Genomic DNA, 54272 nt, shown 5'->3' on the forward strand with positions numbered 1-54272 from the left:
CCGCGAAGGCGGCCGCACAGTCGGCGCAGGCGTGGTCTCCAAAATCATCGCTTAAGATTTGAGATTGGCACGCGGGGGAAACCCCGCGTACCATCTTCACCCGCTGGGTGCAATTTCGCACCCAAATTGAAACCGGTTCGAAGAGGGAATGTGGTGACACATTGCCCTCCTCTCAATCGTAAAGGATCAGAGTAATGGCCATTCAAAGCCAAAACATCCGTATCCGCCTCAAGGCGTTTGATTACCGCGTTCTGGATGCCAGCACGCAGGAAATCGTGAACACCGCCAAGCGGACGGGTGCACAGGTGCGCGGGCCTATCCCGCTGCCAAACAAGATCGAAAAATTCACTGTTCTGCGTGGGCCTCACATCGACAAGAAGAGCCGCGACCAGTGGGAGATTCGCACCCATAAGCGTCTGTTGGATATTGTTGATCCAACACCACAGACTGTGGATGCATTGATGAAGCTCGACCTCGCCGCTGGCGTAGATGTCGAGATCAAGGTCTAAGGGGGGCATCGGATATGTTGCGCTCTGGAGTGATCGCTAAAAAATTGGGTATGACCCGCCTGTTCATGGAAGATGGTCGTCAGATCCCTGTGACTGTTTTGCAATTGGATGGTCTTCAGGTTGTGGCACAGCGCACCACTGACAAAGATGGCTACACTGCCATCCAGCTCGGTGCCGGTTCCGCAAAAGCAAAGCGCGTTTCGGCGCCAATGCGCGGCCATTTCGCCGCTGCAAAGGTTGAGCCTAAGCGTAAGCTTGCGGAATTCCGTGTTGACCCTGAGAATTTGGTGGCCGTTGGTGAAGAAATCACCGCAGACCATTATTTCGAAGGTCAATTCGTTGACGTGTCTGGCACCTCGACCGGTAAAGGTTTCGCGGGTGCGATGAAGCGCCATAACTTCGGCGGTTTGCGTGCGTCTCACGGCGTTTCGATCAGCCACCGTTCGCATGGTTCGACAGGTCAGTGTCAAGATCCTGGTCGCGTGTTTAAGGGTAAGAAAATGGCAGGCCATTTGGGCTCGGTGCGCGTCACCACTCAAAACCTGCAAGTTGTTCGCACCGATGCAGATCGTGGCCTAATCATGGTCAAAGGCGCTGTTCCTGGCACCAAAGGTGGTTGGGTGACCATCAAAGACGCGGTGAAAAAGCCATTCCCTGAGAATGCTGTTTTGCCTGCTGCTTTGAAATCTGCCGCCGCCGCAGCTGCGCCTGCAACCGAGGCCCCCGCAGAGGACGCCCCCGCCGAGGGAGGTGAAGCATAATGAAACTTGACGTCATTAAATTGGACGGTGGCAAAGCGGGATCTGTTGATCTTGGCGATGACATTTTTGGTCTTGAGCCCCGTGCTGACATCCTGCACCGCGTTGTCCGTTGGCAGCGTAACAAGGCGCAGGCAGGCACGCACAAGGTTAAAACCCGTTCTGAGGTCAGCTATTCGACCAAGAAGATCTATCGCCAAAAGGGCACTGGTGGCGCGCGCCACGGGTCTCGCAAGGCGCCGATCTTCCGTAAGGGTGGCATTTACAAAGGCCCAACCCCACGCAGCCATGCGCACGAGCTTCCTAAGAAGTTTCGTAAGCTTGGTCTGAAGCACGCTTTGTCTGCCAAAGTGGCGGCAGGCGAGTTGGTGATCATCGAAGCAGCGGCCATGGCCGAGGCGAAAACCGCACAATTGGCCAAGCAGGTGAAGAACCTTGGTTGGAAGCGTGCCTTGATCATTGACGGTGCAACGGTTGATGCGAACTTCGCCCAAGCGGCGCGCAACATCGAGGGTCTCGATGTGCTGCCATCCATGGGCGCGAATGTCTATGACATCCTCAAGCGCGACACTCTGGTGTTGACGAAGGCGGGTGTCGAAGCACTGGAGGCTCGCCTAAAATGAGCACGAAGCCAGAACATTATGACGTGATCCGCCGCCCGATCATCACGGAAAAAGCCACTATGGCCTCCGAGAACAATACGGTTGTGTTCGAAGTTGCGATTGATGCGAATAAACCCCAGATCAAGGATGCTGTTGAAAGCCTGTTTGGTGTGAAGGTGAAGGCGGTCAATACAACTGTCACCAAAGGCAAGAACAAGCGTTTCCGTGGCATCGCGGGCACCCGTAAGGATGTCAAGAAGGCCTATGTAACGCTCGAAGAAGGCAACACAATCGACGTGGCCACAGGTCTTTGATCTGTCCCACGTTCGGGCGTTTTGCCTGATCTGACCTCAGCGAGGCCCCGACTGCGGATGCGGTTGGGGCCTTGTTCATCGCAAAGGCGGCTGCACAGTCGGGAAGGGGCCTTGACCTTAGGGCGTCACTTTCCTACACAGCGCCATCGCGATAGCCCCAGATTCGTCTGGGGCTTTGCTGTTGTTCGCATGAACGACATTTCACTGGGACCTTCGGGGCCCTCATTTATCGGTCACCCAATTCGGGGGACTTACAACATAGGTGGGTTTTTAATGACCTGCCGTTAGCAAACGGAAGACAGAAAGCATGGCACTTAAGTCGTATAAGCCGACGACGCCGGGCCAGCGTGGGCTGGTGCTGATCGACCGTTCGGAGCTGTGGAAAGGACGTCCTGTCAAATCCCTGACTGAGGGTTTGACGAAAAAGGGCGGTCGGAACAATACCGGACGGATTACCGCACGCCGCCGCGGTGGTGGCGCGAAGCGTCTCTATCGTATCGTGGATTTCAAGCGTCGTAAATTTGACGTCACAGCCACGGTTGAACGGATCGAATACGATCCTAACCGCACCGCCTTCATCGCGTTGATCCGCTACAGCGATGGCGAGCAGGCCTATATCCTCGCGCCACAGCGTTTGGCTGTTGGGGATGCGGTTGTCGCCTCTGCAAAAGCAGATATTAAGCCCGGTAACGCAATGCCATTTTCGGGCATGCCCATCGGGACAATCGTTCACAATATCGAATTGAAGCCCGGTAAGGGTGGCCAAATCGCACGCGCGGCGGGCACGTATGCCCAGTTCGTTGGTCGTGACGGTGGCTATGCTCAGATCCGCCTCTCTTCTGGTGAATTGCGTCTGGTGCGTCAGGAATGCATGGCAACCATTGGTGCCGTGTCAAACCCTGACAACTCGAACCAAAACCTTGGTAAAGCGGGCCGCGTCCGCCACATGGGCAAGCGTCCAAGCGTCCGTGGTGTTGCGATGAACCCAATCGATCACCCACATGGTGGTGGTGAAGGCCGCACATCTGGTGGCCGTACGCCAGTTACTCCATGGGGTAAGGATACCAAGGGCACACGCACCCGCAACAAGAACAAGGCATCGCAGAAGCTGATTATCCGCTCGCGTCATGCCAAGAAGAAAGGGCGTTAATAGATGAGCCGTTCTGTATGGAAAGGCCCTTTTGTCGACGCATACGTCCTCAAGAAGGCAGAAAAAGCGCGGGAGTCTGGGCGCAACGAAGTGATCAAAATCTGGTCGCGCCGTTCAACCATCCTGCCGCAATTCGTTGGCCTCACCTTTGGTGTCTATAACGGGCAAAAGCACATCCCCGTGAACGTCACTGAAGACATGATCGGTCAGAAATTCGGTGAATATTCTCCAACGCGCACCTATTACGGGCACGCTGCGGATAAGAAAGCGAAAAGGAAGTAAGCCATGGGCAAGGATAAGAATCCCCGCCGCGTGGCGGACAATGAAGCGATGGCAAAACTGCGCATGTTGCGCACAAGCCCGCAGAAATTGAACCTCGTCGCGCAAATGATCCGTGGGAAGAAAGTTGACAAGGCTTTGACCGCGTTGACCTTCTCCAACAAGCGCATCGCGATTGACGTGAAGAAATGCCTTCAGTCTGCCATTGCGAATGCTGAAAACAACCACAGTCTTGATGTGGATGAATTGGTCGTTGCCGAAGCATATGTTGGCAAGAACCTGATCATGAAGCGTGGTCGTCCACGTGCCCGTGGTCGGTTTGGCCGCATCCACAAGCCGTTCTCTGAACTAACCATCAAGGTTCGCCAGGTCGAGGAGCAAGCGTAATGGGTCATAAGGTAAATCCAATTGGCATGCGCCTGCAGGTCAACCGCACTTGGGACAGCCGCTGGTATGCGGACACCAAGGATTACGGCAACCTGTTGCTCGAAGATCTGCGTATGCGTGAATTCGTGGCGAAAGAGTGCAAGCAAGCTGGTGTCTCCAAAGTCATCATCGAGCGTCCGCACCGCAAGTGCCGCGTCACCATCCACACCGCTCGCCCTGGTGTTATCATCGGGAAAAAAGGTGCGGATATTGAAGGCCTTCGCAAAAAGCTGGCCGCAATGACCGACAGCGAATTGCACCTCAACATCGTTGAAGTGCGCAAGCCAGAAGTTGATGCGGCATTGGTGGCAGAGTCCATCGCTCAGCAGCTTGAGCGCCGCGTTTCGTTCCGCCGCGCAATGAAGCGCGCCGTGCAGAACGCGATGCGCATGGGTGCCTTGGGTATCCGTGTTAACGTGGCTGGTCGCTTGGGTGGCGCTGAAATCGCCCGCACCGAATGGTATCGTGAGGGCCGCGTGCCGCTTCACACATTGCGCGCAGACATTGACTACGCGCATGCAGAAGCGTCGACACCTTACGGGATCATTGGGATCAAGGTCTGGATCTTCAAGGGTGAAATCCTTGAGCATGATCCATCGGCGCGTGATCGCCGTTTGGCCGAAATGCAGGATAGCGGTGGGGCACCACGCCCGCGCCGTGATCGCTGAGGAGTTTGACAGATGCTGCAACCAAAGCGCACAAAATTCCGCAAGATGCACAAAGGCCGCATCAAGGGTGAAGCAAAAGGCGGGTCTGACCTGAACTTTGGCACCTTTGGCCTGAAAGCCCTTCAGCCTGAGCGCGTTACCGCGCGCCAGATCGAAGCTGCCCGCCGCGCCCTGACACGCCACATGAAGCGTCAAGGTCGTGTATGGATCCGCATCTTCCCTGACACCCCTGTAACTTCGAAACCAACCGAAGTGCGTATGGGTAAAGGTAAAGGTTCGGTCGATTACTGGGCATGCAAGGTCAAACCAGGCCGCGTTATGTTTGAGATTGACGGCGTTAACGAAGAAATCGCACGCGAGGCGCTGCGCCTTGCCGCGATGAAGCTGCCAATCAAAACACGCACAGTGGCACGTGAAGACTGGTAATTTCAGTTTCGTTTGTGAAAGTCAAAACCCCCGCAGAGCAATCTGCGGGGGTTTTTCTTTAGTCCCAACGATAATTAAAGCTGACGCTGATCCGCTCATTCTTGGCCATATTCATCGGCACCTCATGGCGCAACCAGCTTTCCCATAGCAGCACATCACCGACATTCGGCTTTACATAGATAAAGGGCTGTAATTCTGCGCGTGCGGTCTTGGCCCGCGTTGGGGCCGCCATCATGCGCGACAGGCGCGGGTCTTCCAGTTTCAACGCCGATGCACCTTCGGGCATTGCAACATAGGTCGTCCCCGAAATCACCGAATGCGGATGAATATGCGAGCTATGCGTGCCGCCTTCGGGCAGGATGTTGATCCATAAATCCTCAAGAACCAGAGCGCGGCCATCCAGATCGAATTCCAAATCCTTGACGAATTCAGCGACATGATGACCGAGAATTTTCACCAAATCCGCAAAGATCGGAAAGCGCCAAGGCAGATCGGTGAGCGAGGCATAGGACGTATATCCAGGATATCCGTTTTCCTCGCACCATGTTTGACCTGCTTCGTCATCTTCTGCGATAACCAGGCAAGATTGCTCTAACTCGGCCAAATCAAGGTGAGGGGCTGCCTCGTGCAGATTGCCGTGATAGAGGCGTGTGACGAATAAGGATGATATCAGTGCCATAGGCCTTCCTTAGATCAAGATGCGCCAAGCCGCGCGGAACGGATGACGGAACCATAGCCTAGGTCTAGGTGCGGGGCGAGGGTAGACCACAACCGCCTTTGAAGAACGCGGATAAATTCCCCCGTGGGGTTGCCATATGTCCAAGATGCGCGTATGTGCCGCTCCTATCCACCTACTCCAACGGAATCAGGGTGACGCTTTTTGCGGCCCTCCGTTGATTGTTGAAAAGGAAGACCAACGCGATGAACGCGCAAGACCTACGTGATAAAACGCCTGACCAGCTGCGTGATCAGCTTGTTCAGTTGAAGAAGGAAGCGTTTAACTTGCGCTTCCAACAGGCCACTGGCCAATTGGAAAACAGCGCCCGTATGCGCCAAGTGCGCCGTGACGTGGCCCGTGTGAACACGATTCTATCTCAGAAGGCAGCAGCAGCCGCAGGGGAGGCCAACTAATGCCCAAACGTATCCTGCAAGGTGTTGTCACCTCTGATCAGAATGAACAAACCGTCACCGTGTCTGTAGAGCGCCGCTTTACGCACCCAGTGATGAAGAAGACGGTTCGTAAGTCCAAGAAGTATCGGGCCCACGATCCGCAGAACCAATTCAAAGTTGGCGATATAGTCCGCATTCAGGAATGTGCGCCAATTTCGAAGTCGAAACGCTGGGAAGTCATCGCAAATTAAGCGCTGAATTTCAGTTTAACGAAACCCTGGGGGTAATGTCCGCATCGGCGCCCCCAAAGGTCGGGAGATACCACTATGATCCAGATGCAGACCAATCTGGATGTAGCTGACAACTCTGGCGCTCGCCGAGTTCAGTGCATCAAGGTTCTGGGTGGGTCCAAGCGGAAATATGCCTCGGTGGGTGACATCATCGTGGTCTCCGTTAAGGAAGCCATCCCACGCGGTCGTGTAAAGAAGGGCGATGTCCGTAAGGCCGTTGTCGTGCGCACCGCAAAAGAAGTTCGCCGCGAAGATGGCACAGCCATCCGTTTCGACCGCAATGCGGCCGTGATCCTCAACAACAACAACGAGCCTGTTGGCACCCGTATCTTCGGGCCAGTTGTGCGTGAGTTGCGTGCGAAGAACTTCATGAAGATCATCTCGCTCGCTCCGGAGGTGCTGTAATATGGCTGCCAAGTTGAAAAAGGGCGACAAGGTCGTCGTGCTTGCTGGCAAGGATAAGGGCAAAGAGGGTGAAATCTCTGCCGTTATGCCAAAGGCCAACAAAGCCATCGTGGACGGCGTGAACATCGCCATCCGTCACACCCGCCAATCTGCACAGGGCCAAGGCGGCCGCCTTCCAAAGGCGATGCCAATTGACCTGTCCAATCTGGCGCTTCTGGACAAAAACGGCAAACCCACCCGTGTTGGCTTCAAGGTTGAAGACGGCAAGAAGGTGCGTATCGCCAAAACTACGGGGGAGGCCATCTAATGCTTGATACGGCAAACTATACCCCACGCCTGAAGGCGGCTTTTGCTTCGACTGTTCGCCCTGCGATGAAGGAAGAGTTCGGCTATAAGAACGATATGCAAATCCCACGTTTGGATAAGATCGTTCTGAACATCGGCGCAGGCGCCGAAGCCGTGCGTGACAGTAAAAAAGTCAAATCCGCTCAGGAAGACCTCAGCGCGATTGCAGGCCAGCAGGCCGTTGTGACCAAGGCAAAGAGATCCATCGCGGGCTTCCGTGTTCGCGAAGATATGCCTCTTGGCGCAAAGGTTACCCTGCGCGGCGACCGCATGTATGAATTCCTTGATCGTCTGATCACTGTGGCTATGCCGCGCATCCGCGACTTCCGCGGCGTGTCTGGCAAGTCCTTTGACGGCCGTGGCAACTACGCCATGGGCATCAAAGAACATATCGTTTTCCCTGAAATCAACTTCGACAAGGTCGATGAGGTTTGGGGAATGGACATTATCATTTGCACCACCGCGAAAACTGACGCGGAAGCCAAGGCGCTGTTGAAGCATTTCAACATGCCCTTCAATTCGTGATCGCGGGAGGAGAGTAGAACAATGGCAAAGAAGTCCATGGTTGCACGCGAAGTTAAGCGCCAAAAGCTTGTTGCGAAATACGCAACAAAGCGTGCCGCGCTGAAAGAAATCGCGAATGATGAATCGAAGCCGATGGAAGAGCGTTTTAAAGCTCGTCTGAAACTGGCAGAGCTGCCACGTAACAGCTCCGCCACTCGTCTTCATAACCGTTGCCAGCTCACGGGGCGCCCAAAGGCCTATTACCGTAAGCTGAAAGTCTCGCGTATCATGCTGCGTGAATTGGCCTCGAACGGCCAAATCCCCGGCATGGTTAAGTCGAGCTGGTAAGGAGGTCTGACAGATGAATGATCCTCTTGGTGATATGCTGACCCGCATCCGCAATGCGCAGATGCGTGGCAAGTCCACAGTCGTGACGCCCGCTTCCAAGCTGCGTGCTTGGGTTTTGGATGTGTTGGCCGATGAAGGCTATATCCGCGGCTACGAGCGCACCTCTGATGCCGCAGGGCATCCTGCGCTGGAAATCAGCCTGAAATACTATGAAGGCAGCCCCGTGATCCGCGAGATTAAGCGCGTATCCACCCCCGGTCGTCGTGTTTACATGAACGTGCAGGATATTCCGCAGGTTCGGCAAGGTCTTGGTGTTTCCATCGTCTCCACCTCCAAAGGTGTGATGTCCGATGCGAATGCACGTCAGGCCAATGTCGGCGGCGAAGTTCTCTGCACCGTATTCTAAGGAGGCCTGAAGCATGTCTCGTATTGGGAAAAAACCGGTCGGACTGCCTGGTGGTGTAACAGCCACTGTGTCGGGCCAGACGATCGAGGTGAAGGGGCCAAAAGGCACCCGTAGCTTTACCGCCACCGATGATGTCACAATCGCAGTCAATGACAACGCGGTTGATGTGACACCACGCGGCAAGTCCAAGCGTGCGCGCCAGCAATGGGGTATGAGCCGTTCGATGGTTCAGAACCTCGTCACTGGCGTGACGGATGGCTTCAAGAAAGAGCTGGAGATCACAGGTGTGGGTTATCGCGCCGCTATCCAAGGCAATGTTCTGAAACTGTCCTTGGGTTACAGCCACGATGTGGATTTCCAAGTGCCACAAGGTGTGACGGTGACAACACCAAAGCCAACCGAAGTGGTGATCGAAGGGATTGATCAGCAATTGGTCGGTCAGGTTGCAGCAAACATTCGCGAATGGCGTGCGCCCGAGCCCTATAAGGGCAAGGGGATCCGCTATAAGGGCGAATATATCTTCCGCAAGGAAGGTAAGAAGAAGTAAGGGCGACGAAGATGGCAAACAGCAAACGAGAACTGTTCCTCAAGCGCCGCCTGCGCGTTCGGAACAAGCTGCGGAAAATGGCAGACGGGCGTGCGCGCCTCTCTGTTCACCGCTCGAACAAGAATATCAGCGTTCAGTTGATCGACGATGTAAAAGGCGTGACTTTGGCCTCGGCATCTTCGCTCGAAAAAGATCTGGGCGTTGTTGGCAAGAACAATGTCGAAGCGGCCGCAAAAGTGGGCGCAGCGATTGCAGACCGTGCAAAGAAAGCAGGCGTGTCGGAATGCTATTTCGACCGTGGCGGTTTCTTGTTCCACGGCCGCGTCAAAGCTTTGGCTGACGCAGCCCGCGAAGGTGGTTTGAAGTTCTAATCCATGTAGGCGGCGCGCAAGTGCCGCCTCGATGATCGGGGAGAGGGCCTTTCATGTGCCCCTCACTGCGATTGACCAAAACAGGCGCGCGGGATGCGCCAGAACTGAAGGATGCCAAACATGGCAGAACGTGAACAACGTCGGGGCCGTCGCCGCGAAGAGCGCGAAGAAACCCCAGAATTCGCCGACCGTCTGGTCGCAATCAACCGCGTATCGAAGACTGTAAAAGGTGGTAAGCGTTTCGGCTTTGCCGCTCTGGTGGTTGTCGGTGACCAGCGTGGTCGTGTGGGCTTTGGCAAAGGAAAAGCCAAAGAAGTGCCTGAAGCGATCCGTAAGGCAACCGAACAAGCCAAGCGCAACCTGATTCGCGTGCCTCTGCGCGAAGGCCGCACCCTGCACCACGATGCGCAGGGCCGTCATGGCGCAGGCAATGTTGTGATGCGCACCGCCCCTGAAGGGACGGGGATCATCGCGGGTGGTCCAATGCGCGCCGTGTTCGAGATGCTTGGCATCAAGGACGTTGTTGCGAAATCATTGGGCTCGCAGAACCCTTATAACATGATCCGCGCAACCCTTGATGGTCTGCGTCAGGAAAGCTCGCCTCGTCAGGTGGCTGCGCGCCGCGGCAAGAAAGTTGCCGACATCCTGCGCAAGCCCGAAGCCGAAGTTGCGGCAGACGCCTGAGGAGAGTGAGCAATGGCTAAAACTATCGTTGTAAAACAAATCGGCTCGCCGATCCGCCGCCCTCAAGATCAGCGCGCAACGCTGATTGGTCTGGGTTTGAACAAGATGCACAAAACCCGCGAGTTGGAAGATACCCCTTCCGTGCGTGGCATGATCAACAAGATCCCGCATCTGGTAGAAATCATTGAGGAGCGCGGTTAATCCGCGCCCTTAATCCTGCCCCAGCTTTCTGGGGCGCTTTTGATCATTGTGCCGCGTTTGCCGCCACGGTCGCTCGGGTGGTAATTCCGGCTAAAGGAGTAGCGACATGAAACTGAATGAATTGCGCGATAACCCAGGTGCAACCAAGAAAGCCAAGCGAATTGGCCGTGGCCCTGGTTCTGGCAAAGGTAAAATGGGTGGCCGTGGTATCAAAGGTCAGAAATCCCGTTCGGGTGTGGCCATCAACGCCTATGAAGGCGGTCAGATGCCCCTCTATCAGCGCCTTCCAAAGCGTGGCTTCAATAAGCCAAACCGCAAAGAATTCGCTGTCATTAATTTGGGCCTGATCGAGAAATTCCTCGAGGCGGGCAAATTGGACGCAAAAGCAGAAATCACCGAAGATGCATTGGTTGCATCGGGCTTGGTGCGCCGCAAGTTGGACGGCATCCGCGTTTTGGCCAAAGGTGACATCTCGAAGAAAGTAACGATCACTGTCACAGGTGCTTCCAAAGCAGCGGTTGAAGCTGTTGAAAAAGCAGGTGGCAAGCTCAACGTAGCGGCACCAGCAGCGGCAGAGTAATCTGCCGCAGGCTTTCGACCAAGATGAGCCTTGAGACTTGCGGCTGAGCCGCATACACCAAGGGCAGGGTTTATCGCGCCGCAAGATCGTAAGCTCGGTCTTGCGGCGCAATACATGATGAGGGGCGGTATGGCTTCAGCAGCTGAACAGATGGCGGCTAATCTGAGTTGGAAGTCGTTTGGCAAAGCGTCCGAATTGCGCCAGCGCATTTGGTTCACGCTTGGTCTTTTGATCATTTATCGGATCGGCACCTATATTCCTGTTCCAGGGATTGACGGGCAAGAGTTGCGCAATTTCTTTGACGCGGCCTCTGCAGGTCTGGGCGGTGTTTTGAACATGTTCACAGGCGGCGCCCTAAGCCGCATGGGTGTGTTCGCATTGGGGATCATGCCCTATATCTCGGCCTCGATCATTGTGCAGCTGATGACCTCGATGGTGCCTGCCTTGGAGCAGTTGAAGAAAGAGGGCGAACAGGGCCGTAAGAAAATCAACCAATATACGCGCTACGGCACGGTTGCCTTGGCAACCGCGCAGGCCTATGGTTTGGCTGTAAGCATGGAGTCGGGCGGTCTTGCCTCGGACCCGGGTTGGTATTTCCGTGCGGCCTGTGTGATCACCCTTGTGGGCGGGACGATGTTCCTGATGTGGCTTGGCGAGCAGATCACGCAGCGCGGCATCGGTAACGGCATTTCTCTGATCATCTTTGTTGGTATCATCGCAGAAATCCCTGCGGCTCTGGCGCAGTTTTTTGAACAGGGCCGTTCTGGTGCCTTGTCCACGCCTATGGTTTTGGGCGTGATTGTGATGTTGATCGCAACGCTGTTTTTCGTGGTGTTCATGGAACGCAGCCTGCGCAAGATCCACATCCAATACCCCCGCCGCCAAGTCGGCATGAAGGTCTATGATGGCGGCAGCAGTCATTTGCCGATCAAAGTTAACCCTGCGGGCGTGATCCCAGCGATCTTCGCATCATCCTTGTTGTTGTTGCCAACAACCATGACGACCTTTTCGGGCAGTGAGGCGGCAGGGCCAGTTCTGTCATGGATCCTTGCAAATTTTGGTCCCGGTCAGCCCCTTTATCTGCTGTTCTTTGCCGGTATGCTGATTTTCTTCACCTATTTCTACACGCTGAACGTGGCCTTTAAGACCGATGATGTGGCGGACAATCTAAAAAACCAAAATGGGTTTATCCCGGGCATCCGTCCTGGTCAGCGCACTTCGGAATATTTGGAATATGTGGTGAACCGTGTTCTCGTGCTTGGTGCAGGGTATTTGACCTTGGTCGCCCTCTTGCCCGAGATTGTGCGCTCGAACTTGTCAATCACGGCTTATTTCGGCGGCACATCCATTCTGATCATCGTCTCGGTCGGCATGGACACGGTGCAGCAGATCCAATCGCATTTGCTGGCCCATCAATACGAGGGCTTGCTTGAGCGATCTCAACTGCGTGGCCGCAAAGGGACGGGCGCGGGGCGTGCCAAGCGCCGCACGCCACAGCGCAAATGACCGCGATTATTCTTCTCGGCCCCCCAGGTGCGGGTAAGGGAACCCAAGCGCGCCTCTTGGTTGAGGCGCGTGGCATGGTTCAGCTTTCCACTGGGGATATGTTGCGCGAAGCGCAGGCCTCTGGCACGGAAATGGGCAAACGGGTCGCTGATGTGATGGCCCGTGGTGAATTGGTGACGGATGAGATTGTCATTGGCCTGATCCGCGAGAAACTAGATGCTGGCCCTGCTGGCGGCGTCATCTTTGACGGGTTTCCCCGCACCTTGGCACAGGCAGATGCGCTTGAGGCATTGCTGGCCGAGATGGGTCTTGCACTTGATGCCGTGATTGAAATGCGTGTGGATGATGAGGCTCTTGTGGCCCGGATCGCGGCGCGCTCAACCTGCGGTGGTTGCGGTGAGGTGTATAATGACATCACCAAACCAATTCTTGCCGATGGCACCTGCAGCACCTGTGGCGGTACCGAGTTCAAGCGCCGCGCGGATGACAATGAAGACAGTCTGCGACAGCGCCTGATGGAATATTACAAAAAGACATCGCCGCTGATTGGCTACTACTATGCCAAGGGGCATTTGCAGGCGGTGGATGGTTTGGGCGAGATTGATGCGATCGCAAGCGGCATCGCAGCCATATTGGATCAGCCCAAATCTTAACCCCTATCCCCTTGACGGGGGAAGGGAAAAAGCCTATGCGCAGGCTTCCCATTAAGGGAATCATCGGGCGGATGCCGCCCGATAAATCGAAAAAGGTCTTGCGGCTTTTTTGCAGCAAGACCTTTTGGTTGTGAAAAAAGGTTCTGGGGCTACGGAACCGCAACGAGAGGAAAGATAAGTGGCACGTATCGCAGGGGTCAACATCCCCACAGCCAAGCGCGTTCCTATTGCGCTGACATATATCACTGGCATTGGCCAATCATCCGCATATTCAATCTGCGAAGCCGTAGGGATCGACCCTGCGCGCCGCGTGAATGAATTGTCTGACGCCGAAGTCTTGAAAATTCGTGAACATATCGATGCGAACTTCACCGTAGAAGGTGACTTGCGCCGTGAAGTTCAGATGAACGTAAAGCGTTTGATGGATTTGGGGTGCTATCGTGGCCTCCGTCATCGCCGCAACCTGCCTGTGCGCGGTCAGCGCACCCACACCAACGCGCGAACCCGTAAGGGGCCTGCAAAGGCAATCGCGGGTAAGAAGAAGTAAGGGGAGGCAGATAAATGGCTCGTGATAAGACCCGCGTAAAACGCAAAGAACGTAAAAACATCGCTGCTGGTGTGGCGCATGTGAACAGCTCGTTCAACAACACAAAAATCCTGATCTCTGACGTGCAGGGCAATGCGATCTCTTGGTCGTCTGCTGGCACGATGGGATTCAAGGGCAGCCGTAAATCCACCCCCTATGCCGCGCAGATGGCCGCAGAAGATGCGGGCCGCAAGGCGCAGGAACATGGTGTGAAAACACTCGAAGTCGAAGTGCAGGGGCCAGGCTCTGGTCGTGAATCCGCACTTCGTGCTTTGGCCGCTGTTGGGTTTCAGATCACGTCTATCCGTGACGTGACCCCAATCGCGCACAATGGCTGCCGCCCGCCAAAGCGTCGCCGCGTGTGACAAGTGCGATTTTTCTTGGGCCGCGTGCGCGTCACGCGGCCTGAGTGGTTATTTGATCCTCGAGCGTCTCTGGCCTTGGATCGGTCAGCGACAGGAATGGAGGCTCCACAATGATCCATAAGAATTGGCAAGAACTGATCAAGCCAACCCAGCTGGTTGTAAACCCTGGCACCGACCCTGCGCGCAAGGCAACAGCGATTGCCGAGCCGCTTGAGCGTGGCTTTGGTCTGACCCTTGGCAACGCGCTTCGCCGCGTTTTGATGAGCTCGCTGCAAGGCGCGGCCATCACCTCTGTGCAGATCGACAACGTCTTGCACGAGTTTTCCTCGGTCGCTGGTGTGCGCGAGGATGTAACTGACATCGTTCTCAACCTCAAAGGCGTGGCCTTGTGCATGGAAGTTGAGGGGCCAAAGCGCCTTTCCGTGACCGCAAAAGGGCCTAAGGTTGTCACCGCAGGTGACATTTCCGAAAGTGCAGGTATCGAAGTTCTGAACAAGGATCACGTGATCTGTCACTTGGATGACGGCGCGGATTTCTTCATGGAACTGACGGTGAACACGGGCAAAGGCTATGTCTCTGCAGATAAGAACCGCCCAGAAGATGCGCCAATTGGTCTGATCCCGATTGACGCGATCTATTCGCCCGTCAAGAAAGTATCCTATGACGTGCAGCCGACCCGTGAAGGTCAGGTTCTCGATTATGACAAACTGACTGTCAAAGTCGAAACAGATGGCTCGGTCACCCCTGAGGATGCCTTGGCCTATGCTGCACGAATTTTGCAGGATCAATTGCAGATCTTCGTCAACTTTGACGAGCCAGAAGCCGCAGGTCGTCAGGATGATGATGATGATCTCGAATTCAACCCGCTGCTTCTCAAGAAGGTGGACGAGTTGGAATTGTCGGTTCGCTCTGCAAACTGCCTGAAGAACGACAACATCGTCTATATCGGTGATCTGATTCAGAAAACCGAAGCCGAGATGCTGCGCACGCCAAACTTTGGCCGCAAATCCTTGAACGAGATCAAGGAAGTGCTGTCTGGCATGGGTCTGCATTTGGGAATGGATATCGTTGATTGGCCGCCAGACAATATCGAAGAGCTGGCCAAGAAATACGAAGACAATTTTTGATTTCGCAAGGGGCGCGCGTGATGCGCGCCTCTCGCACCCCTCGGGCATCCCGCCCCAATAAGGAGAGAGACGCAACGCACGGCTCTCGGACAAAGCATGAAATGAAGGAGATTTAACCATGCGTCACGGATCTGGCTATCGCCGTCTGAACAGAACCCATGAACACCGCAAAGCGATGTTCTCGAACCTTGCTGGCTCATTGATTGAGCATGAGCAGATCAAAACCACCTTGCCTAAGGCGAAAGACCTGCGCCGTGTGGTTGAGAAGCTGATCACATTGGGCAAGCGCGGTGACTTGCACGCACGCCGTCAAGCGGCTGCTGCGCTGAAGCAAGACGCCCATGTAAAGAAATTGTTCGAAGTTCTTGGCCCCCGCTATGCGGAGCGTCAGGGCGGCTATGTGCGCGTTCTCAAGGCGGGTTTCCGCTATGGTGATATGGCGCCAATGGCCATCATCGAATTTGTGGATCGTGATCCCGAAGCAAAAGGTGCCGCAGATCGTGCGCGCCTTGCTGCAGAAGAAGCGGCTGCTGAATAAGCACACCCCTTTTGCGAATAGTTTTGAAAACCCCTCGCGCCAATCGCGGGGGGTTTTCTTTTTGTGCGACCGCGCATGGGGGATTTTCCTCTGCCCCTGCAAAGGCTAGGCTTTGGCCATGAGTGATCTCTTTCAATCTGATCCAGACCCCTCCCCAAAGGCGCAGGCTATGCGCCCCTTGGCAGATCGTGTGCGCCCGTCCGAGTTGAAGGATGTGATTGGTCAGCAGCATTTGCTAGGGCCTGAGGGCAGTTTGCGGTTGATGCTGGATACCGGGGCGCTGTCCTCGTTGATTTTCTGGGGGCCACCTGGTGTGGGAAAGACCACGCTTGCGCGGCTTTTGGCGAGCGAGACGGATTTCCACTTTGAGCAGATCAGCGCGATTTTTTCTGGCGTGGCAGAGCTGCGCAAAACATTTGATGCCGCAAAGCTGCGCCGCAAAGCGGGGCAGGGCACGCTTTTATTCGTGGATGAAATCCACCGCTTTAACAAAGCCCAACAAGATAGTTTTTTGCCCCTGATGGAGGATGGCACAATCTTATTAGTGGGGGCCACGACCGAGAACCCAAGTTTTGAGATCAATTCCGCTGTGCTGTCACGCGCGCAGGTTCTCACCTTGAACCGCCTTAGCGAGGACGACCTGCGCGCCCTTTTGGCACGGGCTGAGCGCGAATTGGCGCGCGATTTGGCCTTGCCTGAAGAAACTCAAGCGACCCTTATTGCCATGGCCGATGGGGATGGGCGTGCCATGTTAAACCTCATCGAGCAGGTGGCTGCATGGCCCGACCATGCGGGGGTGTCCGCGGCCACGCTCTCTGCGCGGCTACAGCGCCGCGCCGCGCAATATGACAAGTCGGGCGATGGCCATTACAACCTGATTTCTGCTTTGCACAAATCCATTCGCGGGTCTGATCCAGACGCGGCTCTTTATTGGTTCTCGCGCATGTTGGAGGGGGGCGAAGACCCGCGGTTCTTGGCGCGCCGCCTGACGCGTATGGCGGTAGAGGATGTTGCCCTTGCTGACCCACAGGCGCAGCAGGTGTGTTTGGCCGCGTGGCAAAGCTATGAGCGTTTGGGCTCGCCCGAGGGCGAGATAGCCTTGGCCAATGCTGTAATTTATCTGGCTCTCGCGCCAAAATCGAATGCGGCCTATGTCGCCTACAAGGCCGCGCGTAAATTGGCGGCGCAGACAGGGTCACTTGCCCCTCCGAAGTATATCTTAAACGCCCCAACCAAGCTGATGAAAGAGCAGGGCTATGGCGCAGGCTATGCCTATGACCACGATGCTGAAGATGGGTTTTCTGGGCAGAATTACTTTCCCGATACAATCACGCGCCCCAGTTTCTATGAACCCGTGGAACGTGGGTTTGAGCGCGATCTTGGAAAGCGGGTAGCTTATTTTGCGAAGCTTAGGCGCGACCGAAGCCGCGATGAGTGACCCGTGCCGCGGCTTTTGGTTGACAACAGACAGGCAGGGGCAGAAAGAGCCACCCATGATTTGGACAGTTTTTCAGGTGGCCCTTGGGGGCGCGATTGGTGCATCGCTGCGCTATCTCGTTGGCGTGGGTCTGCATCGTGCGCTTGGGCCGACCGCTTTTCCCGTTGGGGTGATCTCGGTCAATATTCTTGGCTCTTTATTGATGGGTCTTTTTGTGGGCCTTGCCGCACAGCGCGGGCTGACCCATTTATCCCCTTTCGTCATGACGGGGATCTTGGGCGGGTTTACAACATTTTCTTCCTTTTCGCTTGAGGTCATCACGCTTTATGAGCGGGGCGATTTAGGGTTGGCGGTGGCCTATATTCTGGGCTCGGTCATCCTCTCTATCGTTGCGATTTTCTTGGGGTTGATGCTGACACGGGTGGCGCTGCCATGACGGGTGTTCAGGTTTTGGCTGTCGCGGATGCAGATGCGGATCAGCGGCTTGATCGGTGGTTCCGCCGGCTTTTCCCGCATATCCCGCAAGGCCGCATTGAGAAGATGTGCCGTAAAGGTGAAATCCGTGTCGATGGCGGGCGCGTGAAACCTGCGACACGCCTGCAATCTGGGCAGGAGGTGCGCATCCCCCCCTTGCCTGACCCAATGCCCGAAGATGCGCTTGGCGCGCCGCGGGTGCAGAAATCGGCCATCTCGGACGCGGATGCCGCGATGATGCGCCGCGCGGTCATCTATCAAGACGATCATCTGATTGCGATTAACAAACCCGCAGGCTTGCCCACGCAAGGCGGCAGCGGGCAAGGGGGGCGGCACGTTGATGCGTTGGCGGCCTGTCTCGTGCGCGAGGGTGAGGATAAGCCGCGCCTTGTTCATCGCTTGGATAAGGACACATCGGGCGTTTTGCTCTTGGCGCGCAGCAGGCAAGCCGCGCAAGCTCTCACCGATGCCTTTCGCCATCGTGAGACGCGCAAGATTTACTGGGCCGCCGTTGCAGGCGCGCCTTTGCCCCGAATGGGCAAAATCAAGTTTGGATTGGTAAAGGCCGCAGGCCATGGCAAAGGGGGCGAAAGCGAAAAGATGCGCTGCCTTCATCCATCTGAAATCGCCACCACCGATGGGGCCAAGCGGGCCGAGACGGATTATGCAACGCTCTCTGCGCTTGGGGGGCGGGTGTCATGGGTGGCGATGGTGCCGATTACTGGTCGCACCCATCAATTGCGCGCCCATATCGCAGAACTTGGCTACCCGATCGTGGGGGATGGCAAATATGGCGGCAGCAGTCAGGAAAATTTGGGCGATGGATGGGGCGCGCAATTGGGGGGTGAAATCAGCCGCAAGCTGCATCTTCACGCGCGCTATCTGAAATTCCGTCACCCTTTCACAAAACGGGATCTCACGCTAACCGCAGCCTTGCCTGATCACATGGCCCGCACATGGGATTTGTTCGACTGGCGCGCCGAAGATGTGCCCGTTGACCCGTTTTATGACGAGCTCGGATGACTGCGCCTTATCTGATCATTTTCGATGTCGATGGCACGTTAATCGACAGTCAGGCACATATTGTAGCTTCGATGGAGGCGGCATTTAGCGGCCTTGATTTGCCTGCGCCAAGCCGTGCGCAGACCTTGTCAATCGTAGGCCTATCGCTACCCGTGGCCATGCTGCGCCTTGCGACTGATCATAGTGCCGAGATGCGCGCCGATTTGGTCGAAGGGTATAAGGCGGCCTTTCAATCATTGCGCCTCAGCGCGGATGGCGCGGCCTTGTCGCCGTTGTTTGAGGGGGCGATGTCAGTTCTAGAGACGCTGCAGGCTGACCCGCGCTTTGTTTTGGCTATTGCGACTGGCAAGTCACGGCGGGGGATGGAACATATTTTGGATCAACAAGGGCTGCGACCCTATTTTGCCTCCGTTCAGGTCGCCGATGATCACCCCTCAAAGCCACATCCCGCGATGGTGAAGGCCTGTTTGTCCGAATGTGATGTGCCCGCCGCGCGGGCCGTGGTGATCGGTGACACGACCTATGATGTCGAAATGGCGAAGGCTGCTGGCGCACAGGCTATTGGTGTCTCTTGGGGGTATCACAGCGTAGAGGATTTGCGGCAGTCTGGGGCCGACCCCATTTTGCAGCGCTTTGGCGAATTGCCCGCTGCCCTTGAACGAATTTGGAGCCTGACATGAGCGAATGGAAAGCCCGCCGTTTTTGGACATCTGCCAGCGTTGAAACGGTGGAAGGTGGCTATACGGTTCACTTGGACACACAGGCCGTCAAAACACCGCTTAAGGCGCCGCTGATTGTGCCAACCCAAACTATGGCCGAGGCGATTGCAGCAGAATGGATGGCCCAAGCCGAAGAGATTAATCCCCTCACCATGCCTGTCACACGGTCGGCAAATGCCGCGATTGATAAGGTCAGCGCACAAAAGCCAGAGGTTGTGGCGATGCTATCGGCCTATGCTGAGACAGATTTACTCTGTCACAGGGCTGATCACCCACAGGAATTGGCCACACGCCAGGAAGTGGGATGGCGACCCGTTTTGGACTGGGCCGCAAGCGAGTTGAACGCGCCCTTGATCGTCACAATCGGCGTTTTGCCCGTGCAGCAACCGCAAGATAGCCTTGAGCGGGTGCATCAACTTCTCTCGCAGTTTGATAATTTTTCTTTGACTGCATTGCATGACCTGATTTCCATCTCTGGCTCAGCCCTATTGGGGCTTGCCGTGGCGAAAGGGCAGTTCTCGTCGCAAGAAGCATGGAATCTGTCGCGAATCGATGAAAATTTTCAGGCAGAGCTTTGGGGCGAAGACGAAGAAGCCTTGGATGTGGCCGCGAAGAAAAAGGACGCTTTTCTTCACGCAGTACATTTTTACAGACTTGCAGGCGGGCACGAAGCCCTTGTGGCGGGTTGAGGCCTTGTTTTTTTATGAATATGTAATCTGCCCAAGCAGCAAGCATCCCACGAACGGCTGCTATAAAGTTAGGCTTTACGTTTCGTAAACCTAGCTTCAAGCCTTGACCTTGGGCCGTATATTTGCGCAATTAAGCAGCATTGGCTCGCTTCTGCGGGCCACTGACATGAAGGTGGTCTTACGGCCATTGAGGAAACAGCCCAAAAGGGCGGTCCAATAGGAAGAGGTAAACATGAAAAAATCTGTAGTCCTAGCTACGCTGGCAGTTGCTGGTATGGCTGCGGGTATGTCCCAAGCGTCGACCCTTGATGAGGTTAAAGCGCGTGGCAGCCTGAACTGTGGTGTGACCACAGGTCTCACAGGCTTCGCAGAACCAAATGCCAGCGGAGAGTGGGAAGGCTTTGATGTTGCGCTATGCCGTGCCGTTGCAACCGCCGTCTTCGGTGACCCATCAGCTGTTGAATTTGTTCCAACTACTGGTCAGACCCGCTTCACCGCGTTGGCCTCTGGCGAAGTTGATATGTTGGCACGTAACACCACATGGACCTTCAGCCGTGACGTTGACCTAAAGTTTGAGTTCACAGGTGTGAACTATTATGATGGTCAGGGTTTTATGGTTCCTGCATCACTTGGTGTATCTTCAGCTCTTGAGCTCGATGGCGCAACGGTATGTATCCAAACTGGTACAACCACTGAGTTGAACTTGGCTGACTTCTTTTCTTCGAACAACATGAGCTACGAGCCCGTGCCAATCGAAACAAATGCGGAAGCGCAGCAGCAGTATCTCGCCAACGCATGTGACGTTTACACTACAGACGCATCTGGTCTGGCCGCTACACGTGCAACTTTTGAAGATCCAAGTGCGCATGTCGTTCTGCCTGAAATCATCTCTAAAGAGCCTCTCGGGCCACTTGTGCGCCATGGTGATCACGAGTGGGGTGACATTGTGCGCTGGACGCTCAATGCACTCATTACCGCTGAAGAGCTGGGTGTTACCTCTGCGAACGTAGCGGAACTAGCTGCAAACTCCAATGCCAATAAAGAAATCAACCGCCTTCTTGGTCTAGAAGATGGCCTTGGTGGCATGCTAGGTCTTGAAGACAATGCATTCGCAAATGTTATTGCAGCTGTGGGTAACTATGGCGAAATATTTGAGCAGAACATTGGCGAAAGCACTCCAATCGGATTGGCGCGTGGTTTGAATGCGCAGTGGACTGATGGCGGCTTGCTTTACAGCCCACCATTCCGTTAAGCTCCGAGCATATGAAGGGCGCGGCATACCCGCGCCCTTCTTCTATTCTAATATCCAAAATTACGCTGAAACTGTTGCGACCCATTTGTGCCGCACTAAAATCTTGTACGCTGATTTAATGACAGGATTCCGCCATGGCTTTGATACCGGATCCAAGTTCTGAACCTTTCCGCTTGGGGCAGTTGATTTACGATCGTCGTTATCGCTCAATGACGATTCAAGTATTTGCTTTTATCATCATAATGGCCTTTATTTGGCAACTTGGCTGGAACACGGTTCAAAACCTATCTGAACTTGGTAAAGATTTTGATTTTGGATTTTTGGGATCGCGCGCCGGCTATGATATCAACCAGCGGTTGATCCAATATTCTAACGACAGCACCCATGGCCGCGCTGCGATTGTTGGGATACTTAACACGCTGCTCGTCGCTTTTCTGGGCTGTATTCTTGCCACGATGATTGGCGTGATAGCAGGCGTTTTGCGTCTTTCGAAAAACTGGATCGTAGCGCGATTGATGACGGTTTATGTGGAAGGGTTCCGCAATGTGCCGTTGCTGTTGTGGATCCTTGTGATCTTCGCCGTCATGACCGAAGCCACCCCACAGCCGCGCGATTTCCGCGAAGGCGGGGATGCGTCCATGATCCTGTTCGACAGTATCGCGATTACAAATCGCGGTATCTTTATCCCGCGTCCGATTTGGGGTGAGGGCTCAACCCTGCTTCTTGCTGTGTTTTTTGCTTCACTCTTTGCCATTTGGGCCTTCCGCCGTTATGCGCGCAAAAAACAAGAGGCAACGGGTCAAATCCTGCCTGTGTTCTGGATTTCTACGGCTTTGTTCTTTGTGCCTTCAGTTATTTTCTACTTCATTCTGGGCGGGCCAGTCACGCTGCAGTTGCCTGAATTGGGTGGTTTCAACTTTACGGGCGGCCTACAGGTGCGCAACTCGCTGATTGCCTTGTGGTTTGCGTTGTCGCTCTACACGGGTGCGTTCATCGCAGAGATTGTGCGCTCCGGGATTTTGGCGGTGTCACGCGGGCAAACCGAAGCAGCCTATGCCTTGGGCCTGCGCCCCAACCGCACGATGAATTTGGTGATCCTGCCGCAGGCCTTGCGCGTGATCATCCCACCCCTGATTTCGCAATATCTTAACCTGACCAAGAACTCCTCCTTGGCGATTGCTGTGGGTTATATGGATGTGCGGTCTACCTTGGGTGGGATCACGATCAACCAAACAGGCCGCGAGCTTGAAGGGATGCTCCTCTTGGGCGTCTTTTACTTGGTCACATCCCTAATCATTTCGGGCGTGATGAATGTCTACAACAACGCCGTTAAGTTGAAGGAGCGCTGAGATGGCAAATTCTGCGAATAGCTCCGTTTCTTATGTGCGCACCGAGATGCTGCCCGAGCAGGCCCCGCCTGTCTCGGAAGCAGGCGTGGTGAAATGGGTGCGTGAAAACTTGTTCTCTGGGCCGCTCAATACAATCCTAACAATTCTGTCTTTGGTCGCGATCTATTGGGTAGTCAGCCATGTTTTCCAGTGGTTCGCCTATGGCATTTGGACTGCAAATTCACTGAGTGAATGCCGTGAGGTGCGTGACGCGCTTTACGCCGATGGTCGCAATGTCGCCTGTTGGGCCGTCTTGAGCGAGCGTTGGAACCAACTTCTATTTGGGTTCTACCCCGCCGATGCATATTGGCGCCCTGTTGTGGCTTTGATTGTGTTTTTCATCGCCGTTGCGCCTGTGATGTTCAACTTTGGTGGCCGTAAATTGGCGATCTTCTCGGCCGTGTCGCCCTTCATTTGCTACTGGCTGTTATGGGGCGGGTCGATTTGGGGGCCAATCCTGACGGCTCTGGGCTTTGTTTTGGCATGGTTGGCCTATGGCCAGATCACACGGCAATTCGGGGCTTTGGCGGGCATCGTGGCGAGCATCCTTGTGCCGCTGATCTATTGGCGCTTTGGGGTTGCCCCACTAACAGGACTGACCGATGGCATCTTGCCCATTGGAATTGAAAATATCCAATCCAAGGATTTCGGCGGGTTCATGTTGGCGCTGATCATCGGGATCACGGGCATTGTTCTGTCTTTGCCGCTTGGGATTTTTCTGGCGCTTGGGCGTCAGTCTGATTTGTTCATCATCAACAAATTCTCGGTGATCTTTATTGAGGTGATCCGCGGCGTTCCGTTGATTGTGTGGCTGTTCACGGCATCGCTTTTGTTGAACTACTTCCTGCCGCCCGGAACGAATTTTGACCTGATGCTCCGCGTGATTATCATGGTCACGCTCTTTGCCGCTGCCTATATGGCCGAGGTTGTGCGCGGTGGTTTGGCTGCTCTGCCCCGTGGGCAATATGAGGGGGCAGATAGTCTGGGCTTGGATTACTGGCAATCCATGCGCTTGATCATCCTGCCTCAGGCTTTGAAAATCTCAATCCCGGGCATCGTGAACACGTTTATCGGTTTGTTCAAAGACACAACCCTCGTGGTGTTCATCGGTCTGCTTGACCCAATCGGTCTGTCTAACGCAATCCGCGCCACGACCGAATGGAACGGGATTTACTGGGAATTGTTCATCTTCATCGGGCTTTGCTTCTTTATGTTTTGCTACGCGATGTCCCGCTATTCGCAATATCTTGAGCGCAAGCTCGCAACAGATCGTCATTAAGGAGAGGCCGATATGAGTGAAGCCACCCCCTCCATCCAAGATCGTGAGATCAACCGTTCGCAGATGAAAGTCACCGATGAGGTGGCGGTTGAAATTCGCGATATGAACAAATGGTATGGTTCGTTCCATGTTTTGCGGGACATCAACCTCACTGTAAACCGCGGCGAACGTATCGTCATCTGTGGGCCATCTGGCTCAGGGAAATCTACGCTGATTCGCTGCATCAATGCATTGGAGGAGCATCAAAAGGGCTCCATCACTGTGGATGGCACATTGCTGTCAAATGACCTCAAGAACATTGACAAAATCCGTTCCGAGGTCGGGATGTGCTTTCAGCATTTCAACCTGTTTCCGCATTTGACCATTTTGGAAAACTGCACATTGGCCCCAATTTGGGTGCGCAAGACGCCCAAGAAAGAGGCCGAAGAAACGGCAATGTATTTCCTTGAGAAGGTGAAAATCCCCGATCAAGCGCATAAATATCCAGGGCAGCTGTCAGGGGGCCAGCAGCAGCGTGTGGCCATCGCGCGCAGCCTCTGTATGCGTCCGCGTATCATGCTGTTTGACGAACCGACATCGGCACTTGACCCTGAGATGATCAAGGAAGTTTTGGATACGATGATCCAATTGGCTGAAGAAGGCATGACCATGCTCTGCGTGACCCATGAGATGGGCTTTGCCCGTCAGGTTGCCAATCGCGTGATCTTTATGGATGCAGGCCAGATTGTTGAGCAAAACGAGCCTGAGCCGTTCTTCACCAACCCGCAAAATGACCGCACCAAGCTGTTCTTGAGCCAAATCTTGGGTCACTGATCCCGCTTAGGGCAAGTCACGCGGTGTGATAAAGGCGCGGGCGACCCCCGCGCCTATTTCTATGTTGGCCCAAGAAGTTGCGTTAAAGTCCACGACCAAGGTCGCGGCTGTAGGGTAGCGGGTGAATTTCTCGTGTTGGGGCTGTGTCGCCACCAGCGAGCGCGCCAAGCTACCAATACCGGGATTATGCCCGATGACGGCCAATGTGTGGCCCTCACTGGCCCTGATGACATTCAGCATATCAGGCGGCATCGCGAGATAGAGCGCACGTGTATAAGAAACTTCGATTTCCGCACCGCTCAAGCATCGGGAAATCGCCGCCCATGTATCGACAGCACGGGTTGCGGTCGAGCAAAGCACATGATCAGGCCGATACCCCTGCGCCTCAAGCCATGTTCCAACGCGCGGTGCATCCTCTATTCCGCGGGCATTGAGGGGGCGGTCATGGTCATCCAACCCTGCATCGCCCCAATCTGATTTTGCATGGCGGATTAAGATCAACGTCAGGGTCATGGGTGAAAGCTCCGCATGTGGAAATGTGATTGCGCCTCAACGCGTCCAAAATTTTGTGAGATCGGGCAGGCGCGCCGCGCCCTGCAGCCCTTGGTCATGCAATTTGCCCCCCCCATTGTGTTCAGATGGTCGTGGCATCGGATCGTATCATAGCCCGATCCGTCAAAGGCTGCGACAGGGCATGCGCTGCGGCAGGGTTGGTGCGTGCAGCTGTCGCATGGGCGGTCTTGAGCGGGCGCTTGAGGCACTGCATAGGGCAAGCCAAGTGCGCCGCGAAAGGAGACAAACAATCCCGATTGCGCATGGATGAGCAGCCTTATTGGGCTGGGCCATACTGCACCTGTCGCCAAAGCCCACTGGTAAAATGGTGCATAGGGTGGGCCACCAAAGGGAAAATAGGCTTCCCCCCCAATCTCGCGGGCCCAGTCACCGATGACCCGCGCAGACCAGCGATCCATCGGGTCAGGGGCGCCATCACGATATTCGGAGCTGTCTTCAAACGCAGACCAAAACTGAGGCTCATCAGGCCCCAAAAGCACCACGGTTTTTACCTCATGGCCTAGGCCGTGACTGTCCTCTGGGGCAAAATGCCCCAAAATGCGAAGGTGCCGCGCATGCGCGCCTTGTAAAAGGTCGGTCAGGTTCATTCTTTAGCCTGCGCTGATTGTTCTGCGCTGCGCAAGCGAAACTAGGCGCGGATGATTGATCCTGCCCCGTGATCCGTGAACAATTCCAAAAGGCAGGCATTGGGCGCGCGCCCGTCCAAAATAACGGCAGCGCGCACGCCTGCGCGCACGGCTGACAGGGCCGTTTCGGTTTTGGGGATCATGCCGCCTGCAATGACCCCGCTTTCGGTCATGGCCTCAACATCGGCGGCGCTCAATTCGGTTACCACTTCGCCATCGGCATTTTTGACGCCCGACACATCAGTCAAAAGCAGCAGGCGATCTGCCTTCAGGGCGGCGGCAATAGCCCCCGCTGCCGTGTCGCCATTGATATTATAGTTGTGACCATCACGATCTGCACCGATGGGGGCAATCACAGGGATCATCTCGGCCTCAAAGAGTTGCCGCAGAAGGGTCGTGTCTACCTCACTGGGTTCGCCGACAAAGCCAAGTTCGGGGTCGGCCATTGTGCAGGTGATCATCGAGGCATCTTTGCCCGACAGACCAACTGCGCGCCCGCCTTCGGCGTTGATCGCCTGCACGATCCGCTTATTAACCTGACCCGATAGAACCATTTCCACAACATCCATCGTGGCGGCATCCGTGACCCGCTTGCCGCGCGTGAAGGTGGAGGTCACGCCAAGCTTTTCAAGCATCTCATTGATCATTGGCCCGCCGCCATGCACCACCACAGGGTTCACCCCAACAGTGCGCATCAGCATCACATCGCGCGCGAATGAGGCCATCCCCTCATCCGATCCCATCGCATGACCGCCCAATTTGATCACCACAATCGCCCCGTGATAGCGCTGCAAGTAAGGCAGGGCTTCGTTCAAGGTGCGGGCGGTCGAGAGAAAATCACGCATTTTGGCTGTCTGCTTCTTCATCTTTGGCGTTCCAAACTGATCCCGCGCCATATTGGGCGCGCTCGATTACTTCCATAAGGCAGGAAGGCTTGGCTGTGAAGGTGGCTGTTCTCAAGCAAGCCCTGCGATCAAGGCCCGAAGGTTTTCAATACCCAAACCTTTTTCTGACGAGGTCATCAAGAGCTCGGGATAGGCGGCGGGGTGTTTTGACAGCGCCTTGCGCACTTGGGCCAAAATTTTATTGCGTTCAGCTTCTTTTACCTTGTCGGCTTTTGTCATCACGACCTGAAAGGTCACAGCTGATTGATCAAGCAGGGTCATGATCTCGTCATCAACCGCCTTGATCCCATGCCGTGTGTCGATAAGCACGAAAGCGCGGCGCAACGAGACGCGGCCTGACAGATAGGCCTTGAGCAATTTCTGCCATTTCTCGACCACCGCAACAGGCGCTTCTGCATAGCCATAGCCCGGCAAGTCGACCACATAATGGCTCTCGCCAAGTGTGAAGAAGTTGATTTCTTGCGTCCGTCCGGGTGTGTTTGAGGCCCGTGCCAAGTTTTTACGCCCAGTCAGCGCATTGATCAGCGAAGATTTCCCAACATTCGAGCGCCCAGCAAAGCATATTTCAAGCCGATCTGCAGGGGGCAGGCCATCCATGGCAACAACGCCTTTGACAAAATCTGCACCGCGCGCAAACAGCAGCCGCCCCTTCTCAAGGCTGATCTCATCGGCATCTTCGGCCAGCGGAAAAGGCAGGGCTGCACTCACCAGATAATCTCCACTTTATCCCCTTGGGCGATATGCCCTGCTTGGGTGGTTTCTGCGTATACGCCAAATTCGCTGTGATCCCAACCGCTTTGCAATATTTGCAGAGTTGGCACATCCCTTACCCCTGTGTCAGGATTTGCTTCAGTTGCGCGACAACGGGTTATTGGTTCTACGATTTTTAGGCGGGCCTCGCCAATCACAAGGCTCGCCCCAATCAGGTCAAGCTCTTCCCAAGGGGCTAGACCCTCAAGCCAAAGATTCCCACGAAAGCGGCGCGGATCCAGTGGCATATCGGCCCGCGCCTCTAAGGCGCGCAGCGAGGCAACATTTAGAATTGAAATCGAGGCAAAATTTGCATCGGTCATGCCTGATTTAGGCGCTGCGACCACCGCCTTCGGGGCGGGTCGCTCGGGCGGATAAATTGCCTCTAGCCATGCAATCAAATCGCTGTGGTCGCCTTTTGGGTCGAATATGTGATCGGGCAAATCAGGATGCGACAGGCGGATTGTGCCATTGTCCAAACAGCAGGCCGTGATGGCCATAAGCTGAGGGGCCTTTGCGCCGCGCAAGAAATTTCGGCAGGGTTGCCATTGCCCCTGCAAGGGGTCAGCCCCCGCTTCAATAACCGCATAGGCGCGATCAAGCGGCAAAGCGCAAGCGGGGGCCATAAAGGCCCCCGAAATACGTTCTGCGCCAATACCCTTAATCGGGTGTCGCCATATTTGGTCGAGTGTGACGCTCACTTAGCGTTCTTTGCGCCGCCGCGTTTGAAACTTGCGCGGATATTGCCAAACAGATCGGGCTTATACCCTTGGTGACGCATGATCGTGTATTGCTGCGCAAAGGTCAGGGTGTTGTTCACGATCCAGTAAATCAACAAGCCTGTCGCGAAATGGCCCAACATGAACATAAAGATAAAGGGTAGCCACGCGAAAATCGCGGCCTGTGTTGGGTCAGTGGGCGCTGGATTCAGCTTTTGCTGCAACCACATCGAGATGCCCAAAAGGATGGGCAGAACCCCGATAAAGATCAGCGCAAGGATACTGCCTGGCTCTGGCGCTGGCCATGGGAACAGGCCGAATAGGTTGAAGATCGAGGTTGTATCAGGTGCTGACAGATCCCGAATCCAGCCAAAGAACGGTGCGTGGCGCAATTCTAGCGTCACGAAAATCACCTTATAGAGCGAGAAGAAAATCGGGATTTGCAGCAAAATCGGCAAGCAGCCTGAAGCGGGGTTCACCTTGTTCTTCTTATACAGCTCCATCATGCCTTTTTGCATGGCTTCGCGGTCATCACCTGCGCGCTCTTTCAGCTTCTCCATCTCTGGTTGAAGCTCTTTCATCCGCGCCATGGAGGCATAGGATTTATAGGCAAGCGGGAATAAGACAGCCTTGACGATGAAGGTCAGCGCAATAATCGCAAGACCCATATTGCCAATCATCACATTCAGATTGTGCAGCAGCCAGAACATCGGCTTGGTGATGAAATAGAACCAACCCCAGTCAATCGAGTCGAGAAAGCGATCAATCCCGCCTGCGTCCTGATAGTTGCGGATGGTTTCCCATTCCTTCGCCCCTGCAAAGAGCATGGTGGTGACTTCGGCCGTTGCCCCAGCAGCAACATCTACTGCGGGCATCCGCGCTTCGGTTTGATAGATGTCCGCCTCCGCCACGTGGCGCGTTGCGGCCACAAAGGGCTGACCCGTGCCGGGGATCAAGGTGGTCATCCAATATTTATCGGTAAAACCGATCCAGCCGTTTTCGGCAACATCCACCAATTCTGCCGCCGCGCCTTCGCTGGGCATGACATCGAATTCGGTGACGTTTTCATAACCGATCTCGTCCAAAGTGCCGTCTGCTTTACGAACAACACCTTCATGAAGGATGAAGAAATTCTGCAAATCTGCGGGTAGGCCATGGCGGGCCACGATGCCGTAAGGAGCCAAGCGCACAGGCGCGCCCGTGGTGTTGCGCACAGATTGCGTCACAGAGAAAATGAAATTCTCATCAACCGAGATCACGCGATTGAAAATCAGGCCGTTGCCATTATCCCATTCAAGGGTAACGGGGGTCGTGGTCGTTAGGGTTTCGCCCTCGACCAAACGCCATTCGCTGTTGGGGCCAGGCACTTGGTCAAAATCAAGCGCGCCGCCGGGCGCCCATCCATAAAGGGCGTAATAGGCATTTGGGCCGCCAACTGGCGACAGAAGGCGCACGATATTTGCGTCTTCATCAATCGTTTCGCGATAGTTTTTCAGGGATAGGTCATCAATCCGCCCACCCAAGAGTGAGATTGAGCCGAGCAATTCATCGGTTTCAATCGCCACGCGTGCCGAGGAGGATAAAGCCACGGCGCGTGTTTCTTCCGCACCGATCAGAGCGGGGTCGCTTGACCCTGCGCTTGGCGGCAGAATGGCATCTGCGGGCGCGGTCGTATCGGATGCGACTGCCGCGTCCGTTTGCGTTACCTGTGGGTCTTCGGGGGGAAACAGAAGAAACCACACCAAAATGACGAGAAAGCTCAAGGCCGTGGCCAGGATCAGGTTCTTGTTCTGATCTTCCATGATCGCGCTATGCCCTATGATTTATTGACAGTCGGGTTCAATAGGCTGGCGGCGCAAAGGTCAAGGGGTTTGCGCCGAATATCGCGAGAACTGCGCCAATCTGGCCTAGTCTCGTCCCATATTTTCGGCACGCCGCGTCAGGCCGAAGAAATCAAATAATTCAGGGTCAAGCAGATGCGAGGGGCGCGCATTCATTAAGGCCGAGAAAATCTTTTGCCGCCGCCCAGGTGCGCGGGCTTCCCACTCATCCAAGAGGCGTTTGATGGCTTGGCGTTGTAGCCCGTCTTGCGATCCGCACAGATCGCAGGGAATTATGGGATAGTTCATCGCGCGGGCGAAGGCTTCACAATCCGCTTCGCTGACATGGGCCAGCGGACGATGGACAAAAAGATCCCCTTCATCATTCAAAAGCTTGGGTGGCATCGAGGCCAGTTTGCCGCCGTGAAACAGATTGAGGAAAAATGTTTCCAGAATGTCATCGCGGTGGTGGCCCAAAACAACGGCTGAACACCCTTCTTCGCGGGCAATGCGATATAAGTTGCCACGGCGCAATCGTGAACACAGCGCGCAATAGGTGCGGCCTTGCGGCACTTTATCCATCACAATTGAATAGGTGTCTTGATATTCAATCCGATGCGGCACGCCCATCTTTGTGAGAAACTCTGGCAATACCGTTGCAGGAAATCCAGGTTGGCCCTGATCTAAGTTGCAGGCCAAAATCTCTACGGGCAGCACGCCGCGCCACTGCAATTCGGTCAAGGCTGCCAAAAGCGTGTAACTGTCTTTGCCGCCCGACAGGCAGACCAACCATTTCGCGCCGCGCTCGATCATGCCGTAGCGGTCAATCGCCTCGCGGGTTTCACGGATGATCCGCTTGCGCAGTTTTTTAAATTCGGTGCTTGAGGGCGCGCCGTGAAAGAGCGGGTGGATATCCTCTGCATCGTCCAACATGGTGCGGCCTTCATCTTCACGCGGTTTTGATGTGCCTGCCATAGGCGAGGCAAGGCAGAAACGTCAAGTAAACTTGCTTTCTGCTCGTTTGCGCTAGCTTCGCAAATAGGCAGATAAGGATCGGGCATTATGAAAAAATTGGCATTGGCGGCGCTTTTGATGTTGGCGGCCTGCACGGGCAAACCTGCGCTTGATGATCCAAATCTCAGCACCCGCGCCTTGAATCTAGAAGAGTTTTTTCAAGGTGATCTTGTGGCCTATGGTCAGTTTCAGGATGTCTTGGGCGAGGTGCGCCGCCGCTTTGAGGTGAAGATCAACGGGACATGGGATGGGGAAACCCTACGTTTGGTCGAAGATTTCGTTTATGAAGATGGCAGCACTGAACAGCGTATTTGGCTCTTGGAAAAGCTGGACGAACAACGATGGCAAGGAACGGCTGACGGGGTGATCGGCATCGCAACGGGCGAGGAGCGTGGAGATGTCTTTAATTGGGCCTACACGATTGACCTGCCAGTGGAGCAGGGTGAAACCCTGCGGGTCAGCTTTGATGACTGGATGTGGCTCTTAAGTGATGACCGATTGCTCAACCGTGCCTATATGAAGCGCTTTGGCGTGACCATCGGTGAGGTCATCATTTATTTCGAACGGGTTTGATCCCCGCCCTTTGGCGGCACTGGGTCGTAACCTGATCCGCCAAGAGGGTGGCAGCGTCCAATGCGGCGCAGCAAAAGATAGCTGCCTTTGATCGGCCCATGTCGCTCAAGCGCCTCAAGCGCATAGGCGCTGCAGGTTGGCTGATAGCGGCAGTTAAACCCTACCCATGGGCTGAAAATCAGCCGATAAGCCCGAATGGGCAAAGATAAGATCCATGCCAATATGCGCATCTACGCCCCTCGCTTTCGCGGCGCGTGGATGCGGGATAAGGCTGCGGCTAACTCTACCTGCATTTGCGCAAAAGGATGCAACAAGGTGACTTCGGGGCGACCTACCAACACATAGTCCCACCCCGCTTGCCCATGCAGGGCCAGTGTGTCGCGCGCAATTTCACGCAAGCGGCGCTTTGCGCGGTTACGCGCCACCGCATTGCCGATCTTTTTGGAGCAGGTATAGCCAACGCGGATCACCTTTGGATCCACGCCCTCATCCGCGTCACGCTTGCGCGCCTGAAGCAAGAAAGCAGGCGCAGGCGCACGGGCCGCTTTGGCAGCCCGTAAGAAATCGGCACGTTTGCGCAAGGTTTCCATGATCCAAGCCCGATTTGGCGTTCAAATGCAAAAAGCCCCTGACGAAATCTCGGCAGGGGCGCGTTGAGGGTTGCCCCCCAAAGCCTGAGAAACGCTTATGCGCTCAGAGATTTGCGGCCACGCGCGCGGCGCGCGTTCAAAACCTTGCGGCCTGCTTTGGTCGCCATGCGTGCGCGGAAGCCATGACGGCGCTTGCGCACGAGGTTTGAAGGCTGAAAAGTCCGTTTTGACATCGGCTTGCTCCAGTTTGCTGGTCGGCGCGCGCCTACGCGCGCAAGTCACACGACCAAAAGAATCCGTATAAGGCCTGCGGCATACGCAAAGCAAAGCGGCGTGTCAATAAATGCGCGCGGTAAAATGCAACCTAACTCAAGTTTATTGTGATGGGCATAGAATCGCACAACATATGCGCGGGGCGTTACAATTCCACAATAAAACAACTATCTATGTGGCTGAGGGTATGCGGGGAAGGTTTCGTGTTTAACACACTCTCGGGACGATTTTTGATTTTGACCCTGTGCTTCGTAATGTTGGCAGAGGTTTTGATCTTCGTGCCATCGGTGGCCCGATTCCGTGAAGATTATCTTTTGTCGCGCCTTGAGAGGGCGCAAATTGCGTCACTGGCCCTTTTGGCGAATGATGGGATGGTTGATCCTGCGCTTGAGGATGAATTGCTGCGCAATGCTGATGTTTTAAACGTTGTGTTGCGGCGGGACGCGGTGCGGGAACTGGTGCTCGCTGCGCCGCAAATCCCACCTGTGGCCACCACCTATGATCTGCGCAATCCTCCATCCTTGGGTTTGATCCGCGATGCCATGATGCAGCTTTGGGATCAAAGAGATCGCACAATCCGTGTGATTGGGGCGCCTGTGCGCGATGCGGGCCTTGAGATCGAGGTGACCATGCACAGCGCCCCCTTACGCGCCGCGATGGTCGAGTTTGGCCTGCGGATCCTTGCCCTGTCGGCGGTGATTTCTGCCTTCACGGCGGCGCTTTTATTTTTCTCTGTGCGGTATTTCCTTGTGACACCTATGAACCGCGTGGTCGGGCAGGTGCGCGCCTATGCGGATGCACCCGAAGATGCCCGCCGCATCATAACGCCAAGCGCGGGCTTGCATGAGTTGCGGGATGCCGAGGTCGCTTTGAACAAGATGCAGACCCAACTGACCGCCGCCCTGAAGCAGAAGGATCATCTCGCGCAGATGGGCGCGGCTGTGGCCAAAATCAGCCATGATTTGCGAAATATCCTGACCACAGCCAGTCTGATGGCGGATCGTTTGGAGGGCAGCGATGATCCTGCCGTGCAGCGCACCGCGCCAAAGTTGCTGCAATCCTTGTCACGGGCGGTCAATCTTTGCGAAGGAACCTTGGCCTTTGGCCGTGCGCAAGAGCCACCACCTGCCTTAGCACGGGTCGATGCAGCGGGGTTGCTGCGCGATGTGGTGGAAAGTGAATCGCTTGGGCCAGATGCGGAGGCGATTGAATTCGATGTCTCTGTTGAAACAGGTTTGACCCTGCGCTGTGATGCTGAACAGATTTTCCGCGTGTTGAGCAACCTTATCCGCAACGCAAGGCAGGCCATTGCAGCACAAGGGGGGGCAGGCGTGATCTGTATCTTGGCCCAAGCTGCGCCAAATGAAGACGGGTGGGAAATTCGTATTCGCGACACGGGCCCGGGACTGCCAGAAAAGGCGCTAGAACATTTGTTCAAACCTTTCCAAGGCGGCGCGCGCAAAGGTGGCTCGGGTCTTGGCCTTGCCATAGCGGCGGAATTGGTGCGCGGGCATGGTGGCGCGCTGACTTTAGAGTGCAGCACCTCTGAGGGCACTGAATTTAGAATTTGGCTGCCCTCGCAACCGTTGGGGTGAATTCGCCCTTGCGCTGCGGTGACATGGGCGTTAAGAGCAACCCCCACGCGCTGGTAGCTCAGTTGGATAGAGTACTTGACTACGAATCAAGGGGTCGGGGGTTCGAATCCTCCCCAGCGCGCCATTTCCCCTACATTTTAGGTTTGTTTGTCCGTGGTGCTTCGCCTCTGCGCTTGAGTTTCAGCGGCATGACGCCAGTAGAGCTTTGGCTTAGGTTGTGAGTTCTGAGACAGGAATAAAGGGAAAAAATGTCCCGCAAGACCAGACGCCGAACCAGTCTGCGCCGCTCGTGTTATGCGCCACACCAAGATCGACAAGCCGATAAAAGCTCTTGCGATCGATAAGCGCCTCAAGGCCGCGGCGCACCATAACGTAAGGCGAAGGTTTCCCATCTGCGCTGCGGGTGAGGCGAATGGGGCTTTGGGCGCTGGCCCTGACGGTGTCGCCCACATTGGTTGTGAATTGCACCTCTTGCGCCGCGCCCTCGCCTATCACGATAAAATCCTGCGCTACAAACGGGGCATCTGCGACCCTGATCCCCACCTTTTCTACGGGGGTCACAAGGAAATATTTGTCCCCCTCCCGTTTCAGAATCGTTGAAAACAGGCGCACCATGCGCGGTCGCCCAATCGGGGTGCCGTTGTAAAACCATGTCCCGTCACGCCGAATTTCCATGTCGATATCGCCGCAAAAGGGTGGATTCCATTGATCTACAGGGGGCAGTTTGCCTTGCTTTTGCGCATTGGTCGCGGCGGCCAATAGGGATTCAGGCGTCATGGTCACGATGTTTTGTCTCCTATGGGCTTTTGCCATTTGTGGTCGGCGCCATAGTTAGATTTACTAGCGAACAGGTTACGACCCCAACATAATCATTATGCGGAGCATTTCTATGGCTGAGCTTGAAAACCTGACATCCGAGATTGATCGGCTTGGTGCGCAGCTTGGTCAGGCGCGGGCAGAAATTTCCAAACGCATTATCGGTCAAGATCAAGTGGTCAGTTTGGCCCTGGCAGCGATGTTGTCAAACGGCCATGCCCTGCTGATGGGGCTGCCTGGTTTGGGGAAAACACGGCTTGTCGATACGATGGCCCAAGTCATGGGTCTGCGTGCCAATCGGGTGCAATTTACCCCTGACCTGATGCCCGCCGATATTCTGGGGTCCGAAGTTTTGGATACAGGCGCACATGGGCAGCGCAGCTTTCGCTTTTTGGAGGGGCCTGTATTTTGTCAGCTGTTGATGGCCGATGAGATCAATCGCGCCAGCCCGCGCACGCAAAGCGCCCTCCTGCAAGCGATGCAGGAGCGAGAGGTCACAATCGCGGGTGCTGCACGCCCATTGCCCGCCCCATTTTTGGTTCTGGCCACGCAGAACCCGATCGAACAAGAGGGCACATATCCATTGCCTGAGGCGCAGCTTGATCGCTTTTTGTTGCGCATTGATGTGGCCTATCCTGATCGCGCGGCGGAGCGGGACATATTGATTGCGACAACGGGCCCAAGTGAGGCGGCAACAGCCCAAGTCTTTACCGAAGCCAATTTGATTGCGGCACAAAAATTGGTGCGCCACATGCCCGTAGGGGATCTGATTTGTGACATGATCCTTGATCTGGTGCGCGGATGTCGCCCTGACCCTACGGCTGATCCCGCGCGGATCGCGGCGCATTTGGCTTGGGGTGCGGGGCCGCGTGCCGCGCAGGCCTTGATGGTTTCGGTGCGCGCACGGGCGTTGATGCAGGGGCAATATGCGCCTTCTGTCGAGGATATTCGCGCTATGGCCCCTGCTGTTTTGATCCACCGCATGGCGCTTGGTTTTGCCGCGCGGGCCGAAGGCCATGATCTGGCCGCTCTCTTGACCCGCGAAATTGATCTTGTTTTGGATCACGCAGCCTAAATGCCCCCACGCGCCTTGCATAGTGATCCAAACGATCTCATGCGCCTCCGCGCTGATGCGGCTGCCCATGCCGCACGTTTGCCCGCGTTGTTGGTTGCGGCAGAGCATTTGGCGTCCAGCCTGCATTTGGGGGATCATGGCCGCCGCCGCGCAGGCGGGGGGGATGAGTTTTGGCAATATCGACATGTCCAAGCAGGGGACAGCGCCACAGCGATTGATTGGCGCAGGTCGGGGCGAGGGGATGGATATTACGCCCGCCAAACCGAATGGCAGGCTGCGCAAAGCCTGCTGATATGGTCTGACCCTGCAGCCTCTATGCGGTATAGTTCTCTCTCTGATCCAATGGCGCAAAAACGGATGCGCGCGGATGTGATTGCGTTGGCCTTGGCCGAATTGGTTTTACGCGCGGGTGAACGGGTCGGGTGGTTAAATAGCCAGACCCCGCCGCGTGCAGGGGTCACACAGCGCGAAGGTTTGGCACGCGATTTGCTTGCCCCAAAATCAAGCGCGGTCATGGCGCAGAGCATACCCAAAGGCGCAAAGATCGTGATCCTGTCCGATTTTCTGCGGGGGACGGATGAATTGGCCATGGTTCTGCGCAAGGCGACCGAGGCGGGCGCGCGCGGTGTCGTTCTTCATCTTATGGATCCCGCTGAAATGGCCTTCCCTTTTGCGGGACGCGTTTTGTTCCAAGATCATCACGCAGGGCCCGAGTTCGAGACGCAAGCGGCAGATGCATTGCGCCATGAGTATCAAGCACGGTTAGACGCCCATCGTGCCAATCTGATGACCGAGGCACAGCGCCATGGATGGCCCTTTTTCACTCATGTAACCGACCACCCTGCCAGTGTGGCGTTGATGTCTATCTATCAGGCTTTGTTAGAGGCGCGGCAATGATTGGGGCGCTTGGATTTTCGGCGGCATGGGTCTTGGCGGCTTTGGCGGTGTTGCCCGCCCTTTGGTGGCTGTTGCGCGTTGTGCCGCCGCAGCCAAAGCGCGTTTACTTCCCCGCGCTGATCTTTTTGCTGGGATTGACCGATAAAGAAAATGACAGTGCCAAAACCCCGTGGTGGCTGTTGATGCTACGCCTTATGGCTGCAGGGTTTTTAATCTTGGCCTTGTCTGGCCCCTTGGTGAACCCGCCTCCGTCTGAGGGGGATGAAACGCCACAAGCCCCTTTGGTGATTTTGCGCGATGGGGGTTGGGCAAGCGCGCTTGATTGGTCTGTAGAACAACAGGCCATCGAGGCCAATTTGCGCGCCGCCATCCGCGATGGGCGTGCTGCTGTCGTCATTAGCCTGACCGAGCAGCCTCAGGCTTCGCTTGAGGCGCTGTTGACCTCTGGGGATGAGCAAATCACGCGGTTGTCTGCGATGCGTCCCGCACCCTTCGTGCCCGATTATGGCGCATGGTCAGACTGGTTCGCAGAGCAATCCATCCTCTTTGACGGGCTTTGGTTTTCAGACGGATTGGCGCATGGCAGTGAACGCGCGGGCCTAGCTGAGCTTTTGGCGGCGCGGGCGGCGCGGCTGCGCGTGATCGAAACGGGCGACAATCTTTTGCGGATGGTCGCCCTTGCCCCGCTTGAGCAAGGCGGGGATGGTGTCACACTCAGGCTCTTGCGCGCGGAATGGCCTGCGTTGCCAACGGCGCGTTATCTCGTGCAAGGGTTTGGGCCGGATCCATCAGGCGTGCCGCGCGTGTTGGTTGAGGCTGAAGCGGTCTTTGAAGAGGGGGCTTTAGCGGCCAACCTTGCCCTTACCCTGCCGCCCGAATTGCGCAATCGCCTGACCCGCTTTGAAGTGGCGGGACAACCGCAGGCGGCTGCGCGTTTATTGATTGATGACAGTCTCGCACGGCGCGAGATCGGTTTGGTCGCGACAAATGCCCCTCAGGAAGGGCAGGCCTTGCTTTCCCCCTTTCATTATCTGCGCGAGGCGCTGGCCCCAAATGTCGATCTTATCGAGGACGGTTTGGCCGAGATTTTGCCCGCAAACCCCGATGTGATCATTTTGGTTGATGTGACCCGTTTGCCCGAAACAGAACAATCTGATTTGACGGCATGGGTGGAACAAGGCGGTCTGTTATTACGCTTTGCTGGGCCACGAATGGCCGCATTGTCACCCGCCGAGATGCAAGCCGATGCATTGATGCCCGTGCAACTGCGCCAAGGTGGGCGTGCTTTGGGCGGTGCGATGTCATGGGCCGATCCGCGCAAGCTAGACCATTTCCCAGAGACATCCCCCTTTTTTGGCCTTGCCATTCCTGATGAGGTTACGGTCAGCCAACAGGTTTTGGCGCAGCCAGGCCCAGATTTGGCGGCGCGCAGTTTGGCCGCCTTGGAAGATGGCACGCCATTGGTCACGCAAATGACACGGGGCGCAGGGCGTGTCGTCTTGTTCCATGTGACCGCCAATGCAGAATGGTCGAACCTGCCGCTGTCGGGTCTGTTTGTGCAGATGTTAGAGCGGCTCTCTGTCTCTACCCGCCCGATCAGCGCGGAGGGCAAAGATTACACAGGGCTTAGCTTTGTTTCCGCGCAAGTGTTGGACGGGTTTGGTGCGCTTTATGATGCGCAGGGCGAAATCACAGTTGCAGGTGAAGATTTGCAAAACGGGGCACTATCGGCTGATATGCCGCCAGGCCTGTATCAGACCACCACGGGTCGCGTGGCGCTAAATGTGATTAAATCTGCGCAGGATCTGACCGTGGCAGATTGGCCTGAAAATGTGTCGGTCATACGGGGGCTGAGCGCCCCACCAACGCCCCTTGCACCTTGGTTGTTCCTATTGGCGCTGATTGCGCTTGCCGCAGATATGATTGGCAGCTTGGCTGTTACGGGGCGGCTGTCTGTGCGGGCCAAAGCCGCGCTTTTTGTGGTGGTCTTGGTTGCACCCTTCGCACCCAGTGACGCGCAAACCCTAACGCCCGAAGACATGTTTGGCCTGATGGCTACCGAAGATTTGCGCTTGGCATATGTCGTTACCGGCGATGATGCGGTGGACGAGATTTCGCGCGCAGGGCTGCAGGGTTTGTCCGATACGCTTTGGGCGCGCACCACGATTGAGCCGAGCCCACCCGTAGGTGTAGAGTTGACGCGCGATGAGTTGGCGTTTTTCCCGCTCCTATATTGGCCCGTGACAGAAGGCCAAAACCGCCCTTCTGATGATGTCTATCAGCGCCTCAATGCCTATTTGCGCGGTGGGGGCATGATTGTTTTTGATACCCGAGATGGGGATCTTGGCGGCATTGGTGGCGCAACGCCCGCTGCACGCCGTTTGCAGGATTTGGCGCAGGGCTTGGACATTCCGCCCCTCGCGCCAATCCCAGAGGATCATGTTTTGACCCGCGCCTTCTATTTATTGGCCGATTTCCCAGGGCGCTATACATCGCGCGATATTTGGGTTGAGGCGGCCCCACCCGAACCTGACCCTACCGAGGGCATGCCCTTTCGCGCGCTCAATGACGGGGTGAGCCCCGTGATTATTGGTGGCAATGACTGGGCTGCGGCATGGGCGGTTGATGGGGCAGGTCGCCCACTCTTGCCCATTGGGCGCGGATATGCCGGTGAACGGCAACGCGAAATTGCGCTCCGGTTTGGGGTCAATCTTGTGATGCATGTCTTGTCTGGAAATTACAAATCCGACCAAGTCCATGTGCCGGCCTTGCTGCAAAGATTGGGGAATTAAAGGATGGGTATGATGATCCTATTCGATCCTTATATCCCTCCCATGGGCGTGGCTGTTGTGGCGGCTGTGTTGTTGGTGATCACGGGCTATGCTGCACTGCGCGGCCTGCGCGGGTGGCCCTATCGTGCCGTTGCGGCGATGGTTGCACTTGTGGCGCTGATGCGCCCAATCTGGCAGGAGGAAACCCGCGCCCCTCTGGCCGATATCGCCCTAGTGGTGGTGGATCAATCGGCATCGCAAGGCTTGGCCGATCGTCCCGCCCAAACCGAAGCCGCGCTTGCCGCCCTTGTCGCAGAATTAGAGACAAAAGGGGTCGAGGTTGAACTGCGCTATGTGGCCGATGCGAATGGCAATCAAGGGACCCAGCTTTTGTCTGCCTTAAGCGGGCTTGCCGCGGAATTGCCCCAAGAGCGCATTGCTGGCGCATTTTTGCTGACAGATGGGCAAGTGCATGATCTGGACGCAATGCCCACAGGGATTGGCCCCGTTCACGCGCTGATCACGGGGCAGACGGATGATTGGGATCGCGCCCTTCAAATTGAAACTGCCCCAGCCTATGGCATTTTGGGCGAAGATGTAAAAATTGCATTGCGTGTCAGTGATTTCGGCCCCCTCCCTGATGGGGTGGATGCGCGCCAGACCGAGGTGATTTATTCGATTGACGGGAACGAGCCACAACGCGCGATTGTGCCAGTTGGGCAGCCGCTTGAATTAACATTGAACCTCGCCCATGCAGGACGAAACGTTGTGCGCTTTGAGGTGCCTGTGCAGGCGGGGGAATTAACCCCGCGCAACAATGTCGCTTATGCGCAGGTCAATGGGGTGCGGGATCGTTTGTCGGTGTTGCTTGTCTCAGGCGAGCCACATATGGGCCAACGGACATGGCGCAATTTGTTGAAATCTGACCCTGCGGTGGATTTGGTGCATTTTACCATTCTGCGCCCCCCTGAAAAGCGCGACAATGTTCCTGTGTCGGAATTGTCCTTGATTGCCTTTCCCACGCGTGAGCTGTTCATGGATCAAATTGATGATTTCGATTTGATCATCTTTGATCGGTATCAACGGCGCGGGATATTGCCCCTGATCTATCTTGAAAATGTGGCGCGATATGTCCGCGATGGCGGCGCGGTTTTGGTGGCGGCGGGCCCAGATTTTGCGGGGGCAGGGTCGCTGTATCGCTCACCTTTGGCCGATATTTTGCCCGCCGAGCCGACCGCGCGCGTGTTTGAAGAACCATATGTGCCGCATCTTTCCCGCCTTGGTGCGCGCCACCCTGTGACGCGTGGCCTTGAGGCGGCGCATTTACCCATTGCAGGATCAGATCAGCCATGGGGGCGGTGGTTCCGGCAAGTTGAGGTTGCCCCAAACGCGGGCGACGTCGTGCTTGAGGGGGTAGGTGATGCGCCGCTTTTGATCCTTGATCGCGTGGGCGAGGGGCGTGTTGCGCTCTTGGCCTCGGATCATGCATGGCTGTGGGATCGGGGATACGAGGGCGGCGGCCCACAATTAGAGCTTTTGCGCCGTCTGGCCCATTGGATGATGAAAGAGCCAGATCTTGAGGAGGAGGCGCTAAGCGCCGAAGCCGATGGTCGCGAGATGCGCATCATTCGTCAAACTATGGGGGCGGGCGTTGCCTCAGTCATTGTGACAGCGCCAGATGGGGAAGACATCACCGTGCCATTGCGTGAGACGGCCGAAGGCATGTTTGAAGGCAGCTATCTTGCCCCCGAAGATGGGCTTTACCGCGTAAGCGATCCAAATGCGGCAGATCTGTCAGATATCGTTGTGGGCATTGGCCCTGCCAACCCGCGCGAATTTAACGAGGTTGTAGCGACAGGCAATCTTCTTCGTCCTCACCTAGAGGCAACGGGCGGGGCGGTGTTTTTCCTCCGCGATGCTCTGCCTGGTCTGCGTCTTGTGCCAGAAGGGCGCGGTGCAGTGGGGCGCGGTTGGATGGGGATTTATACCCGTGACGCCTTTGTCACGGAGGATGTGCGCGCCCGACCGCTTGTTCCTGTTTGGGTGTATCTGATCGCAGGTTTGGTTGCGCTTGCCGCCGCATGGCTGCGTGAAGGGCGCTTTAGAAGGGCTTAAAGACCACCACGATTAAAACGGCGATGGCGCCAAACACGCTGACCTCATTAAAGATCCGCAGGTAAAAATCGCTTTCGCGGAACTCGCCTTTTAGGGCGCGCAGGATCAAGCGACCCGTCCACGCGTAATGCGCGCCAAGCAGGCTGACGAGGCCCAGTTTCACCCAGACCCAAGGCGCGAAATTCCAAAACCACCCAAGCCATAGCCCAGTGGCAATCGCAATGACACCAAGCCCTAGCGAAAAGCGATAAATGCGAATCGTCAGATCGCCTGTTGGGCCAAATTCACCAAGCCGCGCATATTCTCGTTTCCAAAAGATAATGGCGCGGGGGACAGCAAAAATACCTGTCATCCAGCCCATGACGCAAAGAATATGTATGACTTTGACCCAATCCATGTTGCCTTGCTGCCTGTTTTGTTATGTCTCGTCTATGGGCAATTCGGTCGCGCATGGCTTTTGCTTGCGCAATCCTTCAAATTGGTCTAGAAATCTTACCAATATCGCAGGGAGGGCTGATTATGGAAATGCCAAAACCAAACCCCGCCATTTTGGCCAAGCGCACGCGGATCATTTCGCGGTTGCGCGATGTGCTGCCCCATGATGCGGTTATTGATGATCCGCATGAAACGCGGGCCTATGAATGTGACGCTTTGACGGCCTATCGCTGCCCGCCTTTGGCGGCGGTGTTGCCCCAGTCCACGGCTGAAGTCTCTGAGGTGCTGCGCATTTGCCACGAGGAGGGTGTGCCTGTTGTTCCGCGTGGTTCTGGCACCTCGCTCGCAGGCGGGGCCTTGCCTACGGCCGATAGCGTCATTTTGGGGGTGGCGCGCCTGACACAGGTGTTGGAAACCGATTACGACAATCGATTCATCCGTGTGCAGACAGGGCGCACCAATCTCAGCGTGACGGGCGCTGTTGAGGCGAATGATTTTTTCTACGCCCCCGATCCATCAAGCCAATTGGCCTGCGCGATTGCGGGGAATATCGGAATGAATTCTGGCGGTGCGCATTGCCTGAAATATGGGGTGACGACCAATAACTTATTGGGCGTCACGATGGCGATGATGGATGGCACAGTCGTTGAGATTGGAGGCGCGCATTTGGATGCGGCTGGCCTTGATCTTTTGGGCGTGATTTGCGGCAGCGAAGGACAGCTTGGCGTAGTCACGGAGGCCACTTTGCGTATCCTCCGCAAACCCGAAGGTGCGCGCCCCGTATTGATGGGATTTGACAGCAATGAGGTCGCAGGGGAATGCGTCTCTGATATTATCAAGGCGGGCGTTCTGCCTGTGGCAATCGAATTCATGGATCGACCCTGTATCGAGGCGACCGAGGCCTTTGCCAAGGCGGGGTACCCGATGTGCGAGGCCTTGTTGATTGTCGAGGTTGAAGGATCTGAAGCGGAAATCCGCGAACAATTGGATGTGATCCTCGACATTGCCAAGCGCCACAATCCCGTGGAATTGCGCGAGGCGGCAGATGCCGATCAGGCCGCACGCATTTGGTTGGGCCGAAAATCCGCCTTCGGTGCGATGGGTCAGATCAATGATTATATGTGCCTTGACGGCACGATCCCCGTCTCAAGCTTGCCTTACGTTCTGCGCCGCATCGGCGAGATGAGCAAGGAATGCGGACTTAGCGTTGCCAATGTCTTCCATGCAGGGGATGGCAATATGCACCCGTTGATCCTGTTTGATGCCAACAAACCAGGCGATCTGGAGCTGTGCGAGGCTTTTGGCGCGGATATCCTCAAGCTCTGTGTTGAGGTGGGCGGTTGCCTGACGGGCGAACATGGGGTGGGTATTGAAAAGCGTGATCTGATGCTGACGCAATATACCCCAACAGACCTCGAAGCGCAGCTTTGGGTGAAGGATGTGTTTGACCCCAAATGGCTCTTGAACCCTGCAAAGGTGTTTCCGCTTTCGGTCACTGAAACCCGCCGCGATCACGCTGCCTAAGCGAAATTTCATCCCCCGATCTCGCTCTTGGGGGCCTACCTTATGAAAGGGACGTTGCGCTATGTTGCAACCGAAATCCGAGGCTGAATTGGCCGATTGTCTCGCCGCAGCAAAACATCCCATGGCGATCCGTGGTGGTGGCACCCGCCCGATTGGCCGCGCGGTTGCGGGCGAAGTTTTGTCAACGGCGGCCTTGACGGGGATCACGCTTTACGAGCCGGGTGCGCTGACCTTGGTCGCGCAAGCTGGTACGCCCTTGGCCGAAATTGAGGCCGTGCTTCATGCCGAGAACCAGCGCCTGCCCTTCGAGCCGATGGATCACCGCGCGCTTTTGGGCACAGACGGCACGCCCACAATCGGTGGGGTGGTTGCTGGCAATGTTTCGGGGCCGCGCCGCATTCAAGCGGGCGCCGCGCGTGACAGCTTGATCGGCGTGCGTTTTGTTGATGGGGCGGGAACCGTCATCAAGAATGGCGGTCGCGTGATGAAAAACGTCACGGGCTATGACCTCGTGAAACTGATGGCAGGCAGTTACGGCACGCTTGGGGTTCTTTCCGAAGTCTCCTTCAAGCCTCTTCCTGAAGTCGAAACCTGCGCCTGCCTGATCCTTGAGGGGCTGTCGGATCAGTCCGCCGTGGCCGCGCTGTCGCGCGCCCTAGCTTCGCCCTATGAGGTGACAGGGGCCGCGCATGCCGCCAATCGTGGTAGCAGGTCACGCACCATGCTGCGTCTTGAAGGTTTTGCCAAAAGCGTGGCCTATCGGACAGATGCCCTACGCGGCGTTCTTGCCGAGTTCGGGGAAGTGGAGGTGATATCTGATCCCGATCTGGTGCGCCAGATGTGGAAAGATCAACGCGATGTGACTGCGTTTGCGGAGCAAACGGGCGATGTCTGGCGCATCTCGTGCAAACCTAGTGACGGGCCTGCAATCGGCGCGAAAATCAAGGGCGAAGTGATCTATGACTGGGGTGGCGGTCTCATTTGGGCCTTGGTTGGCGAAGGGCATGATCTGCGCAAGACCCTTGGTGCATTTGGTGGCCATGCCACGCTGATCCGTGCATCTGAGGCCACGCATGCGCGCATCCCGACCTTCCACCCTGAGCCTGCGCCTTTGGCGGCGCTGTCAGATGGGTTGCGCCGCAAATTCGACCCAAAAGGAATTTTGAACACAGGGCTGATGGCCACGGCCATGCCTGCCGCATAAGGAAGGGCGTGTTTCGCCATGCAGACGACATTCACCCCAGAACAGCTTGCTGATCCCGCCACTGCGCGCTCGAACGAGATTTTGCGCGCCTGTGTCCATTGCGGATTTTGTACGGCCACTTGCCCAACCTATCAAGTGTTGGGCGATGAGTTAGACAGTCCGCGTGGGCGGATTTATCTGACCAAGGATATGCTTGAATCTGGGCGTCCAGCAGACGCAAAGACCGTCAAACATATTGACCGCTGCTTGTCCTGTTTGGCCTGCATGACCACCTGCCCTTCGGGGGTGCATTACATGCATTTGGTCGACCACGCCCGCGCCCATATTGAGCGCACCTATAAGCGCCCCTTTATGGATCGTGTTCTGCGCTTTGCCTTGGCGAAAATTCTGCCCTATCCGACACGGTTTCGCCTTGCACTTTTGGGGGCGAAGATTGGGCGGCCTTTTGCCTTTTTGATGCCTGATGCGCGGCTCAAGGCGATGTTGAACATGGTGCCTGCGCAAATCCCGCCCGTTAGTCGCAATGATGATGCGCAAAGTTTTGCGCCGCATGGCACGCGCAAAATGCGGGTTGCTTTGATGACGGGATGCGCACAACGGGCGCTGAATACGGATATCAACGATGCCACAATTCGCCTGTTGCGCCGTTTGGGCTGCGAGGTGGTTGTGGCCGAAGGTGCGGGCTGCTGTGGGGCCTTGACCCATCACATGGGCCGCGAGACGGAATCGCATGCCTTTGCGGCAGCCAATATCAAAGCATGGATGCGCGAGGCGCGCGGCGCAGGATTGGACGCGATTGTGATCAACACGTCTGGCTGTGGAACCACAGTCAAGGATTACGGACATATGTTCCGCAATGATCCTTTGGCGGAAGATGCTGCAACCATCTCAGGTCTTACGATGGATATTTCAGAGCTTCTGCAAAAGTTGGACTTGTCTGCCGCCAAAGCCCCCGAAGATTTGAACGTGGCCTATCATGCGGCCTGTTCGCTGCAACATGGGCAAAAGGTGAAAACCGCGCCAAAGGATTTGCTCAGAGCCGCAGGGTTCACGGTGCTGGAACCTGCCGACAGTCACCTATGCTGTGGATCGGCAGGCACATATAACCTCATGCAGCCTGAAATCTCGGGCAAGCTTAAGGCGCGCAAAATCCGCACGCTTGAGGCCTTGCAGCCCGATGTGATTGCTGCGGGCAATATCGGCTGCATGATGCAAATTGGGTCAGGCACAGGGCATCCTGTGGTGCATACGGTCGAGTTGCTTGATTGGGCCACAGGTGGGCCGAAACCGCCTGCGATGTCGCGCGCACCGCAGGAAATGCCTGTGCCAATCTTGCGCTAAATCCCTGTTTCAGGGGTCTTGAAACCCGGACAGCTGCTTCCAATATCAGAGAGGTCGGTGCCGCCAAGCGGGCCGACCTGAACCTTTGTTGGCGTGTCTCATGATGTAGAGCGCCACGAAAACCTTGGTATCGCTTCTGATGGAGGATGTCCTATGCGAAACTACGACCTAACCCCCCTATACCGCGCCACTGTCGGCTTTGATCGTATGGCTGATTTGTTAGACAGCCTGCTGACGCAGGAAACGGGCGCGAACAGCTATCCCCCCTATAATATCGAAAAAACCGATGAGAATACCTATCGTATCTCAATCGCTGTTGCGGGTTTTTCAGAGGCTGAATTGCGTGTTGAGCAACGCGAGACGGAACTGGTCATCGCGGCCCGCAAAGAGAAAGACGACACCGCCCGCACCTATTTGCATCGTGGCATTGCGACCCGCGCCTTTGAGAAGCGGTTCCAATTGGCCGATCATGTGCGTGTGACCCAAGCAAGCCATGAGAACGGCATGTTGCATGTCGATCTCTTGCGTGAGGTGCCAGAGGCAAAAAAACCGCGTCAGATTGCAATCACATCTGGCAAGGCATCCAAACAAACACCTGCACTTGAAGTGACAGATGTAGAGGTCTGAGACAGACCTTCAGACACCCCTGCGCGTGCGCCCTCCCTCGCGCGCGCAGGCGGTGATCGGTGGCAGGACTGGGCGTGGCCCTAGAGCCATTGCCCCGGTTCCATCAGCCCCAAATCCATCAATTGCTGACTAGACCATTGGAACCGCTTTGAGCGGTGCCAGCGAAAATCCCCGATATCATAGCTAGACCCTGCATTGCTGCGCAGTGCTTTGGCCACGCGAAACGAACAGATGGTTGCGGTGATGGAATGGTGCCATTGGCACGCAAAAGTGTTCATTTCCTCGTCACTGAGGCGATGATCTTCGAACATTTGCAGCCCTTCCTTCGCCCGAAAGAACCCGATCCGATCAATGCGCCGCCGTTCTTTGGGAACATGTTCCTCAAAGCGCCAGCGTAAACCGCCCAAAAAATCATGTTGGCGATCCTTAGCGCGGCCCGTTTCATCACGGCGCGCATCGGCAAAATACCCTGCACTGTCGAGCATGGCATGATCTAGGTTCACGGCATTTGGTGCGATGTTCAGGTCTTGTGCGTAGAGATCAATCACATAGGTCAGCGCGCAGTCGCGGCGTTCTTCCGCGATGAAGGCTGCCATTTCGCTCACAGTGCGATCCTCGCAGAACGGGTAAAAGAAATATTCAGCGTTATAGCAGTAATGAACCCATTCATTTGGCAAGATAGGGATCAGCGCATTCACAATACGGGCGGCAGCATCTGCGCGGCGGGTTTGCGCGCGAATAATCGAAACAGTGTTTGGGGTGTGCCCCTCTGTCTCGGGGGTAATGTCCAAACCAGTGGGGGCTGCGATGAACACATGGCGAAACCCCAATTGCATCAAATGAGACAGTGTCGAGGCCAATTCAACCCGATCCTCTGCAATCAAAATTGCAAAAGGCCCCTTGCCAAACCCGCCCCGCGGCAGACGGCGAAATTCGGCCAAAGATGCATAGTCTTTGATCTGCATATGCGGTTTATTCCGACCAATTCTGAAATTTTTGTAACCCAACCCCAATTTGCGGGGCTTTGTGGTCTATTGCAATGGGTCACATGCGTTGATGTGCGCCCCCTCTTGGGCTAAATGACCCTGTGCTGCCATCTGCGAAAAAGGCCCCATGCAATGACTGAACCCAAAAAGCTATTCGTGAAAACCTATGGCTGCCAGATGAATGTCTATGACAGCGAGCGTATGGCAGAGGCGCTGTCTGGTCAGGGCTATGAGCAGGTGGGCAGTGCGGAAGAAGCGGATATGATCCTGCTGAACACGTGCCACATTCGCGAGAAGGCATCGGAAAAGATCTACTCGGAATTGGGCCGCCTGAAACCTTTGCGCGATGAAAACCCCAATCTGAAAATCGGTGTTGCGGGCTGTGTCGCGCAGGCCGAAGGCGAAGAGATTATGCGCCGTCAACCGATTGTGGACTTGGTCGTTGGCCCGCAGACTTATCACCGCCTCCCTGCCATGATGCGCGCGGTCGAGGCAGGGGAAAAGGCCCTTGATACGGATTTCCCCGAAGAAGATAAGTTTCTGCATCTGCCAAAAGATCGCCGTGCTAAGCGCGGGCCTTGTGCGTTTTTGACGGTGCAGGAAGGCTGCGACAAATTCTGTGCGTTTTGCGTTGTGCCCTATACCCGCGGCGCTGAGGTCAGTCGCCCCGTTGCGCGCATTTTGGGGGAGGCGCGCGATCTTGTCGAACGCGGCGTGCGCGAAATCACGCTTTTGGGGCAAAATGTGAATGCCTATCATGGGCAAGATGAGGATGGGCGTGAATGGGGGCTTGCGCGCCTGATCCGTGAATTGGCGAAAATCGAAGAGTTGGCGCGTATCCGCTTTACCACATCGCACCCCAATGACATGGAAGATGACCTGATCGCGGCTTTTGGCGATTGTGACAAGCTGATGCCCTATCTTCATTTGCCTGTGCAATCGGGGTCTGATCGTATTCTCAAAGCGATGAACCGCAAACATACCGCGCAGGACTATCTCGACCTGATCGCACGCATCCGTGACGCGCGCCCTGATTTGTTGCTGTCAGGGGATTTCATCGTGGGCTTCCCCGGCGAGACAGATGAAGACTTCGCGCAAACTATGGATTTGGTGCGCAAAGTGAATTACGGACAGGCCTATTCCTTCAAATATTCCGCGCGTCCCGGCACGCCCGCAGCCGAGCGTGCAGATGTTGCGCCTGAGATTGCAGATGCCCGTTTGCAAGAATTGCAGGCGCTTTTGACCGAACAACAAAGGGCGGCTCAAGACGGTATGGTGGGGCGCGAAATGCCAGTTCTGTTTGAAAAGCATGGGCGCCAAGAGGGGCAATTGATTGGGAAATCGGGCTATTTGCATTCGGTTCATGCTATCGCGCCCGCGGAATTAATTGGCCAAGTGGCAATGGTTCGAATCATTAAGTCTGCCACCAATTCCTTGACAGGCGCGTTGGTATAGTCTGCGGATGTCTGGGGTGGCCTTCGGCGGTTAGGATGCCCCAACAGGAACAATTTCTAACAATTTGTTGAGATTGTTTATCAATTTATATATAAATATTGATATATTTTTCTTTCCGAAGCGAAATTGCTCGGATATTCTCTCGAATAATCGCGCTGTTAACCATTCTTCCGCATTTTAGCTGGATGGTCGCAGGGAAAGAATTTTGAGATTGGGCGTGCTTTTGAACAGCTTTATCCAACATGGAATGGCACATGCCGTGCGGTTTTTGGCGATTGGGCTGCTTGCCTTTGTGCCACAATTCGCGGCGGGGCAGAGTGGGGCTATTTCTGGCCGCGTGCAGCCGGGGATCTGGATTGATCCTGACGGTTGTATGCATTGGGTCGCCGATCGCGGTTTTGACGCAAAAGACCTTAGCCAATTACAGGCTGCCATCTATGTCGACCCTGATGGTTGCCACATTTGGATGATTGGCGATGGCGCGGAAGGGTATTGGTCGCGCCGCCGTGATCCTGTGTCTGGCTTGCCTGTTTGCACGGCTGTTGCGCCGCCAAATTCAGTTGTTGGTGACTACGCCACGGGTGGGGTTGTGCCTGTGCCTGATATTCGCTCTGCTGGTCTGTTCTAGGCGCAAAAATCGGTCATCTGTCGCCTAGATATGTGAAATTTTCGTGCATATCACACTAGCTATTGATTTGGCCGCGAGGGCTTGGCACTCTCAACCCAGGAATCTTCTCTGAGCGAAGGAGAGTATGTTGGCATTGTCCACGTTGAGCGCACCCGCCACCCCTAAATCTGGCCCCCCTGCAGATTTGCAGCTGAGCTTTCCTGACAATCGCCTTCTGATCGACCTTTGTGGAGAATTCGACCGAAATCTCACGCAAATTGAAACAACGCTGTCTGTGCAGATCATTCGCCGTGGCAACCAATTGGCCGTGCATGGCGAGGCGCGGGAGCGCGCGGCCGAAGTTTTGGGCAGTCTCTATGCGCGATTAGAGGCAGGAAAATCAGTAGAGGCCGAAGATGTCGAGGGCGCAATCCGTATGCGTGGCTCTGTTGAGGGGACAGGCGTTCGGGCGGGTGATCAGATTGAAATGTTTGGTGCATCCTCGTTGGAAATCGGCACCCGCAAGAAAACGGTCGAGCCTCGCACCGATGCGCAAAAAGCCTATGTTCAAAACTTGCTAAAAAACGAACTGGCCTTTGGGATTGGCCCTGCGGGAACGGGAAAAACCTATTTGGCGGTTGCTGTCGCTGTGAACCGCTTGATCAATGGCCATGTGGATCGGATCATCTTGTCGCGCCCCGCCGTAGAAGCGGGCGAGCGTTTGGGATTCTTGCCTGGGGATATGAAGGACAAGGTTGATCCCTATATGCAGCCCCTTTATGATGCGCTGCATGATTTTCTGCCTGGTCGGCAACTGCAGAAATTGATGGAAGAAAAAACCATTGAAATTGCACCTTTGGCGTTCATGCGGGGGCGGACATTGGCCAATGCCTATGTGGTTTTGGACGAAGCCCAAAACGCAACCACAATGCAAATGAAGATGTTCTTGACCCGTCTGGGACGCGGCAGCCGTATGGTTATCACGGGTGATCGCAGTCAGGTTGATTTGCCGCGCGGCGTAAATTCTGGCCTTGCTGAGGCCGAACGCATTTTGGGTGCTGTCTCAGGGATCAGCTTTAACTATTTCACCGCAAAAGATGTGGTGCGTCATCCGATGGTCGCCAAGATTATCGAGGCCTATGACGCCGATGAAGTTAAAGGTTAGGCGCAAGGCGCATGGAAATCGACATTCTGATCGAAACCCCTGCGTGGCTGGTTTGTGACATTGAAGATGTCACTGCGCGCGCGGCAGACGGTATTTGTGCCGAGCTTGCGCTTGATCCTGCGCGGTTTGCAGTTTCGGTTTTGGCCTGTGACGATACCCGCATCGCAACCCTAAACAGCGATTTTCGCGCCAAGCCGACACCGACCAATGTGTTGTCTTGGCCCGCAGAAGAGATTGACCTGCCCCTTGGTCAAATGCCCAAATTGCCGACCCCCGCCGCGGATGGCCCACCACATGAATTGGGCGATATTGCAGTCGCCTATGAGACTTGCGCCCGCGAGGCGGAGGAGCAGGGCAAAGATTTTGATGATCATTTGACCCATTTGATGGTTCATTCGATCCTTCATTTGTTGGGATTTGATCATATAAATGACCCCGATGCCACGGTGATGGAAAGTTTAGAGACACGCATCCTTGCCAGACTGGGGGTTGCTGACCCATATTAGGGCGGATGGCACAAGTTTTGTCAGTGTAACCTTGGAAAGGGGCTATGAGCTCAAATCCCGAACCCTCGTCTATTGCGGCGCAAAGCGCGCCCCTTGATGACGAGCCTCTGCCGCAAAGGCAAAGTTTCTTCTCCCGTCTTTTTGGGTCTAGCCCATCAGGCCTCGATCATTCAGATCATGCCGAAGGCGAAAGCCTGAGCCACCCTGCAAGCGAGGGTAAATCCTTTGCGCAATTTGGCATGTCCAATCTGCGCCGTTTGCGGGTCGAGGATGTGTCTATCCCGCGTGTCGAGATAACGGCGGTGCCCGCTGATATCAGCCTTGACGATCTCATCGCGGTGTTTCGCGAAAGCGGCAACACGCGCCTGCCAGTTTACGATGGCACCCTCGATAGCCCTATCGGCCTCGTCCATTTGAAAGACGTTGCTTTGGGCCATGGCTTTCACAAGTCGGAATGTGATTTCGATTTACGCTCTATGCTGCGGCCCTTGCTTTATGCGCCGCCCTCCATGCCGATTGGGGTGCTTCTGCAAAAAATGCAGACCGAGCGCACCCATATGGCTTTGGTGATTGACGAATATGGCGGTGTCGATGGTTTGGTGACCATCGAAGATTTGATCGAACAGGTCATCGGTGAGATTGAAGATGAGCATGATGTCGAAGAAGACAGCCCATGGAGCCATGAGAAATCAGGCGCTTATCTCGCCCTTGCCCGCGCCCAATTAGACGAGTTTGAAGCCGAGATTGGGATCAAACTGCTGGACACTTACGAAGATGAGGAAATCGACACCCTTGGTGGTTTGGTGTTCAAACTGACGGGGCGTATTCCCGCGCGCGGGGAAATCGTTCCGCACCCTTCTGGTGCCGAGTTTGAGGTTGTCGATGCCGATGCGCGGCGGATCAAACGGTTGCGTGTGCGATTGCCCAAAGGTGACGCTGCGTGATCATGACACGGCTGCGCGATCCGCGTCTGTTGGCACTTTGCGCAGGTTTAGGCGCGGCTCTGGGCATTGCGCCATTTAACATACTCATCGCGACCCCATTGGGTTTGGGCGCTTTGATCTATCTCTTAGCCCAATCGCCAACCCCTAAGGCCGCGGCGGTTTCCGCGTTTTGGGGGGGATTGGGCTATTTCATCCTTGCGCTGCATTGGATTGTCGAGCCCTTCATGGTCTATGCGGCGCAAGAGGGGTGGATGGCCCCTTTCGCGATTTTGGGCTTATCAGGTGGGTTGGCCCTGTTTTTGGCACTGCCCGTCTGGGCGATCTGCGCCTTGGCCCGTCCCCAAGGCCGTGCGGCCCGCATCATGGCGATTGTTCTGGCGCTGTCATTTGGGGAATATCTGCGCGCCTATATCCTGACGGGGTTTCCTTGGGCAATGTTTGGCCACGCCATGATTGGCACCAATTTGCGGATTTTGGCGGGGGTCATCGGTGCGCATGGGATGGGCTTTTTGCTGCTCGGTCTGGCAGGTCATTTGGCCCATTTTGCAATTAATGGGGCATGGCGTTTCTTTGGGGGGCTGTTGGGTGGCATTGTGGCGCTTTGGGTGTTCACGCCAGTCTTTCCCGCGCCACAGGCGGCCCCAGATGCGCCGCTCATCCGCATCATTCAACCCAATGCTGCACAAGACCTCAAATGGCGGCCCGAGATGAAGCCGTTTTTTCAAGATCGGATTCTTGATCTTACCGCTCTGCCCGTCCGTGAGGCAGGGGGCGCACTGCCTGATTTGGTGCTTTATCCTGAAACGGTTTTAACTTCGCTCTTGGAGAACACCGAAACCATCCGCCAAGATCTGGCTGCTGCTGCAGGCGGTGGCCTGTTGATTTTGGGCGCACAACGCCTTGAGGGGGTGGTTGCCTATAACACCCTTGCACTGGTGAATCAAACGGGCGCAGTGACTGCAACCTATGATAAGCACCATTTGGTGCCTTTCGGGGAATATATGCCCTTGCAATCCCTTGCGCGCGAAATGGGGTTACACGGGCTCGCAAATCGCATGGGTCTTAGTTTCTCGCGCGGGTCAGGGCCACAGGTCTTTGACCTCGGCGCAGATCTTGGAACGGTATTCCCGATGGTCTGTTACGAGGCAATTTTCCCGCATTATATCATGGATGTGCCGCGCCCTGATTGGATGTTTCATGCCACCAATGATGCGTGGTTTGGTCAGTTTTCAGGCCCTTATCAGCATTTGGCCCTGCTTCAGCTGCGCGCAGCAGAGCAAGGTTTGCCCGTTTTGCGCGCCGCCAATACAGGGGTCAGCGCCGTTATAGATGCGCGTGGCGAAATCGTGTCTGCTTTGGGAATGGGAGAGATGGGTGTAATTGATGCCACCTTGCCCCCATCCTTACCTCCGACCCTTTATGCGCGGTTTGGGGATGTAGCTTATGGGGTGATGCTTTTGGGGCTCTTGGGCGCATTTTTGCGCAAGCGGCGTGTTGATATGGTTGATCCCACCCGCACTTGAAGATAAAGCGGCGCAATCTTGGCCCCACAACGGCTTCCTGACGTGGCGGCTTTAACCCCAATGGAGCACT

Annotated in this window: 66 protein-coding genes, 1 tRNA gene and 1 riboswitch; of the genes, 53 read left to right on the forward strand and 14 right to left on the reverse strand. The window is 55.7% G+C overall.

The genetic code is table 11. From position 1 onward, the window contains the following. Window positions 1-200: 200 nt before the first annotated feature. The 9 genes from rpsJ (at window position 201) to rplP (ending at window position 5132) form a co-directional block, all read left to right on the forward strand. Complete coding sequence (gene rpsJ / locus AAC637_RS08310; protein ID WP_010400227.1) at window positions 201-509, forward strand: 30S ribosomal protein S10; 309 nt, start codon at window positions 201-203, stop codon at window positions 507-509. Between the two features lie 14 nt (window positions 510-523). Further along, on the forward strand, window positions 524-1270 hold the full coding sequence (gene rplC, locus AAC637_RS08315; protein ID WP_317657407.1) for a 50S ribosomal protein L3: 747 nt from the start codon (window positions 524-526) through the stop codon (window positions 1268-1270). Next, entirely contained in the window at window positions 1270-1890 is a 621-nt protein-coding gene (gene rplD / locus AAC637_RS08320; protein ID WP_317657408.1) for a 50S ribosomal protein L4, read from the forward strand. The genes rplC and rplD overlap by 1 nt, the downstream gene beginning before the upstream one ends. Further along, on the forward strand, window positions 1887-2183 hold the full coding sequence (locus tag AAC637_RS08325) for a 50S ribosomal protein L23 (protein ID WP_340303182.1): 297 nt from the start codon (window positions 1887-1889) through the stop codon (window positions 2181-2183). Before rplD ends, AAC637_RS08325 begins: the two co-directional genes overlap by 4 nt. A gap of 307 nt (window positions 2184-2490) precedes the next feature. Continuing rightward, window positions 2491-3333 carry a 50S ribosomal protein L2 gene (gene rplB, locus AAC637_RS08330; RefSeq protein WP_317657410.1) on the forward strand — a complete coding sequence of 281 codons (843 nt, stop codon included), beginning with the start codon at window positions 2491-2493 and terminating at the stop codon, window positions 3331-3333. A 3-nt stretch (window positions 3334-3336) separates the two neighbouring features. Then, on the forward strand, window positions 3337-3615 hold the full coding sequence (rpsS, locus tag AAC637_RS08335) for a 30S ribosomal protein S19 (protein WP_217777634.1): 279 nt from the start codon (window positions 3337-3339) through the stop codon (window positions 3613-3615). Window positions 3616-3618: 3 nt separating this feature from the next. Further along, window positions 3619-3999 (forward strand): 50S ribosomal protein L22, encoded by a 381-nt coding sequence (rplV, locus tag AAC637_RS08340; protein WP_317657411.1) that lies wholly within the window; start codon window positions 3619-3621, stop codon window positions 3997-3999. Further along, the gene (gene rpsC / locus AAC637_RS08345) at window positions 3999-4706 is read left to right on the forward strand and encodes a 30S ribosomal protein S3 (RefSeq protein WP_317657412.1); all 708 of its coding nucleotides are present in this window, start codon (window positions 3999-4001) and stop codon (window positions 4704-4706) included. The genes rplV and rpsC overlap by 1 nt, the downstream gene beginning before the upstream one ends. 12 nt (window positions 4707-4718) lie before the next feature. After that, window positions 4719-5132, forward strand: coding sequence for a 50S ribosomal protein L16 (rplP, locus tag AAC637_RS08350; RefSeq protein ID WP_317657413.1), 414 nt, complete (start codon window positions 4719-4721; stop codon window positions 5130-5132). Window positions 5133-5190: 58 nt separating this feature from the next. Here rplP and AAC637_RS08355 read toward each other — a convergent pair whose 3' ends face one another. Then, entirely contained in the window at window positions 5191-5811 is a 621-nt protein-coding gene (locus AAC637_RS08355; protein ID WP_340303183.1) for a 2OG-Fe(II) oxygenase family protein, read from the reverse strand. 242 nt (window positions 5812-6053) lie between these two features. Here AAC637_RS08355 and rpmC point away from each other — a divergent pair, with 242 nt between their 5' ends. The 27 genes from rpmC (at window position 6054) to AAC637_RS08490 (ending at window position 24773) form a co-directional block, all read left to right on the forward strand. Beyond that, complete coding sequence (rpmC, locus tag AAC637_RS08360; RefSeq protein ID WP_340303184.1) at window positions 6054-6263, forward strand: 50S ribosomal protein L29; 210 nt, start codon at window positions 6054-6056, stop codon at window positions 6261-6263. Next, entirely contained in the window at window positions 6263-6493 is a 231-nt protein-coding gene (gene rpsQ, locus AAC637_RS08365; RefSeq protein ID WP_317657416.1) for a 30S ribosomal protein S17, read from the forward strand. Before rpmC ends, rpsQ begins: the two co-directional genes overlap by 1 nt. Before the next feature lie 75 nt (window positions 6494-6568). Continuing rightward, window positions 6569-6937: a 50S ribosomal protein L14 gene (rplN, locus tag AAC637_RS08370; RefSeq protein WP_005621870.1), complete on the forward strand. Its 369-nt coding sequence runs from the start codon at window positions 6569-6571 to the stop codon at window positions 6935-6937. A 1-nt stretch (window position 6938) separates the two neighbouring features. Continuing rightward, window positions 6939-7244 carry a 50S ribosomal protein L24 gene (gene rplX / locus AAC637_RS08375; RefSeq protein WP_340244637.1) on the forward strand — a complete coding sequence of 102 codons (306 nt, stop codon included), beginning with the start codon at window positions 6939-6941 and terminating at the stop codon, window positions 7242-7244. Then, complete coding sequence (rplE, locus tag AAC637_RS08380; protein WP_340303185.1) at window positions 7244-7807, forward strand: 50S ribosomal protein L5; 564 nt, start codon at window positions 7244-7246, stop codon at window positions 7805-7807. Before rplX ends, rplE begins: the two co-directional genes overlap by 1 nt. Before the next feature lie 21 nt (window positions 7808-7828). Further along, window positions 7829-8134, forward strand: coding sequence for a 30S ribosomal protein S14 (gene rpsN / locus AAC637_RS08385; RefSeq protein ID WP_340244635.1), 306 nt, complete (start codon window positions 7829-7831; stop codon window positions 8132-8134). Between the two features lie 13 nt (window positions 8135-8147). After that, window positions 8148-8540 (forward strand): 30S ribosomal protein S8, encoded by a 393-nt coding sequence (gene rpsH, locus AAC637_RS08390; RefSeq protein WP_317657420.1) that lies wholly within the window; start codon window positions 8148-8150, stop codon window positions 8538-8540. Window positions 8541-8553: 13 nt separating this feature from the next. Then, window positions 8554-9087: a 50S ribosomal protein L6 gene (gene rplF / locus AAC637_RS08395; RefSeq protein WP_317657421.1), complete on the forward strand. Its 534-nt coding sequence runs from the start codon at window positions 8554-8556 to the stop codon at window positions 9085-9087. A gap of 11 nt (window positions 9088-9098) precedes the next feature. Then, window positions 9099-9458, forward strand: coding sequence for a 50S ribosomal protein L18 (gene rplR / locus AAC637_RS08400; protein WP_317657422.1), 360 nt, complete (start codon window positions 9099-9101; stop codon window positions 9456-9458). A gap of 120 nt (window positions 9459-9578) precedes the next feature. Next, window positions 9579-10142, forward strand: a complete 564-nt coding sequence (rpsE, locus tag AAC637_RS08405) for a 30S ribosomal protein S5 (RefSeq protein WP_317657423.1) — start codon at window positions 9579-9581, stop codon at window positions 10140-10142. A gap of 12 nt (window positions 10143-10154) precedes the next feature. Further along, complete coding sequence (gene rpmD / locus AAC637_RS08410) at window positions 10155-10343, forward strand: 50S ribosomal protein L30 (protein WP_213675014.1); 189 nt, start codon at window positions 10155-10157, stop codon at window positions 10341-10343. A 106-nt stretch (window positions 10344-10449) separates the two neighbouring features. Then, on the forward strand, window positions 10450-10923 hold the full coding sequence (rplO, locus tag AAC637_RS08415) for a 50S ribosomal protein L15 (protein WP_340254027.1): 474 nt from the start codon (window positions 10450-10452) through the stop codon (window positions 10921-10923). Between the two features lie 129 nt (window positions 10924-11052). Further along, the gene (gene secY / locus AAC637_RS08420) at window positions 11053-12429 is read left to right on the forward strand and encodes a preprotein translocase subunit SecY (RefSeq protein WP_317657425.1); all 1377 of its coding nucleotides are present in this window, start codon (window positions 11053-11055) and stop codon (window positions 12427-12429) included. After that, window positions 12426-13082, forward strand: a complete 657-nt coding sequence (locus tag AAC637_RS08425) for an adenylate kinase (RefSeq protein WP_340303186.1) — start codon at window positions 12426-12428, stop codon at window positions 13080-13082. Before secY ends, AAC637_RS08425 begins: the two co-directional genes overlap by 4 nt. Before the next feature lie 178 nt (window positions 13083-13260). Then, window positions 13261-13629, forward strand: coding sequence for a 30S ribosomal protein S13 (gene rpsM, locus AAC637_RS08430; protein WP_317657427.1), 369 nt, complete (start codon window positions 13261-13263; stop codon window positions 13627-13629). Window positions 13630-13643: 14 nt separating this feature from the next. Then, window positions 13644-14033 carry a 30S ribosomal protein S11 gene (rpsK, locus tag AAC637_RS08435; RefSeq protein WP_317657428.1) on the forward strand — a complete coding sequence of 130 codons (390 nt, stop codon included), beginning with the start codon at window positions 13644-13646 and terminating at the stop codon, window positions 14031-14033. Between the two features lie 110 nt (window positions 14034-14143). Continuing rightward, window positions 14144-15160: a DNA-directed RNA polymerase subunit alpha gene (locus AAC637_RS08440; protein WP_340303187.1), complete on the forward strand. Its 1017-nt coding sequence runs from the start codon at window positions 14144-14146 to the stop codon at window positions 15158-15160. Window positions 15161-15278: 118 nt separating this feature from the next. Continuing rightward, complete coding sequence (rplQ, locus tag AAC637_RS08445; RefSeq protein ID WP_317657430.1) at window positions 15279-15698, forward strand: 50S ribosomal protein L17; 420 nt, start codon at window positions 15279-15281, stop codon at window positions 15696-15698. 118 nt (window positions 15699-15816) lie between these two features. Beyond that, complete coding sequence (locus AAC637_RS08450) at window positions 15817-17136, forward strand: replication-associated recombination protein A (protein WP_340303188.1); 1320 nt, start codon at window positions 15817-15819, stop codon at window positions 17134-17136. Between the two features lie 55 nt (window positions 17137-17191). Further along, a complete protein-coding gene (gene crcB / locus AAC637_RS08455) occupies window positions 17192-17572 on the forward strand; it encodes a fluoride efflux transporter CrcB (RefSeq protein ID WP_340303189.1) in 381 nt (126 codons plus the stop codon). Further along, on the forward strand, window positions 17569-18633 hold the full coding sequence (locus AAC637_RS08460) for an RluA family pseudouridine synthase (protein ID WP_340303190.1): 1065 nt from the start codon (window positions 17569-17571) through the stop codon (window positions 18631-18633). Before crcB ends, AAC637_RS08460 begins: the two co-directional genes overlap by 4 nt. Then, entirely contained in the window at window positions 18630-19313 is a 684-nt protein-coding gene (locus AAC637_RS08465; RefSeq protein ID WP_340303191.1) for an HAD-IA family hydrolase, read from the forward strand. Before AAC637_RS08460 ends, AAC637_RS08465 begins: the two co-directional genes overlap by 4 nt. Then, on the forward strand, window positions 19310-20041 hold the full coding sequence (locus AAC637_RS08470) for an ATP12 family chaperone protein (RefSeq protein ID WP_340303192.1): 732 nt from the start codon (window positions 19310-19312) through the stop codon (window positions 20039-20041). The genes AAC637_RS08465 and AAC637_RS08470 overlap by 4 nt, the downstream gene beginning before the upstream one ends. Window positions 20042-20273: 232 nt before the next feature. Continuing rightward, a complete protein-coding gene (locus tag AAC637_RS08475) occupies window positions 20274-21293 on the forward strand; it encodes an amino acid ABC transporter substrate-binding protein (protein WP_340303193.1) in 1020 nt (339 codons plus the stop codon). Window positions 21294-21427: 134 nt separating this feature from the next. Continuing rightward, on the forward strand, window positions 21428-22642 hold the full coding sequence (locus AAC637_RS08480; RefSeq protein WP_340303194.1) for an amino acid ABC transporter permease: 1215 nt from the start codon (window positions 21428-21430) through the stop codon (window positions 22640-22642). 1 nt (window position 22643) lies between these two features. After that, entirely contained in the window at window positions 22644-23960 is a 1317-nt protein-coding gene (locus tag AAC637_RS08485) for an amino acid ABC transporter permease (protein ID WP_340303195.1), read from the forward strand. A 12-nt stretch (window positions 23961-23972) separates the two neighbouring features. Next, complete coding sequence (locus AAC637_RS08490; RefSeq protein WP_317657439.1) at window positions 23973-24773, forward strand: amino acid ABC transporter ATP-binding protein; 801 nt, start codon at window positions 23973-23975, stop codon at window positions 24771-24773. Window positions 24774-24779: 6 nt separating this feature from the next. Here the strand turns inward: AAC637_RS08490 and AAC637_RS08495 are convergent, their stop codons facing one another. The 7 genes from AAC637_RS08495 to ttcA form a co-directional block, all read right to left on the reverse strand. Then, on the reverse strand, window positions 24780-25286 hold the full coding sequence (locus tag AAC637_RS08495) for a SixA phosphatase family protein (RefSeq protein ID WP_317657440.1): 507 nt from the start codon (window positions 25284-25286) through the stop codon (window positions 24780-24782). Further along, on the reverse strand, window positions 25283-25933 hold the full coding sequence (locus tag AAC637_RS08500) for a ferredoxin (protein ID WP_340303196.1): 651 nt from the start codon (window positions 25931-25933) through the stop codon (window positions 25283-25285). The genes AAC637_RS08495 and AAC637_RS08500 overlap by 4 nt, the downstream gene beginning before the upstream one ends. A gap of 41 nt (window positions 25934-25974) precedes the next feature. Continuing rightward, a complete protein-coding gene (argB, locus tag AAC637_RS08505; protein ID WP_340303197.1) occupies window positions 25975-26838 on the reverse strand; it encodes an acetylglutamate kinase in 864 nt (287 codons plus the stop codon). Between the two features lie 90 nt (window positions 26839-26928). Then, window positions 26929-27585 carry a ribosome biogenesis GTP-binding protein YihA/YsxC gene (gene yihA / locus AAC637_RS08510; protein ID WP_340303198.1) on the reverse strand — a complete coding sequence of 219 codons (657 nt, stop codon included), beginning with the start codon at window positions 27583-27585 and terminating at the stop codon, window positions 26929-26931. Then, window positions 27582-28328, reverse strand: a complete 747-nt coding sequence (locus AAC637_RS08515) for an MOSC domain-containing protein (protein ID WP_340303199.1) — start codon at window positions 28326-28328, stop codon at window positions 27582-27584. The genes yihA and AAC637_RS08515 overlap by 4 nt, the downstream gene beginning before the upstream one ends. Further along, window positions 28325-30148 carry a membrane protein insertase YidC gene (yidC, locus tag AAC637_RS08520; protein WP_340303200.1) on the reverse strand — a complete coding sequence of 608 codons (1824 nt, stop codon included), beginning with the start codon at window positions 30146-30148 and terminating at the stop codon, window positions 28325-28327. Before yidC ends, AAC637_RS08515 begins: the two co-directional genes overlap by 4 nt. A gap of 105 nt (window positions 30149-30253) precedes the next feature. After that, window positions 30254-31099, reverse strand: coding sequence for a tRNA 2-thiocytidine(32) synthetase TtcA (ttcA, locus tag AAC637_RS08525; RefSeq protein ID WP_340303658.1), 846 nt, complete (start codon window positions 31097-31099; stop codon window positions 30254-30256). A 129-nt stretch (window positions 31100-31228) separates the two neighbouring features. Here ttcA and AAC637_RS08530 point away from each other — a divergent pair, with 129 nt between their 5' ends. Beyond that, window positions 31229-31753 (forward strand): DUF3833 domain-containing protein, encoded by a 525-nt coding sequence (locus AAC637_RS08530; protein WP_340303201.1) that lies wholly within the window; start codon window positions 31229-31231, stop codon window positions 31751-31753. On the opposite strand, the gene yidD is transcribed toward AAC637_RS08530, so the two are convergent. The 3 genes from yidD to rpmH form a co-directional block, all read right to left on the reverse strand. Continuing rightward, window positions 31735-31983, reverse strand: a complete 249-nt coding sequence (gene yidD / locus AAC637_RS08535) for a membrane protein insertion efficiency factor YidD (RefSeq protein ID WP_317657447.1) — start codon at window positions 31981-31983, stop codon at window positions 31735-31737. The two genes, AAC637_RS08530 and yidD, sit on opposite strands and share 19 nt — an antisense overlap. Then, window positions 31984-32343, reverse strand: a complete 360-nt coding sequence (rnpA, locus tag AAC637_RS08540; protein ID WP_340303202.1) for a ribonuclease P protein component — start codon at window positions 32341-32343, stop codon at window positions 31984-31986. Between the two features lie 95 nt (window positions 32344-32438). Further along, complete coding sequence (rpmH, locus tag AAC637_RS08545; protein WP_317657449.1) at window positions 32439-32576, reverse strand: 50S ribosomal protein L34; 138 nt, start codon at window positions 32574-32576, stop codon at window positions 32439-32441. Between the two features lie 243 nt (window positions 32577-32819). Here rpmH and AAC637_RS08550 point away from each other — a divergent pair, with 243 nt between their 5' ends. Then, window positions 32820-34211 (forward strand): sensor histidine kinase, encoded by a 1392-nt coding sequence (locus AAC637_RS08550; RefSeq protein WP_340303203.1) that lies wholly within the window; start codon window positions 32820-32822, stop codon window positions 34209-34211. 47 nt (window positions 34212-34258) lie between these two features. Continuing rightward, a tRNA-Arg gene (locus AAC637_RS08555) sits at window positions 34259-34335 on the forward strand. An 86-nt stretch (window positions 34336-34421) separates the two neighbouring features. On the opposite strand, the gene AAC637_RS08560 is transcribed toward AAC637_RS08555, so the two are convergent. Continuing rightward, complete coding sequence (locus tag AAC637_RS08560) at window positions 34422-34988, reverse strand: DUF1285 domain-containing protein (protein WP_340303204.1); 567 nt, start codon at window positions 34986-34988, stop codon at window positions 34422-34424. Window positions 34989-35100: 112 nt separating this feature from the next. On the opposite strand from AAC637_RS08560, the gene AAC637_RS08565 reads away from it, so the two are divergent. Genes AAC637_RS08565 through AAC637_RS08580 form a run of 4 tightly spaced genes read left to right on the forward strand, consistent with a single transcriptional unit; the run spans window position 35101 to window position 41885 of the window. Then, a complete protein-coding gene (locus tag AAC637_RS08565; RefSeq protein ID WP_340303205.1) occupies window positions 35101-36102 on the forward strand; it encodes an AAA family ATPase in 1002 nt (333 codons plus the stop codon). Window positions 36103-36141: 39 nt separating this feature from the next. After that, window positions 36142-36999 (forward strand): DUF58 domain-containing protein, encoded by an 858-nt coding sequence (locus tag AAC637_RS08570; protein ID WP_340303206.1) that lies wholly within the window; start codon window positions 36142-36144, stop codon window positions 36997-36999. Further along, on the forward strand, window positions 36996-39791 hold the full coding sequence (locus tag AAC637_RS08575) for a DUF4159 domain-containing protein (RefSeq protein ID WP_340303207.1): 2796 nt from the start codon (window positions 36996-36998) through the stop codon (window positions 39789-39791). Before AAC637_RS08570 ends, AAC637_RS08575 begins: the two co-directional genes overlap by 4 nt. Before the next feature lie 3 nt (window positions 39792-39794). Next, window positions 39795-41885 (forward strand): hypothetical protein, encoded by a 2091-nt coding sequence (locus AAC637_RS08580; RefSeq protein ID WP_340303208.1) that lies wholly within the window; start codon window positions 39795-39797, stop codon window positions 41883-41885. Here AAC637_RS08580 and AAC637_RS08585 read toward each other — a convergent pair. Continuing rightward, window positions 41872-42282 carry a CopD family protein gene (locus AAC637_RS08585; RefSeq protein ID WP_340303209.1) on the reverse strand — a complete coding sequence of 137 codons (411 nt, stop codon included), beginning with the start codon at window positions 42280-42282 and terminating at the stop codon, window positions 41872-41874. The two genes, AAC637_RS08580 and AAC637_RS08585, sit on opposite strands and share 14 nt — an antisense overlap. Before the next feature lie 122 nt (window positions 42283-42404). Here AAC637_RS08585 and AAC637_RS08590 point away from each other — a divergent pair, with 122 nt between their 5' ends. From AAC637_RS08590 to AAC637_RS08605, 4 genes are all read left to right on the forward strand, one after another. Next, window positions 42405-43844, forward strand: coding sequence for an FAD-linked oxidase C-terminal domain-containing protein (locus AAC637_RS08590; protein WP_340303210.1), 1440 nt, complete (start codon window positions 42405-42407; stop codon window positions 43842-43844). Window positions 43845-43908: 64 nt separating this feature from the next. Continuing rightward, window positions 43909-45048 carry an FAD-binding protein gene (locus tag AAC637_RS08595; RefSeq protein ID WP_340303659.1) on the forward strand — a complete coding sequence of 380 codons (1140 nt, stop codon included), beginning with the start codon at window positions 43909-43911 and terminating at the stop codon, window positions 45046-45048. Window positions 45049-45066: 18 nt separating this feature from the next. Next, window positions 45067-46389, forward strand: coding sequence for a glycolate oxidase subunit GlcF (gene glcF / locus AAC637_RS08600; RefSeq protein WP_340303211.1), 1323 nt, complete (start codon window positions 45067-45069; stop codon window positions 46387-46389). A 153-nt stretch (window positions 46390-46542) separates the two neighbouring features. Further along, a complete protein-coding gene (locus tag AAC637_RS08605) occupies window positions 46543-47016 on the forward strand; it encodes an Hsp20 family protein (protein ID WP_340244575.1) in 474 nt (157 codons plus the stop codon). Between the two features lie 80 nt (window positions 47017-47096). Here AAC637_RS08605 and AAC637_RS08610 read toward each other — a convergent pair whose 3' ends face one another. After that, complete coding sequence (locus AAC637_RS08610; RefSeq protein WP_340303212.1) at window positions 47097-47981, reverse strand: glycosyltransferase family 2 protein; 885 nt, start codon at window positions 47979-47981, stop codon at window positions 47097-47099. Between the two features lie 153 nt (window positions 47982-48134). On the opposite strand from AAC637_RS08610, the gene miaB reads away from it, so the two are divergent. The 6 genes from miaB to lnt all read left to right on the forward strand — a co-directional run bounded on the left by miaB (window position 48135) and on the right by lnt (window position 54202). Next, window positions 48135-49457, forward strand: a complete 1323-nt coding sequence (miaB, locus tag AAC637_RS08615) for a tRNA (N6-isopentenyl adenosine(37)-C2)-methylthiotransferase MiaB (RefSeq protein WP_340303213.1) — start codon at window positions 48135-48137, stop codon at window positions 49455-49457. Between the two features lie 247 nt (window positions 49458-49704). Then, on the forward strand, window positions 49705-50085 hold the full coding sequence (locus AAC637_RS08620) for a hypothetical protein (RefSeq protein WP_340303214.1): 381 nt from the start codon (window positions 49705-49707) through the stop codon (window positions 50083-50085). Between the two features lie 124 nt (window positions 50086-50209). Next, entirely contained in the window at window positions 50210-51229 is a 1020-nt protein-coding gene (locus AAC637_RS08625; RefSeq protein ID WP_317655747.1) for a PhoH family protein, read from the forward strand. Window positions 51230-51240: 11 nt separating this feature from the next. Then, on the forward strand, window positions 51241-51735 hold the full coding sequence (gene ybeY / locus AAC637_RS08630) for an rRNA maturation RNase YbeY (RefSeq protein WP_340303215.1): 495 nt from the start codon (window positions 51241-51243) through the stop codon (window positions 51733-51735). Between the two features lie 44 nt (window positions 51736-51779). After that, window positions 51780-52679, forward strand: coding sequence for a hemolysin family protein (locus AAC637_RS08635; RefSeq protein WP_340303216.1), 900 nt, complete (start codon window positions 51780-51782; stop codon window positions 52677-52679). Between the two features lie 2 nt (window positions 52680-52681). Next, window positions 52682-54202, forward strand: a complete 1521-nt coding sequence (lnt, locus tag AAC637_RS08640; protein ID WP_340303217.1) for an apolipoprotein N-acyltransferase — start codon at window positions 52682-52684, stop codon at window positions 54200-54202. 18 nt (window positions 54203-54220) lie between these two features. Then, a riboswitch (SAM-SAH riboswitch) is annotated at window positions 54221-54270 on the forward strand. Window positions 54271-54272: the final 2 nt, after the last annotated feature.

Source organism: Roseobacter sp. HKCCD7870 (assembly GCF_037830315.1).
Taxonomy (GTDB): Bacteria; Pseudomonadota; Alphaproteobacteria; order Rhodobacterales; family Rhodobacteraceae; genus M30B80.

Coding starts and splice junctions, on each gene's coding strand:
- rplC (WP_317657407.1), top strand. CDS start 524: ATGTTGCGCTCTGGAGTGATCGCTAAAAAATTGGGTATGACCCGCCTG.
- rplD (WP_317657408.1), top strand. CDS start 1,270: ATGAAACTTGACGTCATTAAATTGGACGGTGGCAAAGCGGGATCTGTT.
- AAC637_RS08325 (WP_340303182.1), top strand. CDS start 1,887: ATGAGCACGAAGCCAGAACATTATGACGTGATCCGCCGCCCGATCATC.
- rplB (WP_317657410.1), top strand. CDS start 2,491: ATGGCACTTAAGTCGTATAAGCCGACGACGCCGGGCCAGCGTGGGCTG.
- rpsS (WP_217777634.1), top strand. CDS start 3,337: ATGAGCCGTTCTGTATGGAAAGGCCCTTTTGTCGACGCATACGTCCTC.
- rplV (WP_317657411.1), top strand. CDS start 3,619: ATGGGCAAGGATAAGAATCCCCGCCGCGTGGCGGACAATGAAGCGATG.
- rpsC (WP_317657412.1), top strand. CDS start 3,999: ATGGGTCATAAGGTAAATCCAATTGGCATGCGCCTGCAGGTCAACCGC.
- rplP (WP_317657413.1), top strand. CDS start 4,719: ATGCTGCAACCAAAGCGCACAAAATTCCGCAAGATGCACAAAGGCCGC.
- AAC637_RS08355 (WP_340303183.1), bottom strand. CDS start 5,811: ATGGCACTGATATCATCCTTATTCGTCACACGCCTCTATCACGGCAAT.
- rpmC (WP_340303184.1), top strand. CDS start 6,054: ATGAACGCGCAAGACCTACGTGATAAAACGCCTGACCAGCTGCGTGAT.
- rpsQ (WP_317657416.1), top strand. CDS start 6,263: ATGCCCAAACGTATCCTGCAAGGTGTTGTCACCTCTGATCAGAATGAA.
- rplN (WP_005621870.1), top strand. CDS start 6,569: ATGATCCAGATGCAGACCAATCTGGATGTAGCTGACAACTCTGGCGCT.
- rplX (WP_340244637.1), top strand. CDS start 6,939: ATGGCTGCCAAGTTGAAAAAGGGCGACAAGGTCGTCGTGCTTGCTGGC.
- rplE (WP_340303185.1), top strand. CDS start 7,244: ATGCTTGATACGGCAAACTATACCCCACGCCTGAAGGCGGCTTTTGCT.
- rpsN (WP_340244635.1), top strand. CDS start 7,829: ATGGCAAAGAAGTCCATGGTTGCACGCGAAGTTAAGCGCCAAAAGCTT.
- rpsH (WP_317657420.1), top strand. CDS start 8,148: ATGAATGATCCTCTTGGTGATATGCTGACCCGCATCCGCAATGCGCAG.
- rplF (WP_317657421.1), top strand. CDS start 8,554: ATGTCTCGTATTGGGAAAAAACCGGTCGGACTGCCTGGTGGTGTAACA.
- rplR (WP_317657422.1), top strand. CDS start 9,099: ATGGCAAACAGCAAACGAGAACTGTTCCTCAAGCGCCGCCTGCGCGTT.
- rpsE (WP_317657423.1), top strand. CDS start 9,579: ATGGCAGAACGTGAACAACGTCGGGGCCGTCGCCGCGAAGAGCGCGAA.
- rpmD (WP_213675014.1), top strand. CDS start 10,155: ATGGCTAAAACTATCGTTGTAAAACAAATCGGCTCGCCGATCCGCCGC.
- rplO (WP_340254027.1), top strand. CDS start 10,450: ATGAAACTGAATGAATTGCGCGATAACCCAGGTGCAACCAAGAAAGCC.
- secY (WP_317657425.1), top strand. CDS start 11,053: ATGGCTTCAGCAGCTGAACAGATGGCGGCTAATCTGAGTTGGAAGTCG.
- AAC637_RS08425 (WP_340303186.1), top strand. CDS start 12,426: ATGACCGCGATTATTCTTCTCGGCCCCCCAGGTGCGGGTAAGGGAACC.
- rpsK (WP_317657428.1), top strand. CDS start 13,644: ATGGCTCGTGATAAGACCCGCGTAAAACGCAAAGAACGTAAAAACATC.
- AAC637_RS08440 (WP_340303187.1), top strand. CDS start 14,144: ATGATCCATAAGAATTGGCAAGAACTGATCAAGCCAACCCAGCTGGTT.
- rplQ (WP_317657430.1), top strand. CDS start 15,279: ATGCGTCACGGATCTGGCTATCGCCGTCTGAACAGAACCCATGAACAC.
- AAC637_RS08450 (WP_340303188.1), top strand. CDS start 15,817: ATGAGTGATCTCTTTCAATCTGATCCAGACCCCTCCCCAAAGGCGCAG.
- crcB (WP_340303189.1), top strand. CDS start 17,192: ATGATTTGGACAGTTTTTCAGGTGGCCCTTGGGGGCGCGATTGGTGCA.
- AAC637_RS08460 (WP_340303190.1), top strand. CDS start 17,569: ATGACGGGTGTTCAGGTTTTGGCTGTCGCGGATGCAGATGCGGATCAG.
- AAC637_RS08465 (WP_340303191.1), top strand. CDS start 18,630: ATGACTGCGCCTTATCTGATCATTTTCGATGTCGATGGCACGTTAATC.
- AAC637_RS08470 (WP_340303192.1), top strand. CDS start 19,310: ATGAGCGAATGGAAAGCCCGCCGTTTTTGGACATCTGCCAGCGTTGAA.
- AAC637_RS08475 (WP_340303193.1), top strand. CDS start 20,274: ATGAAAAAATCTGTAGTCCTAGCTACGCTGGCAGTTGCTGGTATGGCT.
- AAC637_RS08480 (WP_340303194.1), top strand. CDS start 21,428: ATGGCTTTGATACCGGATCCAAGTTCTGAACCTTTCCGCTTGGGGCAG.
- AAC637_RS08485 (WP_340303195.1), top strand. CDS start 22,644: ATGGCAAATTCTGCGAATAGCTCCGTTTCTTATGTGCGCACCGAGATG.
- AAC637_RS08490 (WP_317657439.1), top strand. CDS start 23,973: ATGAGTGAAGCCACCCCCTCCATCCAAGATCGTGAGATCAACCGTTCG.
- AAC637_RS08495 (WP_317657440.1), bottom strand. CDS start 25,286: ATGACCCTGACGTTGATCTTAATCCGCCATGCAAAATCAGATTGGGGC.
- AAC637_RS08500 (WP_340303196.1), bottom strand. CDS start 25,933: ATGAACCTGACCGACCTTTTACAAGGCGCGCATGCGCGGCACCTTCGC.
- argB (WP_340303197.1), bottom strand. CDS start 26,838: ATGAAGAAGCAGACAGCCAAAATGCGTGATTTTCTCTCGACCGCCCGC.
- yidC (WP_340303200.1), bottom strand. CDS start 30,148: ATGGAAGATCAGAACAAGAACCTGATCCTGGCCACGGCCTTGAGCTTT.
- ttcA (WP_340303658.1), bottom strand. CDS start 31,099: ATGTTGGACGATGCAGAGGATATCCACCCGCTCTTTCACGGCGCGCCC.
- AAC637_RS08530 (WP_340303201.1), top strand. CDS start 31,229: ATGAAAAAATTGGCATTGGCGGCGCTTTTGATGTTGGCGGCCTGCACG.
- yidD (WP_317657447.1), bottom strand. CDS start 31,983: ATGCGCATATTGGCATGGATCTTATCTTTGCCCATTCGGGCTTATCGG.
- rnpA (WP_340303202.1), bottom strand. CDS start 32,343: ATGGAAACCTTGCGCAAACGTGCCGATTTCTTACGGGCTGCCAAAGCG.
- rpmH (WP_317657449.1), bottom strand. CDS start 32,576: ATGTCAAAACGGACTTTTCAGCCTTCAAACCTCGTGCGCAAGCGCCGT.
- AAC637_RS08560 (WP_340303204.1), bottom strand. CDS start 34,988: ATGACGCCTGAATCCCTATTGGCCGCCGCGACCAATGCGCAAAAGCAA.
- AAC637_RS08565 (WP_340303205.1), top strand. CDS start 35,101: ATGGCTGAGCTTGAAAACCTGACATCCGAGATTGATCGGCTTGGTGCG.
- AAC637_RS08570 (WP_340303206.1), top strand. CDS start 36,142: ATGCGCCTCCGCGCTGATGCGGCTGCCCATGCCGCACGTTTGCCCGCG.
- AAC637_RS08575 (WP_340303207.1), top strand. CDS start 36,996: ATGATTGGGGCGCTTGGATTTTCGGCGGCATGGGTCTTGGCGGCTTTG.
- AAC637_RS08580 (WP_340303208.1), top strand. CDS start 39,795: ATGGGTATGATGATCCTATTCGATCCTTATATCCCTCCCATGGGCGTG.
- AAC637_RS08585 (WP_340303209.1), bottom strand. CDS start 42,282: ATGGATTGGGTCAAAGTCATACATATTCTTTGCGTCATGGGCTGGATG.
- AAC637_RS08590 (WP_340303210.1), top strand. CDS start 42,405: ATGGAAATGCCAAAACCAAACCCCGCCATTTTGGCCAAGCGCACGCGG.
- glcF (WP_340303211.1), top strand. CDS start 45,067: ATGCAGACGACATTCACCCCAGAACAGCTTGCTGATCCCGCCACTGCG.
- AAC637_RS08605 (WP_340244575.1), top strand. CDS start 46,543: ATGCGAAACTACGACCTAACCCCCCTATACCGCGCCACTGTCGGCTTT.
- AAC637_RS08610 (WP_340303212.1), bottom strand. CDS start 47,981: ATGCAGATCAAAGACTATGCATCTTTGGCCGAATTTCGCCGTCTGCCG.
- miaB (WP_340303213.1), top strand. CDS start 48,135: ATGACTGAACCCAAAAAGCTATTCGTGAAAACCTATGGCTGCCAGATG.
- AAC637_RS08620 (WP_340303214.1), top strand. CDS start 49,705: ATGGCACATGCCGTGCGGTTTTTGGCGATTGGGCTGCTTGCCTTTGTG.
- AAC637_RS08625 (WP_317655747.1), top strand. CDS start 50,210: ATGTTGGCATTGTCCACGTTGAGCGCACCCGCCACCCCTAAATCTGGC.
- ybeY (WP_340303215.1), top strand. CDS start 51,241: ATGGAAATCGACATTCTGATCGAAACCCCTGCGTGGCTGGTTTGTGAC.
- AAC637_RS08635 (WP_340303216.1), top strand. CDS start 51,780: ATGAGCTCAAATCCCGAACCCTCGTCTATTGCGGCGCAAAGCGCGCCC.
- lnt (WP_340303217.1), top strand. CDS start 52,682: ATGACACGGCTGCGCGATCCGCGTCTGTTGGCACTTTGCGCAGGTTTA.